General features: G+C 59.8%; 30 protein-coding genes and 2 tRNA genes (1 of these 32 only partly in view). 26 read left to right on the top strand and 6 right to left on the bottom strand.

All coding sequences use genetic code 11. The annotated features are described in order from the left end of the window. Positions 1–53: 53 nt before the first annotated feature. Complete coding sequence (gene rsgA, locus KGA96_RS18345; protein WP_007978809.1) at positions 54–1,085, bottom strand: small ribosomal subunit biogenesis GTPase RsgA; 1,032 nt, start codon at positions 1,083–1,085, stop codon at positions 54–56. Positions 1,086–1,192: 107 nt separating this feature from the next. On the opposite strand from rsgA, the gene orn reads away from it, so the two are divergent. From orn to KGA96_RS18320, 5 genes are all read left to right on the top strand, one after another. After that, the gene (orn, locus tag KGA96_RS18340) at positions 1,193–1,735 is read left to right on the top strand and encodes an oligoribonuclease (RefSeq protein WP_046039808.1); all 543 of its coding nucleotides are present in this window, start codon (positions 1,193–1,195) and stop codon (positions 1,733–1,735) included. Positions 1,736–1,958: 223 nt separating this feature from the next. Continuing rightward, positions 1,959–2,570, top strand: coding sequence for a trimeric intracellular cation channel family protein (locus KGA96_RS18335; protein WP_046039809.1), 612 nt, complete (start codon positions 1,959–1,961; stop codon positions 2,568–2,570). A gap of 334 nt (positions 2,571–2,904) precedes the next feature. After that, positions 2,905–6,696: a leucine-rich repeat domain-containing protein gene (locus KGA96_RS18330; protein ID WP_223514165.1), complete on the top strand. Its 3,792-nt coding sequence runs from the start codon at positions 2,905–2,907 to the stop codon at positions 6,694–6,696. Between the two features lie 242 nt (positions 6,697–6,938). Then, positions 6,939–7,928 carry a hypothetical protein gene (locus KGA96_RS18325; protein ID WP_223514162.1) on the top strand — a complete coding sequence of 330 codons (990 nt, stop codon included), beginning with the start codon at positions 6,939–6,941 and terminating at the stop codon, positions 7,926–7,928. A 68-nt stretch (positions 7,929–7,996) separates the two neighbouring features. Further along, entirely contained in the window at positions 7,997–12,727 is a 4,731-nt protein-coding gene (locus KGA96_RS18320) for an RHS repeat-associated core domain-containing protein (protein WP_223514159.1), read from the top strand. A 20-nt stretch (positions 12,728–12,747) separates the two neighbouring features. Here the strand turns inward: KGA96_RS18320 and queG are convergent, their stop codons facing one another. Beyond that, a complete protein-coding gene (gene queG / locus KGA96_RS18315) occupies positions 12,748–13,827 on the bottom strand; it encodes a tRNA epoxyqueuosine(34) reductase QueG (protein ID WP_046039815.1) in 1,080 nt (359 codons plus the stop codon). Positions 13,828–13,890: 63 nt separating this feature from the next. Here queG and KGA96_RS18310 point away from each other — a divergent pair, with 63 nt between their 5' ends. The 12 genes from KGA96_RS18310 (at position 13,891) to KGA96_RS18255 (ending at position 28,895) form a co-directional block, all read left to right on the top strand. Further along, positions 13,891–15,390: an NAD(P)H-hydrate dehydratase gene (locus KGA96_RS18310; RefSeq protein ID WP_223514156.1), complete on the top strand. Its 1,500-nt coding sequence runs from the start codon at positions 13,891–13,893 to the stop codon at positions 15,388–15,390. Continuing rightward, a complete protein-coding gene (gene tsaE, locus KGA96_RS18305) occupies positions 15,378–15,848 on the top strand; it encodes a tRNA (adenosine(37)-N6)-threonylcarbamoyltransferase complex ATPase subunit type 1 TsaE (protein ID WP_223514153.1) in 471 nt (156 codons plus the stop codon). Before KGA96_RS18310 ends, tsaE begins: the two co-directional genes overlap by 13 nt. After that, positions 15,849–17,279, top strand: coding sequence for an N-acetylmuramoyl-L-alanine amidase (locus KGA96_RS18300; protein ID WP_411741591.1), 1,431 nt, complete (start codon positions 15,849–15,851; stop codon positions 17,277–17,279). Next, positions 17,276–19,186, top strand: coding sequence for a DNA mismatch repair endonuclease MutL (gene mutL, locus KGA96_RS18295; protein WP_263287030.1), 1,911 nt, complete (start codon positions 17,276–17,278; stop codon positions 19,184–19,186). Before KGA96_RS18300 ends, mutL begins: the two co-directional genes overlap by 4 nt. Next, positions 19,186–20,157: a tRNA (adenosine(37)-N6)-dimethylallyltransferase MiaA gene (gene miaA, locus KGA96_RS18290; RefSeq protein WP_223514138.1), complete on the top strand. Its 972-nt coding sequence runs from the start codon at positions 19,186–19,188 to the stop codon at positions 20,155–20,157. The genes mutL and miaA overlap by 1 nt, the downstream gene beginning before the upstream one ends. Positions 20,158–20,250: 93 nt before the next feature. Further along, on the top strand, positions 20,251–20,511 hold the full coding sequence (hfq, locus tag KGA96_RS18285; RefSeq protein WP_007902656.1) for an RNA chaperone Hfq: 261 nt from the start codon (positions 20,251–20,253) through the stop codon (positions 20,509–20,511). 12 nt (positions 20,512–20,523) lie between these two features. Next, positions 20,524–21,825, top strand: a complete 1,302-nt coding sequence (gene hflX, locus KGA96_RS18280; RefSeq protein WP_046039823.1) for a ribosome rescue GTPase HflX — start codon at positions 20,524–20,526, stop codon at positions 21,823–21,825. 96 nt (positions 21,826–21,921) lie between these two features. After that, positions 21,922–23,097: an FtsH protease activity modulator HflK gene (hflK, locus tag KGA96_RS18275; RefSeq protein ID WP_046039825.1), complete on the top strand. Its 1,176-nt coding sequence runs from the start codon at positions 21,922–21,924 to the stop codon at positions 23,095–23,097. Next, entirely contained in the window at positions 23,097–23,966 is an 870-nt protein-coding gene (gene hflC / locus KGA96_RS18270) for a protease modulator HflC (RefSeq protein ID WP_046039827.1), read from the top strand. Before hflK ends, hflC begins: the two co-directional genes overlap by 1 nt. A 312-nt stretch (positions 23,967–24,278) precedes the next feature. Further along, on the top strand, positions 24,279–25,466 hold the full coding sequence (locus tag KGA96_RS18265; RefSeq protein ID WP_046039828.1) for an ATP phosphoribosyltransferase regulatory subunit: 1,188 nt from the start codon (positions 24,279–24,281) through the stop codon (positions 25,464–25,466). Between the two features lie 54 nt (positions 25,467–25,520). Next, positions 25,521–26,810, top strand: coding sequence for an adenylosuccinate synthase (locus KGA96_RS18260; RefSeq protein ID WP_046039830.1), 1,290 nt, complete (start codon positions 25,521–25,523; stop codon positions 26,808–26,810). A 150-nt stretch (positions 26,811–26,960) separates the two neighbouring features. Beyond that, a complete protein-coding gene (locus KGA96_RS18255; RefSeq protein ID WP_046039831.1) occupies positions 26,961–28,895 on the top strand; it encodes a methyl-accepting chemotaxis protein in 1,935 nt (644 codons plus the stop codon). Between the two features lie 89 nt (positions 28,896–28,984). Here KGA96_RS18255 and KGA96_RS18250 read toward each other — a convergent pair whose 3' ends face one another. From KGA96_RS18250 to KGA96_RS18235, 4 genes are all read right to left on the bottom strand, one after another. After that, positions 28,985–30,541 carry an ABC transporter permease gene (locus KGA96_RS18250; protein WP_223514135.1) on the bottom strand — a complete coding sequence of 519 codons (1,557 nt, stop codon included), beginning with the start codon at positions 30,539–30,541 and terminating at the stop codon, positions 28,985–28,987. Continuing rightward, complete coding sequence (locus KGA96_RS18245; RefSeq protein ID WP_046039834.1) at positions 30,541–31,551, bottom strand: extracellular solute-binding protein; 1,011 nt, start codon at positions 31,549–31,551, stop codon at positions 30,541–30,543. The genes KGA96_RS18250 and KGA96_RS18245 overlap by 1 nt, the downstream gene beginning before the upstream one ends. Positions 31,552–31,890: 339 nt before the next feature. Continuing rightward, positions 31,891–31,977, bottom strand: a tRNA-Leu gene (locus KGA96_RS18240). 167 nt (positions 31,978–32,144) lie between these two features. After that, positions 32,145–32,231 (bottom strand) — tRNA-Leu (locus KGA96_RS18235). A 225-nt stretch (positions 32,232–32,456) separates the two neighbouring features. Here KGA96_RS18235 and rnr point away from each other — a divergent pair. The 9 genes from rnr to KGA96_RS18190 form a co-directional block, all read left to right on the top strand. Further along, entirely contained in the window at positions 32,457–35,084 is a 2,628-nt protein-coding gene (gene rnr / locus KGA96_RS18230; RefSeq protein ID WP_223514133.1) for a ribonuclease R, read from the top strand. Further along, positions 35,081–35,848, top strand: a complete 768-nt coding sequence (gene rlmB, locus KGA96_RS18225) for a 23S rRNA (guanosine(2251)-2'-O)-methyltransferase RlmB (RefSeq protein WP_095946402.1) — start codon at positions 35,081–35,083, stop codon at positions 35,846–35,848. Before rnr ends, rlmB begins: the two co-directional genes overlap by 4 nt. A 306-nt stretch (positions 35,849–36,154) precedes the next feature. Beyond that, positions 36,155–36,577, top strand: coding sequence for a 30S ribosomal protein S6 (gene rpsF, locus KGA96_RS18220; protein ID WP_008048087.1), 423 nt, complete (start codon positions 36,155–36,157; stop codon positions 36,575–36,577). A gap of 28 nt (positions 36,578–36,605) precedes the next feature. Continuing rightward, positions 36,606–36,836: a 30S ribosomal protein S18 gene (rpsR, locus tag KGA96_RS18215; protein ID WP_002551829.1), complete on the top strand. Its 231-nt coding sequence runs from the start codon at positions 36,606–36,608 to the stop codon at positions 36,834–36,836. A gap of 36 nt (positions 36,837–36,872) precedes the next feature. Beyond that, positions 36,873–37,766, top strand: coding sequence for a hypothetical protein (locus KGA96_RS18210; protein ID WP_046039838.1), 894 nt, complete (start codon positions 36,873–36,875; stop codon positions 37,764–37,766). Between the two features lie 19 nt (positions 37,767–37,785). Continuing rightward, positions 37,786–38,232: a 50S ribosomal protein L9 gene (rplI, locus tag KGA96_RS18205; RefSeq protein ID WP_046039839.1), complete on the top strand. Its 447-nt coding sequence runs from the start codon at positions 37,786–37,788 to the stop codon at positions 38,230–38,232. 123 nt (positions 38,233–38,355) lie between these two features. Next, positions 38,356–39,750, top strand: a complete 1,395-nt coding sequence (dnaB, locus tag KGA96_RS18200; RefSeq protein WP_046039841.1) for a replicative DNA helicase — start codon at positions 38,356–38,358, stop codon at positions 39,748–39,750. Between the two features lie 191 nt (positions 39,751–39,941). Beyond that, positions 39,942–42,245 (top strand): YgiQ family radical SAM protein, encoded by a 2,304-nt coding sequence (locus KGA96_RS18195; RefSeq protein ID WP_046039843.1) that lies wholly within the window; start codon positions 39,942–39,944, stop codon positions 42,243–42,245. A 338-nt stretch (positions 42,246–42,583) separates the two neighbouring features. After that, positions 42,584–45,499, top strand: the 5' portion of a protein-coding gene (locus KGA96_RS18190) for a DUF2126 domain-containing protein (RefSeq protein WP_223514129.1). 360 nt of this gene lie beyond the right edge of the window; 2,916 of the gene's 3,276 nt are visible here — the first part of the coding sequence; it begins with the start codon at positions 42,584–42,586; its stop codon lies off the right edge, out of view.

Raw genomic sequence — 45,499 nt, 5'->3', positions numbered from 1 at the left:
CTAAACAGACGTGCCGACCGCCCCGCTGCAGGCAGGGCGGTCGGCACGTCTGTTTAGTAGCCGTTTTCCGGCAGGCTGGCGATGATCGAGCGGTAGCTGTTCATCCGTTGCTGCTGCACGCGGCCGTCTTCAAGGGCCTTGAGCAGGGCGCAACCGGGTTCGCGGTCATGCTTGCAGTCACGGAAGCGGCAGGTGCCGAGCAGATCGTTGAACTCGATGAAGCCGGCTTCGACGTCGGCACGGCTGACGTGGCCCAAGCCGAATTCGCGGATACCCGGGGAGTCGATCAGCTCACCGCCGCCGGGGAAGTGGAACAGGCGCGCGGTCGTCGTGGTGTGCGTACCCTGGCCAGACAGTTCGGACAACGGACCGACGCGGGTTTCGACATCCGGCAGCAGGCTGTTGACCAGCGACGACTTGCCGACACCGGACTGGCCGACGAACACGCTGATGCGCCCGTCCAGTTGCGTCTGCAATTGCTCCATGCCGTTACCATGATGCGCCGACACTTCCAGCACCGGATAGCCGAGGGTGCGGTATACGGCGAGCAAGGCATTCAGCGCAGGAGCGTTGTTTTCGTCGATCAGGTCGAATTTGTTCAGCAGCAACAGCGGTTTGATGCCCGCATGCTCGGCCGCCACCAGATAGCGGTCGATCAGGTTGGCGTGGGGCTCGGGCAGCGGTGCAAACACGATGACGATCATGTCGACGTTCGCCGCAACAGGCTTGAGCTGACCACGGCTGTCCGGGCGACACAGCTCGGTGTTGCGCGGCAGTTGTGCCACGATCACGCCGATGCCCTGGTTGCCGGCACGCCAGACCACCTGATCACCGGTCACCAGCGCCGGCAGGTTGGCGCGCAGGTGACAACGGAATACCTGGCCGGCCAGTTCGCCGTCGCGGGCCTCGACTTCGACCTGCACACCGAAGTGCGCGATCACCAGGCCGTGCTGTTCCGGGCCCAGATCGCCGCCCTCAAGCGCCTCGACAGCCGAGGACTCGCGTTTGGCGGCGCGGGCAGCGCGTTCGCCCTGAATCTTTTCGATGCGCCAGTTTTGACGACGATTGAGTTGGCGTTTGGCCATGGGTGTTCCGTATCAAGAATGCAGCGATTAGGTAAAACGGCCGCGAGTTTAGCACGCCCGGCTACCGGCCTAGGCTAAACTGCGCAGCATTGCCTAGGAGCCGACACATGCAAAACCCACAGAACCTTATCTGGATCGACCTGGAAATGACCGGTCTGAACCCGGACACCGACGTCATCATCGAAATGGCCACCATCGTCACAGACAGTGACCTGAACACCCTGGCCGAAGGCCCGGTGATCGCCATTCACCACAGCGACGCAATCCTCGCCGGTATGGATGAGTGGAACACCCGTCAGCACGGCGGTTCCGGGCTGACCCAGCGGGTTCGCGACAGCCGCATCAGCATGGCCGAAGCCGAAGCCGAAACCATCGCCTTCCTGGAGAAGTGGGTGCCGAAGGGCAAATCGCCGATCTGCGGCAACAGCATCTGCCAGGACCGTCGCTTCCTTTATACCCACATGAAATCTTTGGAAAGCTATTTCCACTACCGTAACCTCGACGTGTCCACGCTCAAAGAGTTGGCTGCGCGCTGGGCACCGGACGTGCGTGACAGCTTCAAGAAGGGCAGCACCCACCTGGCGCTCGACGATATCCGTGAATCCATCGCTGAGTTGCAGCACTACCGCAAGCATTTCATCAAGGCTTGAAGATGCCCGGCGAGGGCTTCTGTGGCGAGGGGGCTTGCCCCCGTTGGGGCGCGCAGCGGCCCTAAACCAGCCAGCGTGTTCTATCAGGCAAGCCGCGCGTGCTGGTTTACGACTGCTTCGCAGCCGGACGGGAGCAAGCTCCCTCGCCACAGGGTGTGTCTGCCCTCTTTTGGTGCTCCAGCGAAGTCAGTAGACTGCGCGCCTTTCTGCAAGGACCGCCACTATGCTGCTGATGCTCTATCTGATTGCCATCACCACCGAAGCCATGACCGGAGCCCTGTCTGCCGGCCGTCGTGGCATGGACTGGTTTGGTGTGGTGCTGATCGCTTGCGTCACGGCGCTGGGTGGCGGGTCGGTGCGCGATGTGCTGCTCGGGCACTACCCGCTGACCTGGGTCAAACACCCGGAATACCTGGTGCTGACCACGGCTGCCGCCATGATCACGGTGTTCACGGCGCGCTGGATGCGGCATCTGCGTTCTCTGTTCCTGGTGCTCGATGCCATGGGCCTGGTGGCGTTCACCCTGATCGGCTGCATCACCGCCCTGGAAATGGGCCATGGCATGTTGGTCGCCTCCGTCAGTGGCGTGATCACCGGCGTCTTCGGCGGCATCCTGCGGGACATTTTCTGCAACGATATTCCGCTGATCTTCCGGCGTGAGCTCTATGCCAGCGTTTCGTTTGCGGCGGCATGGTGTTACATGCTGTGTATCTACCTGCAATTACCCGGTGAACAATCGATTCTGATCACCCTGTTCGGTGGATTTTTGCTGCGCTTGCTGGCGATCCGCTTTCACTGGGAAATGCCAAAGTTTGTTTATAACGACGAGCAGTGAGTGTTGTGACTCTTACTGCTTCAAGAAAATGTGCGGTAATTATTTAACACTTTATGAACTATTACTTTTTATAAACTGATTTTTCATTTCAGTTTATAGGCTACTTGTAATGGTTGATGCATGTTCAGAGAGTTGCACTGGTAATAGTCGTAATCGACTCATCGAAGAAAAAATCCCGGACTGGCTAATCCAGGCATCAGCTCACAGACGCTTGGCGCTACGTCGAGCGCCTGTCGCCGTTGCTGATTGGTACAGAACCGCATCAGAGGCCTCTCACGCCACCCTGGCTCAAGCTATCAAGACTGCCTGGTTGTCGCAGTCCAGGCTGGATAGAGTGTTCGAGCCGCTTGCCGATGTCCGTCGGTTTGCCGAGCCTTTGCTCCAGAAGGCATTGAAAGATCGTTTTGGTGTTGAGCTGGATGTCTCCCGAACGTTTCTGCGACTCTACCTGCCAACGGGCATTGTGAAGGGGTATCAAGTTAAAACCCTTTCCCTGCTTGATGCCGCTCTGCATAACTTCGAAATGAAAGAATCGGCGGCGAATTACTTTGACAGTGCTTCCTGTTTTATCAGCGAGCCCGATACTCGTGGCCACTTCAATGTACTGTCGATTAATGAGCGAATAGGTATTGATGTTTTTATTTCGATTTGTCGCGACCTGGATATCGGTGGCCAGTACTCACAGCAATTGGAAGCCATATTATTACCGAAGGATGCGGTAGCCAAAGCCGGCCTTGAATACAGAGTCAAAAGCAGTCAAAAGGACGCGTTCAGAGCGGCTGTGTTGTTGGCGCGGATGAACGGGGATATCGGCGCGGATTCACAGGCCTTGCTGCTGCGCCTGCTTGATGGCGTGCGCAGCCCGGCCATGCATTGTTATCAATTGCAGATCATGACGGCCCGGCTGACCGGGATCATGCTGTTGGCGGGTGATCTGGAGCGTTCTTCCAGGGTTGAGCCGCTTTTGGTGTACATACCCGATGATCCACAGCACCCGATCAAGGAGTATCCGTCGACGCTGGCGTTCAAGGCAGTATTGACAGAGCAACTGCGCTCACCGGCCTACCAAAGGTTTTTTGCCCGGTTTATCGCCCATGAGCAGCGCGGGGCATTTTTTGCCGCGCTCGACCAGCAATTGAACGTTGTGAAGTGGCATCCCCCGCAACCAGCAGACCCACGACCTGCCTGGCGCAATACGCCAATTGATAAACCCGTACTGCGATTTCACGTGCATAAGGTTCAGAGTGACCCGTGGCAATGGCTGTACCAGGGCGCGCTCAACAAAATCCTCAACGATGCACGCACCATCGCTGTGCCCACGGCGGACGAAGACCGCCAGTCGCGCTGGGCGTTTTGGGACAGTGTGCAGAGGGTGGCATCCATCATCCTTCAGGTCGCCACCCTGGTAGCCATGCCGTTCGTGCCTTTCGCGGGCGAGTTGATGTTGGCCTACACAGCCTATCAACTGTTGGACGAGACCTTCACCGGCATTCTCGATTGGGCCGAGGGACAGGTCGCCGAGGCGGCCGATCATCTGCTGGGCATTGCCGAAAATCTGGCGCAGCTTGCGGCCTTCGGAACGGCGGCGGCCGTGGTTGGCAGGGTTCTGGCGGTCAAGCCATCGGCATTTATCGAGGGGCTCAAACCGGTAATACTGCACGATGGCCGCACTCGTTTGTGGAGTCCCGACCTCGCGCCTTATGAGCAACCTCTCTCGCTACCGACGGGAGGTGCTACGGACGAACTGGGGCTTGAGCATCACGCTGGCAAGACTTTCCTCACGCTTGAAAGTCGCACCTATGAAGTGGCTGTCGACCCTGACAGCAGCGCCTACCACGTGCGCCACCCGGAGCGGCCGAACGCCTATCGGCCGCGCCTGACCCACAACGGCGAAGGCGCCTGGGCCCATGAAGTCGAGCGCCCAATGGAGTGGCAAGGTGCACGACTGTTCCGGCGCCTGGGGCACTCGGTTGCGGAATTCTCCGACGAGACGGCGCGACGCATCCTGACGGTCAGCGGTATCGACGAAGCCATGTTGCGGCACTTGCATGTTCACGCACATCGCCCACCAGCCTTGCTGGAAGATACGATCCGACGGTTCAAACTCGATCAGCGCATTCAGGTTTTTCGAGAGCAAATGCTCAGCTCTGATCCGGACATCCATGCCAAGGCTGAAGTTCAACTGCAAAAACGTTTGTTGCAGATGCAGCAGGTCAGTCTGCCCGAAGGTCAGTCAGGCGATGGCCATCTATTGGAAGCCTTGTGGGACGTCCTTGACGAGCGCGAGCAGAAACATCTTCTGGGTTTGAGCCCGGCACCGGACGACCCGCTACCAGCGCGGCATGTTCGAGCCACGTTGCTGCGTAAGAGGATGGCTCGATGGACAGAGGAATTCCGAACGTCGCTGTTCACGTTTATGGAAGAGGTGTTCGAGTCGGCGGCGGATATGGATACTCAGCAGATGCGCCGGATTTTTCCGGATCTGCCTCGAACCATTGCTCAAGAGCTATGGCGTGAAGCCAGCGCCGCCGAACGACTGCACCTGCTGAACAGGCCGGGAATGCCTCGGCGCATAGCGCATGAGGCGTTGTTTTACTTGCGCGAGTTACGGCTTAACCGCGCCTGTGAAGGGCTTTACCTGCATGCGTTATCCAGCGCAGACACCGACAGACTGGCTTTGCACATGCTCGAGTCCCTGGAAGGCTGGAAAGCCGATATTCGCCTGGAGGTGCGTGACGGGCACTTCGAAGGCTTGCTGCTGGACAGTATTGGGGCGGTCGACACGCCGATTCGTAAAGTGTTGGTCAGGCGGGGTGGGCTATATGAGGCCCATGATGAGCGGGGCGAGCTACTGCACGGCCCCGACGATCTTTTTGGCGCGATCCAGCATGCACTTCCGCAGACATGGCGCGATGCTCTGGACCTGCCGCATGTAGGTCAGGGCCGCGATCTCGAACAAGCGCTCAGGCGTCTTCCCTTGCTGCCTCGCCCTGAAGTGAGGGCACTGTTTGGGCAGCCACCACTGGAGCCTGGCAGTCGCTCTCCCATGCGGCTGGCTATCGGTCGTACCGGTTATCTGCTGGGCGGTGGCGATAGTCCTCCAGCGGAGGCCGGGTCAATCACCCAGCGTCTTCGAAGGCTGTTTCCAACGCTTGACGAAGAGCAACTCGACATCATGCGTCGAGAGCACCTGTCCGGCGATCCATCAGGGGCGGTGGCTCGCCTGGAAGGTGAACTCCTTACATTGGTCAATGACCTGGAGACCTGGGCCGCGGATGTCCCTGCCGTTCACCCGCTGACCGGGACATCCCTGAATGCCGGAGAGGTCGCCGTGCAGCGCCAGCGCCGGACGCTGTTTGCTCAGACCGTGCAGGCGAGTTGGCGTCGGCAGCTCACTGATCACAATCGTTTTGATACCGGCCGGTTTTATTCCAGGCTGGATATGCTCGGCGAGCTACCGAAGGTGACGGCCGACTTCAGCCATGTTTCCGAGTTCCTGCTGATCAATGACAGTCCGTATCTGCTCATGGGCGATTTCCTCGAAAATTTCCCCAACCTGAGGTTTCTGGCCCTCAAAGGTTTGCGACTGGACAGGTTTCCAGGTGCAGCCTTGCGTATGCGCGAATTGGTCAGCCTGAGTCTCGAAGGTTGCCATCTGCGTTTGGACGAGGCGTCCGTGGACGGTCTGGCGCACATGGAGCGACTTGAACGGCTTGACCTGGACAACAACCCGTTGGGGGTGACGCTGCATGTGGGGCACATGAAGGGGCTGGAGGAGTTGCGACTCAGATCAACGGAGTTGACGGTAGTCCCTGAAGGGTTGTTTGACCTGGAAAAACTGCGCTATGCCGACTTGAGCGGCAATCAAATCGTGGAACTGCCGGACGAATTGTTCGAGGTCGAAGACGTGCGCGAGGTCGAATACAACTTTGCTGACAACCCATTGAGTGAGTCGAGCAATATTCGTATTGCTGCATATGCTGAAAACTCCAGTCTCGACAGAAAACTATTGATTCAGGTTGATGATGGAGTTGAGGGTTTTAGTGAGAGTGAATCATCGAGTGATTCCGAGGTTGATGATAGTGGGGTGGGTAGTCCCAGTGAGGTGTCCGATGAGGAAAATTGAATATTGTTGTTTGATGTTTATTTGGGTGGCTAAAGATGCATGGAAACAATGTTTTTGGTTTTGGAAATAACCTGTAGTTCAGTGTCTGGTTTTGTCTTCTGTAGGTGTTTAGGTCGTTCATTTTAGTCGGTTGAAATGACGCAAGCTGTTTGCTATTGGTTGTCAGCGTAATGCGGGTTCTGGGTTTTTTGTTAATGCCAGGGTCTGAATTAAATGACGTTGATAAATAATGAGGCTGACTTATGAGCGATATGAAAAAACCAACAGTGGCGGGTTATTCGACCCAGGGTGAAATTACGATATCGAGCCTGAAAGTAAGATTCGACGCTCCCGGAGTCGAGTCTAAAAGAATTTTTGCCAACGGCAGGATGCAAGTCCGGATCTTGGTATTTGTCGTCGCGGTCAACCAGTCCGGTGCGCCGGTGCCCTTGCAGTATTTTCCGGACTTGATCAGTACACGGCTGATTCGGTTTCATGACGGCCAGCCGTTGGCACAGGACGCCTATGCAGGCGTGCCAGTGCCAGGCTGGAGCGTAAGTGTACTGGAGAACAGATATGCCCATGACATGCCGGGAACGACTCCAGCCACTGGAGGGACTGGCGGAACTACGGGCACCCCGCTTGAGTTCTGGGTGTCATCTTCAGAGATAGGGCAATTGCATATTGCGGCTGAGGTGACGGTGCAGGGCAAGGTCTATAGAAGCAACAATACGGTGAACCCTGACGGTACAATGAATAATGAAAGCATTGTCGTTAGTGCTGAGCGGAGTCCGGAATACAGTCATGAACTGTTTTCCTGGAGGTCGCATGAAATCTTCGGTGCATGGAATGGTGTCCGGTTGTTCCGTTATGACCTTGGCCTGTACTTGGGCGGGCAACAAGTAAAGCTGATTGATTGGGATACTCATCAGTACGGTGAGTCGGGCCGATGGCCGGTCAAGTTTTGCTACACAGGCATGCTTACATCGCTTCGGGGCTCAAGGTCTTTTACGGGGATAATGCTTCCCGTACGAGCAGCAGAAGTTGATGTTGTCGGTGTCAGGTTGCCTGTTATTCAACGCGTCGGAGAACTGGTTGCTTTTAAAGGTATTCCTCCGGTGTATAAATTCAGTCGTGAAGAGCTGAGGCTGGACCCTTTCTTTTTTACCGCGTTGGATGAGTTTGGCAACACTCATCATCTGTCATTGGTTGTTGATATTCAAAGCAATGAGTTTTTGTTGGTTAGAGGTTGAGTCGAGGTTTCGGCGGTTTTTCAGCTTTATGAAGAACCATTCGCACATGACATTTGAAAGGAGTTCAAATGGCTGCTTTAAAACAGGAGAATTTTCATTCTGCGGCATTCAACTTTGAAGGTTTTCTGGCCGGGGGAGTCGATCCCCGTACGGGTATCTATACCTGTTCTCTGACGCTGGGCGAGTTGACCTCCGGAGTCATGAACGGCCCATCCTTGCCGGTCAGGCTTTTCTATAGCCCGCTCAATGGCGGCGATGACGGTTTGGGGCAGGGCTGGTCCCTGGCATTGACCCGTTACGACATCGTCAGTGGCATGTTCACGCTGTCGGCGGGGGAGCGTTACAAGGCGCGGCAGACATCAACGCAACTGGTGTTTGATGAGTTGAAGCTGGAGACGCTCAAAGTTCAGCGCTCCGGTCCAGGGCGCTTTGACGTTGTGCACAAGAGTGGTTTGCGTGAGCAGTTGCGTGTTTATGGCGACAGCGATCTGGCGGTACCAATGAAGATCGTTGCCGCCAATGGTACGGCGATCCTGCTCGATTACACGGCGATCAATGGTGAGCCGGTCCTCGCGGCGGTGCGAGACGAACATCGGACGTTGCTGAGCATCACCCGCACCGCAGGGCAGGTGAGACTGACCCAGAATCCCGGTACTCCATGCGAAGCGACCTTTGTACTGAAGTTGGCTAACGATGCAGTGTCCACCATTCGTTTGCCGGACGGTGGGCTCTGGTCGATGACCTACGAGACCATCAAGGGGCTCGAGTGCCTGACACAAATGACCTCGCCATTGGGCGCCCGTGAGTTGATTCGCTACCAGAGTGACGGCCATCGCTTTCCTCCGGGAGCGCCGGTCCCCGCCATTCCCTATGTGATTTCACACACGGTGTTCCCCGGGCAAAAGCAGCCTGCAATCACGACGAACTACACCTACTCGCGACAGAATTTCCTGGGCTTTGATGACCCGGATATCCGCTGGTCCAAAGACGGCGATACGCTTTACCAGAGCTCGTCGGATTACCACTATGCCTCAACCGAAACGTTGATGAGGGGGCCCGTGGTGCACCGTTCCATCAAGCGAACCTACAACAAATACCATCTGCTGGTCGCGCAAGTGAGGACCTGCAATCAGAAGCTGACGTCCCAATCGATTGAGTACCACCTTGAGCCCGGCAAGAGCTTCGATCGGCAGCCGGCGCAGTTTCGGATGCCCAAGGCCCGGACGCTGCGCTATGACAATCGCAAGACCGGGGCCTCTCGCGAAGAAGTGATCAAGACCGAGTTTGACGCCTGGGGCAACCTGCTCAAACAGGTGGAAGCGAACGGCGTTGTCACCCTTTCGGAGTTTTATCCGGCGGCGGGTGCTGACGGTTGCCCTGCTGATCCTTTGGGTTTTGTGCGTTTTGAAAAGCAAAGAACCGTGCTCCCCGCATCAGGTTTTGCCGATGCCGCGACTATGCTGGTTCGCTTTCGCTACCGTTCGCTCGGGCAGGCCGGGCAGGCCGGTCACGATGTAGTCCTTGAGCAGAAAGTGCTTTATGAGCAGGCGACGGCCGGTGACCTCCGGTGTTCACAGGTCGACCTGATGTATGTCGATCAGCCAACGGACACCCTGCGTCACGGTCTGCTGAAAAAACAGACCACCACCCGTAACGGTATGGCCAATGAAACCGAGTTTTACTACACCTTCAACGATGTCTCGCTCGACCTGAAAACCATTGAGACCAGTTTTGATGGCGCCCGCAAAACATCTACCCTGACGTATTCGACACTCAACGGCTTGAAGTTGGCGGAGCAAAGCGAAGACGAAGGGCAAGTCGAATACACCTACGACGGCCTCGGTCGCGTGCTGAGTGAAACGGTCGCTTCCACATCGGCCTTCGCGGTGACGCGCAGTACGCAATATCAACTGCCGAGCATTGGTAATGTGCCGGCGGCGACGCTGACGACGGATGTCAACGGCGTACAGCAAAAGACCTGCTTCGACGGTCTTGGCCGGGTGATCTCGATCGATGAGCAGGATGCCGATCAATCAACACTGGGTGAGTTTCGCCAGGTTTATGCCACGCGCTACGACAGGCTAGGACAATTGACTGACGAAACGCTGACCGACTGGTGGCCGGGGCAGACGCGAATGCTCAACACTCATTTCGATTTCGATGACTGGGGGCAACTCAAAACCACAGTCCACCCCGATGGTCGCCAGGAACATTGCGATTATGATCCGGTCAGCAGGCAGGAGGCGAAATGGCAGGAGGGCATGGGCAAGTCGGTCACCACCTACAACGCATTCGGAAAACCCGACAGCGTTGAGCTGTTCGATACCGGCGGGCAACGCCAGGGTAAGCATCAGTATGAGTACGACGGACTGGGCCGCAGTGTCGGGCAGACCGACCCGGTCGGCAACCGGACGACTTTCGAGTATGACGTCTTCAATCGCCTGACCCGCAGCGTTCTACCCGATGCTCATGTGGTGCAGACTGAATATGCCGCTCATAGTGATGAGCCCTTGCCCATTGAGGTCACGCTGGCCGGTCGCAGTCTGGGGCAACAACGTTTTGACGGACTTGGGCGCCTGGTTCAGAGCCGTTGTGGCGTCCGGACGACCGATGCCGGATACGAGGCCGGTTTCAGCCAGCCAGCCTGGAAGCAGATGCCCAGCGGCGAGCGGATCGAGTTTCAATATGAGCACCACTTGGGTGGCCGCGTGAAGGAGCGCAAGGCGACCGGTCTGTTGGCCCGTTACGAGTATCACCCGCGACTCGGCGAATTGACCAAGTGCGTCGAGCAACAGCGCGAAACCCGACTGGAGTACTACCGGTCCGGGCGTCTCAAGCGTGAGACCTTGAAGGTGGAGGCGGTCGAGAAGAGCCTCTCCTACACGTATACGCTGCTCGGTCGGCCGCTCAGTTGCACCGATGTGCTGGGTGAGGAACACAAGACTGAATACGACGAACAAGGGCGCCCGAAATCCTTTGCGCAGCCTGCGCTCAAAGCCACGTTTGCCTACAACGCACTGGGGCAACTGTCGACCGTTGATGCACGAGCAACCGATGGCCAGGGTTCGATGGTGACCCGGTTGATCTACGATGATCTGGGGCGTGAAGTCACGCGCACATTCGAAGTGAGTGGTGGCATTACGCGGACCCTGTCGTCGAGCTACACCCTGGCGGGGAAGCTGGCGCAAAAGACCCTGAAGCAGGGAGATGAAGTCGTGCGCAGCGAGCAGTTCTCCTACGACTCGCGCGGCCGGCTTGGCAACTATTCCTGTACGGGCACACAACGACCGCTGGACGCCCAGGGCAAAGAAATCATCCGGCAGCGCTATGTGTTCGACGCCTTCGACAACATCGTGTCCCTGGAAACCGAATTTCCCGGTGGCCGCAATCTCGCGTTGTTCGAATTCAGCGCCAGTGATCCGACCCAATTGACGGGCATTCGCAACAGTCATGCGGATTACCCGGCGCCCGTCGTGTTGCAGTACGACGCCAACGGTCACTTGATCGTCGACGAACAAGCGCGTCGGCTGACTTACGATGCGTTAGGGCGCCTGACTCAGGTGGCGGGTGCCGTCGGGGCGGTGGTACGCAGCTATCACTACGATGCGCGGGATCAATTGGCGGAACTGTCGCAGCCGTCAGGCACGGCGATCCAGCGTTTCTACCGGGCCGGGCGGGCGATCAACGAAATCTGTGGTCCGGACGCCAGCACTTCATTGCGTCAGGACGACATTTTGCTGGGCCAGGACCGCAAGGGCGACGCTGCCGGCGTTCGCTTGCTGGGTATCGATCAGCAACAGACCACGCTGACCGAGCTTCTGGCTGGACAGAGTCGCCATTTGGCCTACAGCCCTTATGGACATCGTCCGGCGGAAGGCGGGCTGTTCAGCCTGTTGCGTTTCGCCGGCGAATCACTCGATCCGCAGACCGGTTTGTATCTGCTGGGTAATGGCTATCGGGCCTACAGCCCGGCGCTGATGCGATTTATCAGCCCGGACAACCTGAGTCCCTTCGGCACCGGTGGCTTGAACCCCTATGCCTACTGCGCGGGCGACCCGATTAACCGAGTAGACCCGACCGGGCACATTTGGCAATCGTTGCTTGGCATCGCCTTGTCCGTTGCCGGCTTGGCTCTCAGTGTTGTCACCCTGGGCGCGGCCACGCCCTTGGCATTGTTGAGCATATCGCTCGCCGCCACATCGACCGCGTTAGCAATTTCCGGGATTGTCGTGGATGAACTTGCGCCGGACTCTGGCGTTGGTGACGCACTGGGCTGGGCGAGTCTGGTCACGGGCGGGTTGTCCGCAGCCTGCGGGGTAGGTGCCTTGGGTCGAAGTGCGGTCAAGGCAGGCAACAGGCTGGCCGGGGCCTACAAGTCGGGGCTGAGCAGCGATCCAAAAGCGGCGGCCAAGGCGATGGCCAGCGGGATGGGAAAGGCCAAAAAAGCCTCGGGCATCGTCAAGGGCAAGGGGGCCAAAAAGGCCGCGAAGGCAGCCCAGGCCGGTGAAAGCGGTCCGAGTACCCCGACGCGGTGGACGCGAACCGGTATTGGTGACGAGTCAATCCCGTCAGACCTGAAGCCGGCCTACCGGGGCGAATGGGAGAAGTTCAAAGGCGGTCTGGATCAGGGGCTTCATCCCAAGCAGGCGGCCGAGCTGATGGATGACCCGTTTTTCAAGAAACTGAGTGGCGCCAATAATCAATGGACGGTGCGCATCGGAGGCAAGGACCGTGTTTCGTTCGCGATCCACGACAGAAGCCACGAAGTGCAGATCCTGCAAATCGGCGGGCATCCCTGATTTGTTTACATTGGCGCAGGTTACAGCGGCGTTGCCTGCCGCTCGGCATGCTGGCGTAGCGCCCACTCCACATGCTCCCTGACCAACTCCGACGGATACTCCCGTCGCGCCTTCAGCGCCTCCAGCACCGGGATCGTTGAAGGCGCATTCCCCAGCCCCACCGCCAGGTTGCGCAACCAGTTTTCGTAACCGGTCCGGCGCAGCGGCGAGCCTTCGGTGCTGCTGAGAAATTTCTCTTCATCCCACATGAACAGTTCCGCCAGCCCGGCATTGTCCAGATTGTGCCGCGGCTTGAAGTCGCTTTCACCGGACGGGCGGGCGAAGCGGTTCCATGGGCAGACGATCTGGCAGTCATCGCAACCGAACACCCGGTTGCCGATCAGCGGCCGCAAGTCTTCAGGGATCGCGCCTTTGAGTTCGATGGTCAGGTAGGAAATGCAGCGTCGGGCATCCAGCACATAGGGGCCGACGAAGGCGTTGGTTGGGCAGATGTCGAGGCAGGCGCTGCACCGCCCGCAGTGTTCGGTGGCGTGGGGCGGGTCGACCGGCAGCGGCAAGTCGACGAACAGTTCGGCGAGGAAGAAATAGCTGCCTGCCTTGCGATTCAAGACCAGGGTATTTTTGCCGATCCATCCAAGACCCGCCTGTTCGGCGATGGCTTTTTCCAGCACCGGCGCGCTGTCGACGAAGGCACGAAAGCCGAACGGGCCGATCTCGGCCTGAATTTTTTCCGCCAGTTGTTGCACGCGTTTGCGGATCAGCTTGTGGTAATCACGGCCCAGAGCATAACGGGAGACGTAGGCTTTTTCCGGTTGGGCCAACACTTTCGCCATTTGGGTGTCGCCGGCCAGGTAGTCCATGCGCAGCGAAACCACGCGCAACGTACCCGGCACCAGCTCTTCCGGGTGCGAGCGTTTGCTGCCGTGGGCGCCCATGTAGTCCATTTCGCCGTGGTAGCCGGCTTCGAGCCAGCGTTCCAGGTGCTGCTCATGCTCGGCCAGGTCGAGGCCGCTGATGCCGACTTGCTGGAAGCCCAGCTCGCGACCCCAGTCCTTGATGGATTGGGCGAGAGCAGGCAGGTCTGTGGTAATAGCGGGCATGAGACGAGAGAAACCGGAGCTGAGGTGCGTATAATTCTGCCAGACATCGGAGCCCGAAGACGCATGCCGCACACTAAAGATGAATTACCCGACGCGCTGTATAGCGCCGCCCAGGTACGAGCACTCGACGCGAGCCTGATTGCCGCCGGCACAGCGGGCTTCGAATTGATGCAGCGCGCGGCGCGAGCGACGTGGCGGGCGCTGGTGCGGCAATGGCCGACAGCGAACGAACTGAGCGTGCTGGCCGGACATGGCAACAACGCCGGGGACGGGTATCTGGTGGCCGTATTGGCCCAGCGTGCCGGTTGGTCGGTGCGGGTGCTGGCGGTAGGGGAACCGCAGCGCTTGCAGGGTGATGCGGCGTTGGCCCATGCCGAGGCGGTGTCTCAAAATGTGCTCATCGAGCCTTGGACGGCACAATCCGGATTGCGCGGCATTGTGCTGGATGCTTTGCTTGGCACTGGTCTGAGCGGCGATGTCCGTGAGCCGTATACCAGCGCCATCGCCGCGATCAATGCCAGCGGGCTGCCGGTTGCGGCGGTGGATATTCCGTCAGGATTGTGCGCGGATACGGGGCGCATCCTTGGTCATGCCGTGCATGCCGACCTGACGGTCACGTTCATTGGCTTGAAGGTGGGGTTGTTCACCGGCGAGGCGGCCAATGTGGTCGGTGAACTGCTGTTCAACGACTTGCACGCTGACCCACAGCTGATAGAAGGCGCTGCTTTCACCGCCCGTCGCCTGACCGCTGCTAACCTGCAGCGTCCAACGGCGCGGGCACAGGCTTCCCATAAAGGTAAGTTCGGCCATGTGTTGCTGATCGGTGGCGACCGTGGGTTGGGTGGCGCGATTCTGCTGAGCGCGCAAAGTGCGCTGCGCAGCGGGGCGGGCATGGTGTCGGTGGCGACTCGCAGCGAACATGTGTGCGCCGCGCTGGCGCGGATCCCCGAGGCGATGGTACTGGGCACTTCGTCGTCCAATCAGTTGATGGGTTTGCTTCAAAAAGTTTCTGTGTTGGTTGTCGGTCCGGGGCTGGGCCAGGCTGGCTGGGGGCGCAGCTTGTTGTCGGCCGCTGCCAATGCACCGCTGCCGCAAGTCTGGGACGCCGATGCGCTGAACATGTTGGCCGAGGAGCGTGTGAGTTTGCCCGGCAATTGCGTGATCACTCCGCATCCGGGCGAAGCGGCACGTTTGCTTGGGGTGAGCACTGCCGACGTTCAGTCTGACCGTCCCGCCGCAGCCCATGCCTTGAGTAAAAAATATACAGCTGTCGTCGTACTGAAAGGTGCCGGCAGCCTGATCGCTCATCCCGATGGGCGTCTGGCGCTGTGTCGTCAGGGGCACCCGGCCATGGCCACCGCCGGTTTGGGCGATGTATTGGCCGGTCTGCTCGGCGCATTGCTGGCCCAGGGCATGGAGCCATTCGATGCCGCATGCCTGGCGGTCTGGCTGCACGCCAATGCCGGCGAGCAACAAGGAAAATTCGGCCGTGGGCTGGCGGCCAGTGATCTGATTCCAGCCATTCGTCAGTTGTTGGAGGAGCAAGCACCGTGTCTGAAGTAACCCTGTACCTGACTGATGAGCAGGCCATGAGCGACTTTGGCGCACGCATTGCCCGAATCACCCAAGGCCATGGCCTGATTTTCCTTGAGGGCAACCTGGGGATGGGCAAAACCACGTTGTCCCGAGGCATCATCCGCGGTCTGGGGCATGTCGGGGCAGTCAAAAGCCCGACCTTCACCCTGGTCGAGCCTTACGAGATCGGTGACATTCGCGCCTTCCATTTCGATTTGTACCGTCTGGTCGATCCGGAAGAGCTAGAGTTCCTCGGTATTCGCGACTACTTCGAAGACGATGCCCTGTGTCTGATCGAATGGCCCGATAAAGGTGCAGGCTTTTTGCCAAAGGCTGACCTGACCATTACCATTAGCCCGCAAGACAGCGGGCGTTCGCTGAAAATTTTATCCCAGGGCTCGCGTGGCGAGGCCTGGTGTGCCGCTTTGGCATTGGAATCCAAATAGATGATGGGGTTAGGTATGCGCTTTCGCGCGTTGGTGGCTGCCGTAGGGGTGTTGTTTTTGGCGGTGACCGTCGACGCTGTGGCCGATTCGAAGGTCAACAGTGTTCGTCTGTGGCGGGCACCGGACAACACACGACTGGTGTTTGACCTGACCGGCCCGGTGCAACACAGCGTCTTTACCCTGACGGCTCCGGATCGCCTGGTCATCGACATCAATGGAGCGACCCTTGGTGCGCCGCTCAACGTCAACACCTCGAACACCCCGATTACCGCCATGCGCTCGGCTCAACGCACGCCGACCGACCTGCGGGTGGTCATCGACCTGAAAAAGGCCGTGACGCCGAAAAGCTTCTCCCTGGCGCCGAACGCTCAGTACGGCAACCGGTTGGTGGTCGATCTGTTCGATAACGCCGCAGACGCCGCGCCTCCTCCGGCGCCGACACCGTCGGTCGCCACGGTGCCCGCCGTGCCGGTCACGCCTGCGGAACCGGCGATCAAGCTGCCGCCGGCTCCGGCCGGCAAACGCGACATCATTGTGGTGATCGACGCCGGTCACGGCGGCGAAGACCCGGGCGCCTCGGGCTCCCGTGGTCAACAGGAAAAAGACGTGGTACTGGCTATCGCCCGTGAATTGCAACGGCAGGTCAACGGCATGAAAGGCTTCCGCGCCGAACTGACCCGTACCGGCGACTACTTCATTCCGCTGCGCGGCCGTACTGAAATCGCCCGCAAGAAAGGCGCCGATCTGTTCGTCTCGATTCATGCCGACGCCGCGCCTTCCGCCGCCGCGTTCGGTGCCTCGGTGTTTGCCCTGTCCGATCGCGGCGCGACTTCCGAGACTGCCCGCTGGCTGGCCGACAGCGAAAACCGTTCCGACCTGATCGGTGGTGCCGGCAACGTCAGCCTCGATGACAAGGACCGCATGCTCGCTGGCGTATTGCTCGATTTGTCGATGACGGCATCCCTGACCTCCAGCCTGAACGTTGGCCAGAAAGTCTTGAGCAACATCGGCCGGGTGACACCGCTGCACAAGCAACGGGTTGAGCAAGCCGGGTTCATGGTGCTGAAGTCGCCGGATATTCCGTCGATCCTGGTGGAAACCGGGTTCATCTCCAACGCCAACGAAGCCTCGAAGCTTGCGGCGTCGAGCCACCAGCAGGCGCTGGCGCGTTCGATCAGCAGTGGCGTGCGCCAGTTCTTCCAGCAGAACCCGCCGCCGGGCACTTACATTGCCTGGCTGCGCGATTCCGGCAAGATTGTGCAGGGGCCGCGTGACCACCGCGTCAACCCGGGCGAGACCCTGGCGATGATCGCCGTGCGCTATCAGGTATCGCCCGCGACCCTGCGCAGCGCCAACAACCTGTCGAGCGATGAACTCAAGATCGGTCAGCACCTGACGATTCCGGGCACTGAACTGGCGGCCAAAGAATGAATCAGGTTGTGAACAGCGGCGCTCGAATCGAGCTGCTCAGCCCGCGACTGGCGAACCAGATTGCCGCGGGTGAGGTGGTCGAGCGCCCGGCTTCGGTGATCAAGGAGCTGCTGGAAAACAGCCTCGACTCCGGCGCCAAACGCATCGACGTCGATGTGGAGCAGGGCGGCGTCAAGCTGCTGCGGGTGCGCGACGATGGCAGCGGCATTTCCGCCGATGACCTGCCGCTGGCCCTGGCCCGTCACGCCACCAGCAAGATCCGTAACCTGGAAGACCTCGAACAGGTCATGAGCCTGGGGTTTCGCGGCGAGGCCCTGGCATCGATCAGTTCCGTCGCACGCCTGACCCTGACCTCCCGAACCCGCGACGCCGATCAGGCTTGGCAGGTCGAGACCGAGGGTCGTGACATGGCGCCCCGCGTGCAGCCTGCGGCCCACCCGGTGGGCACTTCGGTGGAAGTGCGCGACCTGTTCTTCAACACGCCGGCGCGACGCAAGTTTCTCAAGACCGAAAAAACCGAATTCGATCACTTGCAAGAAGTGATCAGGCGCCTGGCCCTGGCGCGCTTCGATGTGGCGTTCCATCTGCGCCACAACGGCAAGACCATCCTCAGCCTGCACGAGGCCCATGATGATGCGGCCCGTGCCCGGCGCGTGGCGGCGATCTGCGGTCCGGGTTTCCTGGAGCAGGCACTGCCAATCGAAATCGAGCGCAACGGCCTGCATCTATGGGGCTGGGTCGGTTTGCCGACCTTCAACCGCAGCCAGGCGGATTTGCAGTATTTCTTCGTCAATGGCCGTGCCGTGCGCGACAAACTGGTGGCCCATGCAGTACGCCAGGCCTATCGCGACGTGCTGTTCAACGGCCGGCACCCGACCTTCGTGCTGTTTTTCGAAGTCGATCCGACCGGCGTCGACGTCAACGTGCACCCGACCAAGCACGAAGTGCGCTTCCGTGAAGGGCGCATGGTTCACGATTTCCTCTACGGCACCCTGTACCGCGCCTTGGGCGATGTGCGACCGGACGATCAACTGGCGGCACCGGTTGCTACGGCCATTGTCCGGCCTACCGGCCTCGAAGCCGGTGAATTCGGGCCCCAGGGCGAAATGCGCCTGGCCGCCAATGCGCTACTGGAACAGCCCCAGGCTCAGCCGTCGTTCAATGCTCCGGCGGGTTCGGGAGCTGGCGCGGGTTATCAGTATCAATACACGCCGCGTCCGCAGTCCGGTGTGCCTGTCGCCGAAGCACAGGCCGCCTATCGCGAGTTTTTTGCGCCGCTGCCCGAGGCCAATGCCGTCGCGCTGCCGGCCGGGCAGGACGATATCCCGCCACTCGGTTATGCGCTGGCACAACTCAAGGGCATCTACATTCTTTCGGAAAACGCCCAGGGCCTGGTGCTGGTGGACATGCACGCCGCCCACGAGCGGATCATGTACGAGCGTCTGAAGGTGGCGATGGCCAGTGAGGGCCTGAGCGGCCAGCCATTGCTGGTGCCGGAGTCCCTGGCCGTCAGTCAGCGTGAAGCCGATTGCGCCGAGGAGCACGTCGCCTGGTTCCAGCGCCTGGGCTTTGAATTGCAGCGCCTGGGCCCGGAAACCCTGGCGATCCGGCAGATCCCGGCACTGCTCAAGCAGGCCGAAGCCAACCGGCTGGTCGCCGACGTCCTGGCTGATCTGATGGAGTTCGGTACCAGCGACCGCATTCAGGCACATCTGAACGAGTTGCTCGGGACCATGGCCTGCCACGGTGCGGTTCGTGCGAATCGGCGCCTGGCCTTGCCGGAAATGAACGGTCTGCTGCGTGACATGGAAAACACCGAGCGCAGCGGTCAATGCAACCATGGCCGACCGACCTGGACCCAACTGGGCCTGGACGATCTGGACAAACTGTTCTTGCGCGGTCGTTGATGAGCCAGTTCCCACCTGCGATTTTCCTGATGGGCCCGACCGCCGCCGGAAAGACCGACCTGGCGATCGAGCTCACCAAGGTCCTGCCTTGCGAGTTGATCAGTGTCGATTCGGCGCTGGTCTACCGTGGCATGGACATCGGTACCGCCAAGCCTTCCAAAGAGCTGCTGGCGCAATACCCGCATCGCCTGATCGACATTCTTGACCCGGCCGAGAGCTATTCGGCTGCGGATTTCCGCCGTGACGCCCTGGAAGCCATGGCCGATATCACCGCGCGCGGAAAAATTCCGCTGTTGGTGGGCGGCACCATGCTCTATTACAAGGCTTTGGTTGAAGGCCTGGCAGATATGCCGGCCGCCGATCCCGAGGTCCGCGCGCAAATCGAAGAAGAGGCTGCACGCCTTGGCTGGCAAGCCTTGCACGAACAATTGGCGGTGATCGATCCGGAGTCCGCGGCGCGAATACATCCGAACGATCCCCAGCGATTGAGTCGAGCACTGGAAGTTTATCGTGTCAGCGGTCAAAGCATGACCGCCCTACGATTGCAACAATCTGTGCAAAGTACTGAAGCAGCCGCTTCGGGACACCAACAATTGCCCTATACTGTCGCGAACTTGGCCATTGCTCCGGCAAATCGTCAGGTACTTCACGAGCGAATTAAACAAAGATTCACTTTAATGTTGGAACAGGGATTCATTGACGAGGTCGTAGCCCTGCGTAATAGAGGTGACCTGCATGCCGGGATGCCGTCTATACGTGCAGTAGGCTACCGCCAAGTCTGGGACTACCTGGATGGCAAGCTGACGTCAGCCGAGATGCAGGAGCGTGGAATCATTGCCACGCGCCAATTGGCGAAACGCCAGTTCACCTGGCTGCGCAGTTGGACTGATCTGCATTGGCTGGACAGTCTGGATTGCGACAATCTGCCGCGCGCCTTGAAATACCTTGGGACCATCTCCATATTGAGCTGAGTCCTTGCAATTGCCGTCTATCCTTGGGGGTGTGGCGGCCAAAGCCATCTGATTACCTATTTTTTATATTGAATCCTTAAAGGAGTGCGGCACATGTCAAAAGGGCATTCGCTACAAGACCCTTACTTGAATACTTTACGTAAAGAGAAAGTTGGGGTGTCCATCTACCTGGTCAACGGTATCAAGCTGCAAGGCACGATCGAGTCTTTCGACCAGTTCGTTATCCTGCTGAAAAACACCGTCAGCCAGATGGTCTACAAACACGCTATCTCTACAGTGGTGCCGGTTCGTCCAATTCGTCTGCCTAGCGCAACCGAATCAGAAGCAGGTGATGCTGAGCCAGGTAACGCCTGATAGGAGTCTCCTTTGTTCTTTGAGCGCCACGGTGGTGGTGAGCGAGTAATCCTCGTTCACTTGGATGGACAGGACCCTGAGGCGCGCGAAGATCCGCAGGAGTTTCAGGAATTGGCTAATTCGGCGGGTGCCGAGACCGTCGCGTTTTTCAACGTGCCGCGTCATCGGCCAACCGCCAAGACCCTGATTGGCAGTGGCAAGGTCGAGGAGCTGCGCGACCTGGTCAAAGCCGAACAGGCCGATCTGGTGATTTTCAATCACATCCTCACACCCAGTCAGGAACGTAACCTCGAACGTGTTTTCGAGTGTCGCGTGATCGACCGTACCGGTCTGATTCTCGATATTTTCGCCCAGCGCGCCCGTACCCATGAAGGCAAGCTCCAGGTCGAACTGGCCCAGCTTGACCACATGAGCACCCGGCTGGTTCGTGGTTGGACTCACCTTGAGCGCCAAGGTGGCGGTATCGGTATGCGTGGCCCGGGTGAAACCCAGCTGGAAACCGACCGCCGTTTGCTGCGGGTTCGCCTGCGGCAGATCAAGGGTCGGCTGGAGAAAGTGCGCAGCCAGCGAGAACAGTCGCGCCGTGGCCGATCGCGTGCGGATATTCCTACCGTGTCCCTGGTGGGGTACACCAACGCCGGTAAATCCACGCTCTTCAATAACGTGACGAAATCCGACGTCTACGCAGCTGACCAATTGTTTGCCACGCTGGACCCGACCCTGCGTCGTCTGGATATAGACGATCTGGGGCCGATTGTCCTGGCGGACACTGTGGGTTTCATTCGCCACTTGCCCCACAAACTGGTCGAAGCATTTCGGTCTACCCTCGAAGAGTCGAGCAACTCCGATCTGTTGTTGCACGTGATCGATGCGGCCGAACCAGATCGCATGTTGCAGATCGAGCAGGTAATGGTGGTGCTCGGCGAGATTGGTGCTCAGGACTTGCCGATCCTCGAGGTCTATAACAAACTCGATTTGCTTGAAGGCGTTGAGCCACAAATCCAGCGTGACGAAAACGGCAAGCCCCAACGAGTTTGGCTTTCGGCGCGTGATGGCAGTGGTCTGGAATTGCTTGAGCAAGCCATTGCCGAGTTACTGGGCAGTGAATTGTTTGTCGGTACCTTGCGCTTGCCGCAACGATTCGCTCGACTGCGTGCGCAGTTCTTCGAACTCGGTGCGGTGCAGAAAGAAGAGCACGACGAAGAAGGCATCAGTTTGCTGGCCGTTCGTTTGCCCCGGGTCGAGTTGAATCGACTGGTAAGCCGCGAGGGATTGCAGCCGATGGAATTCATCGAGCAACACACTTTGCAATAAAAGCCTGGGAAAGCGGTTGTGCCGTGGTGACAGGCATTCTGTAGCATTGGTCGGCGCGCCGTGGGTGCGTCTTTGCTTTATCAGATGGAGAGCGCTATGGCTTGGAATGAGCCGGGTGGCAACTCGAATAATCAGGATCCTTGGGGTGGCAAGCGTCGTAACAACGGCGACCGCAAGGGGCCACCGGATCTCGACGAGGCCTTCCGAAAGCTGCAGGAAAGCCTGAACGGTTTGTTCGGTGGCGGTAAGAAACGTGGTGGCGACGACGGCGGTGGTCCGGGCAAGAGTGGCGGCTTTGGCGGCCTGCTCGGCATCGGTCTGGTCGTGTTGGCCGCCGTTTGGCTGTACAGCGCGGTTTATGTCGTCGACGAGCAGGAGCAGGCCGTGGTGCTGCGCTTCGGCAAGTACTACGAAACCGTGGGTCCGGGCCTGAACATCTACTTCCCGCCGATCGACAAGAAGTACATGGAGAACGTCACGCGTGAGCGTGCCTACACCAAACAGGGCCAGATGCTGACTGAAGACGAGAACATCGTCGAAGTGCCGTTGACCGTGCAGTACAAGATCAGCAACCTGCAGGACTTCGTGCTGAGCGTCGATCAGCCGGAAATCAGCCTGCAGCACGCGACCGACAGCGCCTTGCGCCATGTGGTGGGTTCCACCGCGATGGACCAGGTACTGACCGAAGGTCGTGAGTTGATGGCCAGCGAGATCAAGGAGCGTCTGCAACGCTTCATGGACACCTATCGCACCGGTATCACCGTTACCCAGGTCAACGTACAGAGCGCAGCGGCACCGCGTGAAGTGCAGGAAGCCTTCGATGACGTGATCCGTGCGCGGGAAGACGAGCAGCGTTCGCGCAACCAGGCCGAAACCTATGCCAACGGCGTCGTGCCGGAAGCTCGTGGTCAGGCCCAGCGCATCCTTGAGGATGCCAATGGCTACCGTGACGAGACCGTCTCGCGCGCCAAGGGTGAGGCCGATCGCTTCACCAAGCTGGTCGCCGAGTACCGCAAGGCTCCTGAAGTCACCCGCCAGCGTCTGTACCTCGACACCATGCAGGAAGTCTTCAGCAACACCAGCAAGGTTCTCGTGACCGGCAACAAGAACGGCCAGAGCAACCTGCTGTACCTGCCGCTGGACAAGATGGTCGAAAGTGGTCGCAACACCGGCACTCCGGTGACCAGTGCGGCAGCCACCGGCAATGAAGCGAATGCGCGTGCGGCAGCAGATCTGCAGCAACAGCAAGCACGTACCAGGGAGAGTCGCTGATGAGCAATAAATCGCTGATCGCCCTTATTGTCGGCGTCGTCGTGGCGATCGCTGCCTGGAACTGCTTCTACATCGTGGCTCAGACCGAGCGTGCGGTGTTGCTGCAGTTCGGTCGCGTGGTCCAGACCGATGTTCAGCCAGGCCTGCATGTGAAAGTGCCCTACGTTAACCAGGTGCGTAAATTCGACGCACGCCTGATGACGCTGGATGCACCGACACAACGCTTCCTTACGCTGGAAAAGAAAGCCGTGATGGTCGATGCCTACGCCAAGTGGCGCGTGAAGGACGCAGAGCGTTTCTACACCGCGACTTCCGGCCTCAAGCAGATCGCCGACGAGCGTCTGTCCCGTCGTCTGGAATCGGGCCTGCGTGACCAGTTCGGTAAGCGCACCTTGCACGAAGTGGTTTCCGGCGAGCGCGATGCGCTGATGGCGGATATCACGGCTTCGCTGAACAAGATGGCCGAGAAAGAGCTGGGAATCGAAGTGGTCGATGTTCGGGTCAAGACCATCGACCTGCCGAAAGAAGTGAACCGCAGCGTGTTCGAACGTATGAGCACCGAGCGTGAGCGTGAAGCTCGCGAGCACCGCGCCAAGGGTAACGAACTGGCCGAAGGCATCCGTGCCGACGCCGATCGTCAACGCCGTGTGCTGCTGGCTGAAGCCTATCGTGAATCCGAAGAGGTTCGCGGTGACGGTGATGCCCAGGCTGCTGCGATCTACTCCAAGGCCTACGGTCAGGATCAGGAGTTCTACGCGTTCTACCGTAGCCTGCGCGCCTACCGTGAAAGCTTCGCGAACAAATCCGACGTCATGGTCCTCGACCCAAGCAGCGACTTCTTCCACTATCTGGAAAAAGCCAAGCCTTGATACGGCGTTGACCTGAATTATCCCCCGCCGGGCGGCTAAAACCTCTGGCGGGGTGATCCTTTGGGAAAACGTGTGTATGATGCGGCAGCCGGGAAATTCCCGGCTTTTTTGCGTCTGCATGTTTGATTGCTGTTTTAAAGCAGATGCCGGGCCGATTGGCTCGACAGTTTTTCGAGGAAAGTGGTTGGCGAAGCCGGTAGAAGGGCTTTTCGCTCCGTCGCTCATGCGCGTGGTTTGTGCGCAAGCCGATCATTTTCTGCTTCACTCAAGGCTCGCCGACAGGCTGGTCGCCCGGAGATAGGGGAAGGCGTAATGGCAACGGTAGACCGCTGGCTTCTGCCAGATGGCATCGAAGAAGTACTGCCACCGGAAGCTGCGCGTATTGAAATCGCGCGTCGTCAGGTGTTGGATCTGTTCCAGAGCTGGGGTTACGAGTTTGTCGTGACTCCCCATATCGAGTACCTGGAATCCCTGCTGACCGGCGCGGGCCAGGACCTGGATCTGCGCACCTTCAAGGTCATCGACCCGCAATCGGGCCGTCAGATGGGTTTCCGTGCCGACATCACGCCGCAAGTGGCGCGCATCGATGCGCATACCCTGCGCCGTGAAGGCCCAAGCCGCCTGTGCTATGCCGGTAGTGTCCTGCATGCTCAGCCTCGCGCCTTGTCGTCCTCGCGCAGCCCGATTCAACTGGGTGCCGAGTTGTACGGCGACGGCAGTCCGAGCAGCGACGTCGAAGTCATCAGCTTGATGCTGGCCATGCTGCAACTGGCCGATGTGCCGGATGTGCACATGGACCTCGGTCATGTTGGCATCTATCGCGGCCTGGCCCGTGCCGCCGGTTTGTCCGGTGAAGTCGAGCAGCAGTTGTTCGATGCCTTGCAACGTAAGGCCATCGACGAGGTCATTACCTTGACCGAAGGCTTGCCTGCCGATCTGTCGGGCATGCTGCGGGCGTTGGTTGATCTGTGTGGCGATCGTGAAGTGCTGGCTGCGGCCCGCGAGCGCTTGGCCAAGGCGCCGGCCCCTGTTCTGGCAGCGCTGGACGACTTGCTGGCGATTGCCGAGCGGCTGTCCGTGCGTTTCCCTGAGCTGCCGCTGTATTTCGACCTGGGCGAGCTGCGTGGCTACCACTACCACACCGGTGTGGTGTTCGCCGTGTTCGTGCCGGGCGTTGGCCAGTCCATTGCCCAGGGCGGTCGTTACGACGACATCGGCGCCGACTTCGGTCGCGCCCGTCCGGCGACCGGCTTTTCCACCGATTTGAAAACCCTGGTGACCCTGGGGCGTGCTGAGATCGAGCTACCGTCTGGCGGTATCTGGATGCCTGACAGTACGGATGCGGCACTCTGGCAGCAGGTTTGCCAGTTGCGCAGCGAGGGTCAGCGTGTCGTTCAGGCTTTGCCTGGACAACCTTTGGCCGCCGCCCGTGAAGCGGACTGCGACCGGCAATTGATTCAGCAGAACGGGCTTTGGCAAGTATCGCCACTGGCTTCTTGAGTTTTCCTGCCGGCCGCCGCCGGCACCAAGTTTGCGCGAATGAGGACAAGTGTTATGGGTAAGAATGTCGTAGTCCTGGGCACCCAATGGGGTGATGAGGGCAAAGGCAAGATCGTTGATCTGCTGACCGAACATGCTGCCGCCGTAGTGCGCTACCAGGGTGGCCACAACGCTGGTCACACTCTGGTGATCGATGGCGAAAAAACCGTCTTGCACCTGATCCCGTCGGGCGTGCTGCGCGAAGGCGTGCAGTGCCTGATCGGCAACGGCGTGGTGGTTGCACCTGACGCTCTGCTGCGCGAGATCACCAAGCTGGAAGAAAAAGGTGTGCCAGTGCGCGAGCGCCTGCGTATCAGTCCGTCCTGCCCGCTGATCCTGTCCTTCCACGTTGCGCTGGACCAGGCCCGTGAAAAGGCCCGTGGCGAGCTGAAGATCGGTACCACCGGTCGCGGCATCGGCCCGGCCTACGAAGACAAGGTTGCACGTCGTGGCCTGCGTGTGGGCGACCTGCTCAACATGCCGCGCTTTGAAGACAAGCTGCGTGAGCTGGTGGATTACCACAACTTCATGCTGGTGGGTTACTACAAAGAGCCAGCCATCGAATTCGACAAGACCCTGGCCGAATGCAAAGAATACGCTGAGCTGCTCAAGCCGCTGATGCTGGACGTGACTGCCGAGCTGCATGACCTGCGTCGCGCTGGCAAAGACATCATGTTCGAAGGCGCCCAGGGTTCGTTGCTGGACATCGACCACGGTACCTACCCGTACGTGACCAGCTCTAACACCACCGCTGGCGGCGTTGCTACCGGTTCGGGTGTTGGTCCTATGTTCCTGGACTACATCCTGGGCATCACCAAGGCTTACACCACGCGTGTAGGTTCGGGTCCATTCCCGACGGAGCTGTTCGACGAAGTCGGTGCGCACCTGGCCAAACAAGGTCACGAGTTCGGCGCGACTACCGGCCGTGCTCGTCGTTGTGGCTGGTTCGACGCTGTTATCCTGCGTCGCGCTATCGATGTGAACAGCATCTCGGGCATCTGCCTGACCAAGCTGGACGTACTCGACGGTCTGGAAACCATCAACATCTGCGTCGGCTACAAAGATGCAGAAGGCAAGGCCGTTGCCCCGACTGACGCTGACAGCTACGTGGGCCTGCAGCCTGTGTACGAAGAAGTGCCGGGCTGGACCGAATCGACCGTGGGTGCCAAAACCCTGGAAGAGCTGCCAGCCAACGCCCGTGCTTATATCAAGCGCGTTGAAGAGCTGATCGGCGCGCCGATCGACATTATTTCGACGGGCCCGGACCGCAACGAAACCATCGTTCTGCGCCATCCGTTTGCTTAATAAGCCGTTGATGTAAAACACAAAGGCCCCTTAATTGGGGCCTTTGTCGTTTATGCCTGTTGGACGGCATGACCTTTGCTGTGAACATAAAAAAAAGCATTGCTTCCGGCGTGCTATCAATTTAATGGCGCCAAAGCAGAGGGATTTCAGATGTCGGCCGTTCTCTCATTGTTACAAAGCCGTTTGTTGCGGCCCGTGTTCGTTACCCTTGGTATCGCCCTTTTGGTGCAGGTGCTGGTGGCTGTCGCTCTGACCCGGAGCACGGTGACCGCGCTGGAAGCCGATCTGGGCATGCGCCTGGGTGCGGACAGCCAAAAGCTTTCCGCTGAGCTTGAGCAGGCGGGGCGCGAAGTCACGTCGAGCCTCGACAGCCTCTCCACCAGCACGCGTCAACGCCTGACGGCCGGTTTGTCCTCGCGACTGAAGGACGAGCAGGCGCAGTTGCGCTCAACGCTGGAAAAAGACCTGAAGGACTCCGCCAGCGACATGGCGCAGCTTCTGGCTTCCGTCGCGCCCCGCGCCATGTGGGACAACGACGTTCCGACACTTTCCGAGTTCGCCCGCCGGGCCCAGCGCAATCCCAATGTGCTGTTCGTGGTGTATGACGACGCCACCGGCCAGCACCTGACGCGCTACCTCAACCGGGAAAACCCGATCAACAAGGCGCTGCTGGAAAAAGGCCAGGGCGAGCGTGCGCTGGACAAGGTGCTGGATGCTGCGAAGAACGATCCTTCGGTGTTCTACATCGAGGCCCCGATCAATCCTAACGGCGTAGAAATCGGCAAGGTCCTGATGGGGGTCTCGACGGCTTCGGTGGAGACTGACTTGGCGGCCCTCGACAAGCGCTTCTCGGCCTTGATCGCCAGCAGCGATCAACTGGTGGGCGACAGCCTCAAGGGCGCGGCCGCCGACAGCGCAGCGGCCATGCGCTCGCGCCTGCAGTCGGCGCAGTCCACGGCGGCTGAAATGAAGGCCAATACCACCAGCACCGTGCAGGAAGCCGCTACGACACTGCGCTGGCGCATCGGCGTGTGCCTGGCGGTGGTGGGCTTCGGTGTCCTGCTTTTGTTGGCGGTGGTGCTTGGTCGCCGAGTGGTCAATCGCCTGAAAATGCTGATCGTTGCCATGGATGACCTGGCGGCGGGCGAGGGCGATCTGACCAAGCGTGTGCAGATCAACAGCAAGGATGAAATCGGTGACATGGCCTCGGCGGTCAATCGCTTTGTGGATAAGTTGCAGCCGATCGTGCGCGAGGCGGGCGATGTAGCCCAGCGTACCGGTGTGGAAATCGGTGCCATGACCTTGCGCAACGCCGGTGCGGATGCGGCGGCTGGCATGCAGCGCGACGAGGTGGCGGAGAGTTTGCGCGCGCTGTCGCAAATGGCTGATGAAGCCCAGTCGGAAAGCCATGCCATGCAGGCGGCGCTGAAGCAGGTGGTGGACATTCGTCAGGCCACCGATGAAAACACCCGGACCTCGGCGAAAGTCGGCAGCCTGATCGAGGCGTTGGCCGGTCAGGTCGACACCGGGGCGCAAGTCATCGAGCGGCTGGCGCAACAAAGTGAACAGATTGAGGTGGTGCTGACGGTGATCCATGGCATCGCTGAGCAAACCAACCTGCTGGCGCTGAACGCGGCGATTGAAGCGGCACGTGCCGGCGAGACCGGGCGCGGGTTTGCGGTGGTGGCCGATGAGGTGCGGGCGCTGGCGAGCAAGACGCAGAGCTCCACCGGCGATATTCAGGCGCACATCGTGGCGTTGCAGCAGGGTGCGCGTGAAGCGGTGGCGGCAATCGGTCAGGCCGGGCGCCAGGCCAGTGAGGGTTTGCTGGTGCTGCGTGACAGTGCGCGGTTGCAGCAATCGGTGCAGGCATCGGTCGAGCAGGTCCATGCGGCGATCGGTCTGGCGACCCAGGCGGCGGCGCATCAGGCACAGGGCGCGCAGGCAGTGCGGGGGCGGGTCCAGACCATTCACGCCCAGGCCGAGAAAGCGGCGCAAGCTGTCGTGGAGACCACGGCGAGCGGCAAGGTGCTTGATGGTCTGGCGGCGCAGTTGAAGGCGAGCCTGGGGCAGTTCAGGGCTTAAAAGATCAAAGGGTCGCAGTCTTCGGCAGCTCCACAGGGGGCTTTGCGTTTCTCTGTAGGTGCTGCCGAAGGCTGCGATCTTTTGCTTTGTCAGCGGCTCAGATACATCCGGGTCGTGAGCAAATAGACCGGCAACCCCGACACCAATATCAACAACGCTGCATAAGGCGCAGCCGCCGCAAACTCCACATTCGCGGTGTGCGCCCAGACTTCCGTCGCCAGGGTGTTCAGCCCGGTGGGGCTCAACAGCAAGGTCGCCGTCAGTTCCTTCATCGCATCCAGGAACACCAACGCAAACGCCGCCCCCAACGCCGGGAAAATAATCGGCAGCGTCACTCGGTAGAAGGCGCTGAATGACGAGGCTCCCAGTGTGCGAGCGGCCTCCTCAAGCTGCGGTGCTGCTTTGTTCAGGGCGGTGCGGATTGGCGCCTGGGCCAGTGGCAGAAACAGCAGGGCGTAGGCGATCAGCAGCAATGCCGAAGTCTGGTAAAGCATCGGCACGTAGTGCAGGGCGAAATACACCAGGGTCAGGGCAATGACCAGTCCCGGCAGCGCATGCAGCAGATACGGCAGGCGCTCGGCCCAGATCGCCAGTTGGCCTTTGTAGCGCACGACCAGCAGGCCGACCGGCACCGCCAGCACCAGGCACAGTGCAGCGCCACCCAGCGACAGTGCGAGGGATGACATCAATGCCTCGCCGATTGCCGCCACGGGAAAGGCTGCCGATGATCCCACTGCCAGCCAGTAGGCGAGCATGCCCAGCGGAATCCCGCTGCCAATGATTGCCAGTAGCAGGCAATAAAGCTGTCCCGCCACTGCCCAGGGGCCCAGTTGAACCTGTTCCGCGCGTCGCGCCGCACCTTGGCCGGTGCGTACGTGTCGACCCTTGCCGCGAACGCGCAGCTCCAGCCACAGCAACGCCAGGCACAACATCAGCAGTACGGCGGAGAGCATCGCCGCGTTGGCATTGCTGAACTCCAGCTCGAACTGCTGATAGATCGCCGTGGTGAAGGTTTGCAGGCCGATGATCGACAAGGCGCCGAACTCCACCAGCATGTGCAGGGCAATCAGCAACGAACCCGCCAGCAGCGAAGGCCAGAGCAGGGGCAGGGTGACCTTGAAAAATACGCCCCAACGATTCTGCCCCAGCGTGCGCGCGGACTCTTCGAGGGACGGGTCAAGGTTGCGCAGGGTCGCCGCCACGGGCAGAAAGATCAGCGGGTACTTGGACAGGCTCATCACCAGGATCGCCCCGCCAAGTCCCTCAAAATGAGCGCTGAGGGAAACCCAGGTGAAGCTGCTGACAAAGGCCGGAACGGCGAACGGCAGGCAGAGGATCACGCCCCACAATCGTCGGCCCGGCAGATTACTGCGCTCCAGCAACCAGGCCAGCGACAAGCCGATTACCCCGCAAACAACGGTGACCCCGATCATCAACGCGAGTGTGTTGCGCAGCAGGCCGAACACATAAGGTCGCCATAGCAAATGCAGTGCTTCTGCCCAGCCTGCCTGCCAGGCTTTCAGGCCGACATACAGCAGAGGCAGGAGGCTGAGCGCCACCAACAGCAACACGGGCAGTATCAGCCAGATAGACGGCCGCTTGCGTCGTGGTGCGTATGCGTGATGCGCGGACAGTGAGGCGCCCATCAATTCAGGCCAACGTCACGTTCCAGGTCCAGCGCTTCTTCGGCGTTGCCGAGGTCGGCAGGCGTGACTTTTGGTGCTTCCAGTTCGCTGAATGGCTTGAGCCCGCGATCTGATTCCATGCCTTTGTGCAGCGGGTATTCGGCGGTGGTCTGGGTGATCACGCGCTGGCCTTCCTCGCTGGCCATGTAGGCGAGCAATTGCTGTGCTTCCTTGGGGTGTTTGCTGGATTTGAGCACGGCAGCACTGGAAACCGTGATGAGTCCACCGACGTCGCCGCCAGTGAAGTAATGCAGTTTCGAGTCGAGCTGGCCTTTTTCACGCTGCAGGGCGAACCAGTAGTAATTGTTTACCAGCACGGTGGCGACTTCGCCATTTTCCACTGCTTTCAATGCGACCATGTTGTTGCTGTAGGTCTTGCCGAATGCGCGCAGACCGGTCAGCCATTCTTCGGCTGCGTCCATGCCGTGCACCTTGATGATCGCTACCGCTTGCTCCTGGAAGGCACCGCTGGTGGGTACGAAGCCGACCTTGCCTTGCCATTTCGGATCGGAGAATTCCATCACCGAGGTCGGCAGGTCTTTTTCATCGATCAGCTTGGGGTTGAACGCAACGACGCGCACCCGGGCAGTCACGCCAATCCAGGTGCCGTTGCCGGCGACGTATTCCTTGGGCAGAACGGCCAGCGTGGCGTCATCCGTCTTGGCCAGCAGGCCTTGTTCGCCGAGTTTGTTCAGTGGTGGCGACTCTTCGGTGTAGATCACGTCGGCGGGGGAGCGATTGCCTTCTTCGACGATCTGGCTGGCGAGCTGGTTGCTGCTGCCTTTGCGCACATTGACGTGGATGCCGGTCTTGGCTTCGAAAGCTTTGGCGACCGCGTCGCCGACTTCTTTGTGCTGGCCGTTGTAGAGGGTCAGGGCAACCGGATCGGCGGCTTGGGTGAGGGGAGTGGCCAGTGCCAGGCCGAGCAGGGTGATTGTCAAGCCGCGGCGCAGGGTATTTCGAAACATCATTCGCAGGGTTCCTCACTGTCGCATTGCAAAAACTTGCAACAATGATAAACGATATTGTTTCTCAAATGCGCGCTGCGATGTTGAAGGGCGTTTGGTAAGTGCGGTAAATGGGGGGCTTTTGTGGCGAGGGGGCTTGCCCCCGTTCGGCTGCGAAGCAGTCGCAAGTTCAGGCGACTCGATGAGTCTGAAAGAATACAAGGGGCCGCTTCGCGACCCAACGGGGGCAAGCCCCCTCGCCACATGAATGGTGGTGGTTCGAGCATTTTCAAATGCCAGAAACGCAAAAACCCGCTTTCGCGGGTTTTTGTGAAATCCAAGGTCGTAACCTTGAATTTGAATTGGTGCCCAGAAGAAGACTCGAACTTCCACGACCTTGCGGTCACCAGCACCTGAAGCTGGCGTGTCTACCAATTTCACCATCTGGGCATTCATCTTCAGCGTTGCCGCTGTTGATGTGGCGCACTATACGGAGAGCGTTTTGATCTGTAAACCCCTGATTCTAAAAATAATAAACCAGTGGTCAAAAATGCAAAAACCCGCTTTCGCGGGTTTTTGTGTGAGCCTTGAAATTGAACTAATCTCAAGCTCGAAATTGGTGCCCAGAAGAAGACTCGAACTTCCACGACCTTGCGGTCACCAGCACCTGAAGCTGGCGTGTCTACCAATTTCACCATCTGGGCAGTATCGGCAACGTTGTCCGTCGTCGATGGCGCGCACTATACGGAGCGTCTTTTTAACTGTAAACCCCCAGGGTCAAAAAAACCTGGAAAATTTCGCCAGTGGTCTTCAAAACAGCTTTGCGGTGTCGATACAGGGCTTTAGAAGGGGCGTCTTAGCCTGAAATTTCCCGTTTCATTACGCCTATGCCAAACTAACCCGCATATAGACAAGGTGAAAACTCTCTAATGGCCGATTGGCAGTCCCTCGATCCCGAGGCCGCTCGTGAAGCGGAAAAATATGAAAACCCTATTCCTAGCCGTGAACTGATCCTTCAGCACCTTGCTGATCGAGGTTCGCCTGCTAACCGCGAGCAACTGGTCGAAGAGTTTGGTCTGACCACAGAAGACCAGATCGAAGCCCTGCGCCGCCGTCTGCGCGCCATGGAGCGCGATGCTCAACTCATCTATACCCGCCGCGGCACTTATGCGCCGGTGGACAAGCTCGACCTGATCCTGGGCCGCATCAGCGGTCACCGCGATGGCTTCGGCTTCCTGGTGCCGGACGACGGCAGCGACGACCTGTTCATGAGCCCGGCGCAGATGCGCCTGGTGTTCGATGGTGACCGTGCGCTGGCCCGGGTTTCCGGTCTGGACCGTCGTGGTCGTCGCGAAGGCATGATCGTCGAAGTGGTGTCCCGCGCTCACGAAACCATTGTCGGCCGCTACTTCGAAGAGGGCGGCATCGGTTTCGTGGTTGCCGACAACCCGAAAATCCAGCAGGAAGTGCTGGTGACGCCAGGTCGTAACGCCAACGCGCAGATCGGTCAGTTCGTCGAAGTGAAGATCACTCACTGGCCGACGCCACGCTTTCAGCCGCAAGGCGACGTGGTTGAAGTCGTGGGCAACTACATGGCGCCGGGCATGGAGATCGATGTCGCCCTGCGCACCTACGATATTCCTCACATCTGGCCTGACGCTGTGCTCAAGGAAGCCGGCAAGCTCAAGCCGGAAGTCGAAGAGAAAGACAAAGAGAAGCGCATCGACCTGCGTCATCTGCCGTTCGTCACCATCGACGGCGAAGATGCCCGCGACTTCGATGATGCGGTCTACTGCGAAGCCCGTCCGGGCAAGCTGCGTCTGTTCTCCGGCGGCTGGAAGTTGTACGTGGCGATTGCCGACGTATCCAGCTACGTGAAACTCGGTTCGGCGCTGGATGCCGAGGCCCAGGTTCGCGGCAACTCGGTGTACTTCCCTGAACGCGTGATTCCGATGCTGCCTGAGCAGTTGTCCAACGGCCTGTGTTCGCTGAACCCGCAAGTCGATCGCCTGGCCATGGTTTGCGAGATGACCATCTCCAAAACCGGCGAAATGACCGACTACTGCTTCTACGAAGCGGTGATTCACTCCCATGCGCGTCTGACCTACAACAAGGTCAGCGCGATGCTGGAGACGCCGAAAGCCACCGAAGCGCGCAAGTTGCGCGGCGAATACACCGACGTGGTGCCGCACCTCAAGCAGCTCTACTCGCTGTACAAGGTATTGCTGGCGGCTCGCCATGTGCGTGGCGCGATCGATTTCGAAACCCAGGAAACCCGGATCATCTTCGGTTCCGAGCGCAAGATTGCCGAAATCCGTCCGACTATACGTAACGACGCGCACAAGCTGATCGAGGAATGCATGCTGGCGGCCAACGTGGCCACCGCCGAATTCCTGAAGAAGCACGAAATCCCTGCGCTGTATCGCGTTCACGATGGTCCGCCACCGGAGCGTCTGGAAAAGCTGCGCGCGTTCCTTGGCGAGCTCGGCCTGTCCCTGCACAAAGGCAAGGACGGCCCGTCGCCGAAGGATTACCAGGCACTGCTGGCCGGTATCAAGGATCGTCCGGATTTCCACCTGATCCAGACCGTCATGCTGCGTTCGTTGAGCCAGGCGGTGTACAGCGCCGACAACCAGGGCCACTTCGGCCTGAATTACGAGGCGTACACCCACTTCACTTCGCCGATCCGCCGCTACCCGGACTTGCTCACGCACCGGGCGATCCGCAGCGTGATCCATTCGAAGCAGAACACCCCGCATGTTCGCCGTGCCGGTGCGATGACCATTCCGAAAGCGCGTATCTATCCGTACGACGAAGCGGCCCTGGAGCAGCTCGGCGAGCAGTGCTCGATGAGCGAGCGCCGTGCCGACGAAGCGACCCGCGACGTAGTGAACTGGCTCAAGTGCGAGTTCATGAAAGATCGCGTTGGCGAATCGTTCCCGGGTGTGATCACCGCCGTGACCGGTTTTGGTCTGTTCGTCGAGCTTACAGACATTTATGTCGAAGGCCTGGTGCACGTCACCGCGCTGCCGGGCGATTACTACCACTTCGATCCTGTGCACCACCGCCTGGCCGGTGAGCGTACCGGTCGCAGCTTCCGCTTGGGCGATACCGTGGAAGTGCGAGTCATGCGCGTCGACCTCGACGAACGCAAGATCGACTTCGAGATGGCTGAGAAGACCATCAGCGCGCCGATCGGCCGCAAGAAACGTGGCGCCGAAAGCACCGCCCCCGCGGCGAAAGTCGAAGCAGAGCCGGCCCCGGCGAAAACCGGCCGTCGTCCTGCCAAGGAAAAGGCTGTAGAAGCCTATCGCCCGAGCGATGCGGCGGCGAAAAACGCCGAAGTGCGCAAAAGTCGTGAAATGAAACAGGCGTTGCTGGCCGGTGCGAAAAGCGGCGGTAAAGCGGCGTCTGGGGGAAAGACCAGTCGGTCGACGCCTGACAAGGCCGTCGGCGGCAAGCCAGCCAAACCGAGCAAACATCGTAAAGGCCCGCCAAAAGCGGGCTCGGCTCCAGCCAAGAGTGGCGGGGCGCGTAAACCTAAGGCCAAGCCATGAGTCAGTTGGAAAAGATCTACGGCGTACATGCTGTAGAAGCGTTGTTGCGTCACCACCCGAAACGCGTGAAGCAGATCTGGTTGGCCGAAGGTCGCAATGACCCTCGGGTCCAGACGCTGATCGAACTGGCCAACGAAAACCGGGTCCAGGTCGGCCAGGCCGAGCGCCGCGAAATGGACGCCTGGGTTGAAGGTGTGCACCAGGGTGTGGTCGCGGACGTGAGTCCGAGCCAGGTCTGGGGTGAGGCGATGCTCGACGAGTTGCTCGATCGCACCGACGGCGCGCCGTTGTTGCTGGTGCTCGACGGCGTGACCGATCCGCACAACCTCGGTGCCTGCCTGCGTTCCGCCGATGCGGCGGGCGCGCTGGCAGTGATCGTGCCGAAGGACAAGTCGGCGACCCTGACTCCGGTTGTACGAAAAATCGCCTGCGGCGCGGCGGAAGTGATTCCGCTGGTTGCCGTGACCAACCTGGCGCGCACCCTGGAAAAGCTCCAGCAGCGTGGCTTGTGGGTTGTCGGTACGGCCGGTGAAGCTGAGGTCAGCCTGTATGACCAGGACCTGACCGGCCCGACCATCCTGATCATGGGCGCCGAAGGCAAGGGCATGCGTCGCCTGACCCGCGAGCATTGCGACTACCTGGTGAACCTGCCGATGGGCGGTAGCGTCAGCAGTCTCAACGTTTCCGTGGCGACGGGTGTCTGCCTGTTCGAAGCGCAGCGTCAGCGTAGCGTCAAGGCCAAGGCTGCTGCCAAGAAGTCCTGATCCACACGCGCCCCAATGTAGGAGCTGGCTTGCCAGCGAAGGCGGAGTAACATTCAGCAACTATGTTGGATGTAATGCCGCTTTCGCGGGCAAGCCAGCTCCTACAGTGTTTTTTGGCAAGGCATGAATGGGTGGCTGTTCAAATAATCACCAATTACCTTGCGCCTCCCTCGCCCCTTCTCTACAATTGCGCCCCTTGCTGTGATGGCAGGCACCAACGTGTCTAGCGTCCGCAAGTCCATAAGTGTCATTCACTCCTTGTCTGACCGCTTTTGAGCGGCAGGCTACAACCCGTAAGGAGCATTCATGCGTCATTACGAAATCATCTTTTTGGTCCACCCGGATCAAAGCGAGCAAGTCGGCGGCATGGTTGAGCGTTACACCAAGCTGATCGAAGAAGACGGCGGCAAAATCCACCGTCTGGAAGATTGGGGCCGTCGTCAACTGGCCTACGCAATCAACAATGTTCACAAGGCTCACTACGTGATGCTGAACGTTGAGTGCACTGGCAAGGCCCTGGCCGAGCTGGAAGACAACTTCCGCTACAACGATGCAGTGATCCGTAACCTGGTCATCCGTCGCGACGAAGCCGTTACCGGCCAGTCCGAGATGCTCAAGGCTGAAGAAAACCGCAGTGAGCGCCGTGAGCGTCGCGACCGTCCTGAGCACGAAGGCGCTGAAAGCGCTGATAGTGATGACAGCGACAACAGCGATAACGCTGACGAGTAATCCACGGACCTTTTAAGGAGCCAATTACATGGCACGTTTCTTCCGTCGTCGTAAATTCTGCCGCTTCACCGCTGAAGACGTGAAAGAGATCGATTACAAAGATCTCAACACTCTGAAAGCCTACGTATCCGAGACCGGCAAAATCGTTCCAAGCCGCATCACCGGTACCAAAGCTCGTTATCAGCGTCAGCTGGCCACCGCTATCAAGCGCGCCCGCTTCCTGGCCCTGCTGGCCTACACCGACAGCCACGGCCGCTGAGACCGGGCAGTCGACACGTAGCAAAGGATTGAATGCATGCGGGCCATAGCTGAGTTCATCATGCGCGGCCGTATGCAGGCCACTCTCGTAGTGGCTGGATGCGCGGCATTGCCGTTGTTGTATTGGTTGGGTGCTGCCGCCGGATGCCTTGTGCTCCTGCGGCGCGGATTGAGGGACGCCCTGGGCGTTCTTGCTCTGGGACTGCTGCCGGCATTGGCCTGGTGGCTTTACTCCGACGACCCACGGGCACTTCTGGTGCTGCTGGGGTCTGCGAGCCTTGCGTTGGTTTTGCGCGCAAGCGAGTCCTGGAACCGCGTGCTGCTGGTCAGCATAGCGATGGGAGTGGTGTTTTCAGTGGTGTTGGGGACAGCTTTTGCTCCCCAGATCGAGATGCTGGCGCAGGCTTTGATCAAAGTCATGCCGTCGCTACTCGGCGATGTCTACCAGAAGTTGTCGGTAGACGAACAAGCGCGTTTCGCGTCCCTGATTGCACCGGTCCTGACCGGCCTGATTGCGGCATTGTTGCAAATCGTCAGCTTGCTGAGCCTGCTTGTCGGGCGTTACTGGCAGGCGTTGTTGTACAACCCGGGCGGTTTTGGTCGCGAGTTTCGCGCCATCCGCTTCCCGCTGTTGCCGGCGATGTTGCTGCTGGCGTGCATGCTTCTGGGGCCGAATCTCGGTTCGCAGATGGCCATGTTGACGCCGTTGTGCAGCGTACCGCTGGTGTTCGCCGGGCTGGCCCTGATTCACGGGCTGGTGGCGCAGAAGCGACTGGCCAGGTTCTGGCTGGTGGGGTTGTACGTGACGCTGTTGCTGTTCATGCAACTGATCTATCCGTTGCTGGTGGTCTTGGCCATCGTCGACAGCCTGATTGATTTTCGCGGTCGTTCGGCACCGAAAGATGCCGATAACGCGAACGGTGAAGGTTAAAAGTTAAGAGGATTTTCACATGCAACTGATCCTTCTGGAAAAAGTCACCAACCTGGGCAACCTGGGTGACAAAGTGAACGTTAAGGCTGGTTACGGTCGTAACTACCTGCTGCCTTACGGCAAAGCTACCGCTGCGACCCCGGCCAACCTGGCTGCGTTCGAAGAGCGTCGCGCTGAGCTGGAAAAAGCTGCAGCAGATCGCAAGACCTCGGCTGAAAGCCGCGCTGCCCAACTGGCCGAGCTGGAAGTGACTATCACTGCCACCGCTGGCGACGAAGGCAAGCTGTTCGGTTCGATCGGTACTCACGACATCGCTGACGCACTGACCGCCTCTGGCGTTGAAGTGCAGAAGAGCGAAGTTCGTCTGCCGAACGGCACTATCCGTAACGTAGGTGAATTCGACGTGGCCGTGCACCTGCACGCCGAAGTTGAAGCCACCGTACGCGTTGTCGTGGTAGCAGCTTAAGCAGCACTTGTCGGCTGGTACCCTCGGGTGCTTGCCGGTAACATCGGGCACGATCCTGTTTACAGGTCGTGCCCTTTGTCTTTCTGCGACCCCTGTTTTTTTATCACCAAGAATCAAGTGGCCATGAACGATATCTCCGCTCCCGAGCAATACGATCTGCAAACCGCTGCCCTGAAGGTGCCGCCGCATTCCATCGAGGCCGAACAGGCCGTGCTCGGTGGTTTGATGCTGGACAACAACGCCTGGGAACGCGTGCTCGATCAAGTGTCGGACGGCGATTTCTATCGGCATGACCACCGCCTGATCTTCCGGGCGATCGCCAAACTGGCCGATCAGAACTCACCGATCGACGTCGTGACCCTTGCCGAGCAATTGGACAAGGAAGGTCAGACCTCGCAAGTCGGTGGCCTCGGTTACCTGGGTGAGCTGGCAAAAAATACGCCGTCTGTCGCCAACATCAAGGCGTATGCCCAGATCGTCCGCGCGCGAGCGACCTTGCGGCAGTTGATCGGTATCGCCAGCGAAATTGCTGACAGCGCGTTCAACCCGGAAGGCCGTACGGCAGAAGAGATTCTCGACGAAGCCGAACGGCAGATCTTCCAGATCGCCGAGGCCCGGCCGAAAACCGGTGGCCCGGTGGGCGTCAACGACCTGCTGGCCAAAGCCATCGACCGCATCGACACCCTGTTCAACACCGATAACGCCATCACTGGCCTGTCCACTGGCTACACCGACCTCGACGAGAAGACCAGCGGCCTGCAACCGGCCGACTTGATCATTGTTGCCGGCCGTCCTTCCATGGGTAAAACCACCTTTGCGATGAACCTGGTGGAAAATGCCGTGTTGCGCAGCGATAAGTGCGTACTGGTTTACTCGCTCGAGATGCCAGGCGAATCGCTGATCATGCGTATGTTGTCGTCCTTGGGCCGTATCGACCAGACCAAGGTCCGTGCCGGCCGCCTGGACGATGACGATTGGCCGCGCCTGACCTCGGCGGTCAACCTGCTCAACGATCGCAAGTTGTTCATCGACGATACGGCTGGCATCAGCCCATCGGAAATGCGCGCACGGACCCGTCGACTGGTGCGTGAGCACGGCGACGTCGCCCTGATCATGATCGACTACCTGCAGTTGATGCAGATCCCAGGTTCCGCCGGCGACAACCGGACCAACGAGATTTCCGAAATCTCCCGTTCCTTGAAGGCGTTGGCCAAAGAGTTCAACTGCCCGGTGGTGGCGTTGTCCCAGCTCAACCGTTCCCTGGAGCAGCGCCCGAACAAGCGCCCGATCAACTCCGACCTCCGGGAATCCGGAGCGATCGAGCAGGATGCTGACGTCATCATGTTCGTATACCGGGATGAGGTCTATCACCCGGAGACCGAGCACAAAGGCATCGCCGAGATCATCATCGGCAAGCAGCGGAACGGCCCGATCGGTACGTCACGGCTGGCGTTCATTGGCAAATACACGCGCTTCGAAAACCTCGCGCCAGGTAGCTATAACTTCGACGACGAATAACCCTGTGGGAGCGGGCTTGCTCGCGAAGAGGGAGTGTCGGTCGACATCAATGTCGACTGATGTATCGCTTTCGCGAGCAAGCCCGCTCCCACATGGGTTACGCGTAATTTCCGACCATAGCCGTCGGAATTGGTTGTTTTTTGTGCTATATTCCGCGCCCGCGATTTTTCATCTCAACACCGGTCATCGTCATGCAAACAGCCAAGCCGTTATTTGACTATCCCAAGTACTGGGCCGAATGCTTCGGTCCAGCGCCATTCCTGCCGATGAGCAGGGAGGAGATGGATCAGCTCGGCTGGGACTCCTGCGACATCATCATCGTCACCGGTGATGCCTACGTCGATCACCCGTCGTTTGGCATGGCGATCATCGGCCGGCTGCTGGAGTCCCAGGGCTTCCGCGTCGGGATCATTGCCCAGCCGAACTGGCAGTCCAAAGACGATTTCATGAAGCTCGGCGAGCCGAACCTGTTCTTCGGTGTCGCGGCCGGCAACATGGACTCGATGATCAACCGCTACACCGCGGACAAGAAAATCCGTTCCGACGATGCCTACACGCCAGGTGGCATGGCCGGTAAGCGTCCGGATCGTGCGAGTCTGGTCTACAGCCAGCGCTGCAAGGAAGCCTACAAGCACGTGCCGATCGTGCTCGGCGGAATCGAAGCCTCCCTGCGCCGCATCGCCCACTACGACTACTGGCAGGACCGTGTGCGCAACTCGATCTTGATCGACGCCAGCGCCGACATCCTGCTCTACGGCAACGCCGAGCGTGCGATTGTCGAAGTCGCCCAGCGTCTGTCCTACGGTCACAAGATCGAAGACATCACCGATGTGCGCGGCACCGCGTTCATTCGTCGCGACACGCCGCAAGGCTGGTACGAAGTCGACTCCACGCGCATCGACCGTCCGGGCAAGATCGACAAGATCATCAACCCGTACGTGAACACCCAGGACACCCAGGCCTGCGCCATCGAGCAGGAAAAAGGTCCGGTCGACGATCCGCAGGAAGCCAAGGTCGTGCAGATCCTGGCCAGCCCGCGCATGACCCGCGACAAGACCGTGATCCGTTTGCCGTCGGTTGAAAAAGTCCGTGGCGATGCGGTGCTTTATGCCCACGCCAACCGCGTGTTGCACCTGGAAACCAACCCGGGCAACGCCCGTGCACTGGTGCAGAAGCATGGCGAAGTGGACGTCTGGTTCAACCCACCACCGATTCCGATGACCACCGAAGAAATGGACTACGTGTTCGGCATGCCTTATGCGCGCATTCCGCACCCGGCGTACGGCAAGGAGAAGATCCCGGCCTACGACATGATCCGCTTCTCGGTGAACATCATGCGTGGCTGCTTCGGCGGCTGCACCTTCTGCTCGATCACCGAGCACGAAGGCCGGATCATCCAGAACCGTTCCCATGAGTCGATCATTCGCGAAATCGAAGAGATTCGTGACAAGGTCCCGGGTTTTACCGGCGTGATCTCCGACCTCGGCGGCCCGACCGCGAACATGTACCGCATTGCCTGCAAGAGCCCGGAAATCGAATCCGCGTGCCGCAAGCCATCGTGCGTGTTCCCTGGCATCTGCCCGAACCTGAACACCGACCACTCGGCGCTGATCCAGCTGTACCGCAGCGCCCGTGAGTTGCCGGGTGTGAAGAAAATCCTGATCGCTTCCGGCCTGCGCTATGACCTCGCGGTCGAGTCGCCGGAATACGTCAAGGAACTGGTGACCCACCACGTCGGTGGTTACCTGAAGATCGCCCCGGAACACACCGAGGAAGGTCCGCTCAACCAGATGATGAAACCGGGCATCGGCAGCTATGACAAGTTCAAGCGCATGTTCGAGAAGTACTCCAAGGAAGCGGGCAAGGAGCAGTACCTGATTCCGTACTTCATCGCCGCCCACCCGGGCACCACCGATGAAGACATGATGAACCTGGCCCTGTGGCTCAAGGGCAACGGCTTCCGTGCCGACCAGGTGCAGGCGTTCTACCCGTCGCCGATGGCCACCGCCACCGCGATGTATCACTCGGGCAAGAACCCGCTGCGCAAGGTCACCTACAAGAGTGACGCGGTGACCATCGTCAAGAGCGAGGAGCAGCGCCGTCTGCACAAGGCGTTCTTGCGTTATCACGACCCGAAAGGCTGGCCGATGCTGCGCGAGGCACTGACCCGCATGGGCCGTGCCGACCTGATCGGGCCGGGCAAGAACCAGTTGATTCCTTTGCATCAGCCGTCGACTGACAGCTACCAGAGCGCCCGTCGCAAGAACTCGACGCCGGCCGGCAGCCACAAGGTTGCAGGGGAAAAGACCACCAAGATCCTGACTCAGCATACCGGCCTGCCACCTCGTGCCAGCGATGGCGGCAATCCGTGGGACAAGCGCGAACAGGCCAAGGCTGCGGCGTTCGCCCGCAACCAGCAGGCGGCCAAGGAGCGCAAGGACGCGGCCAAGGGCAAAGGGCCAAAGCCGACCCGTAAGCCGGTCGTGCCGCGTTAAGCCGCGCTTGAGCTGAACAGAACGCCAACCTTCGGGTTGGCGTTTTGCATTCCAGGCTTGAAAAATGTACTGGAGCTGCTGGCCTCATCGCGAGCAGGCTCACTCCTACAATGAAATGCATTCCCCTGTAGGAGCGAGCCTGCTCGCGAAGAGGCCGGAGCTGCCAACCAATTTCTGGCTGATCGCCACATTTACGTGCACCTACGTCAAACCATTTTCCTGCATCGCCCGATTTTGGTGCTGTACTGCCTCAGGCAACCGAAGAAAGCGCCAGCGCTGCTGGATGGCATAAGTCTTGCGCGCTTTCCCATACGCTCAAGGCTCGCAGGAGGCACGCCGTGTCGATTCATGTCGCATTGCACCACGTCACGCATTACCGCTATGACCGCGCTGTCGAGCTCGGCCCGCAGATCGTTCGCCTGCGCCCCACTGCTCACAGCCGCACGCGGATTCTGTCCTATGCGTTGAAAGTCTCTCCTGAGCAACACTTCATCAACTGGCAGCAGGACCCTCAGGGCAATTACCTGGCGCGACTGGTGTTCCCGGAAAAAACCGAAGAATTGCGAATCGAAGTCGATCTGCTGGCCGAAATGGCGATCTTCAATCCGTTCGACTTTTTCCTTGAGCCTTACGCGGAAAAGATCCCCTTCGCCTATGCCGCGGATGAGCGCAAGGAGCTGGCGCCGTATCTGGAAACCCTGCCCCTTACGCCGAAGTTCAAGGCCTACCTGGACGGCATCGACCGCACACCGTTGCCCGCCGTGGACTTTCTTGTCGCACTCAACCAGCGTTTGAGCGAAGACATCGATTACCTGATCCGCATGGAGCCCGGCGTACAAACACCTGAGCACACCCTCGACCAAGCCTCCGGCTCGTGCCGTGACTCCGCGTGGTTGCTGGTGCAACTGCTGCGCAACTTGGGGCTGGCGGCGCGTTTCGTGTCGGGCTACCTGATCCAGCTGACCGCCGACGTCAAAAGTCTCGATGGTCCCTCTGGCACCGAAGTGGATTTCACCGACCTGCATGCCTGGTGCGAGGTGTACTTGCCCGGCGCAGGCTGGATCGGCCTGGATGCGACCTCCGGGCTGTTTGCCGGTGAAGGACACATTCCGTTGGCCTGTAGTCCCGATCCGTCCTCTGCGGCGCCGATCAGTGGCTTGGTGGAACCGTGCGAGTGTGAATTCAGCCACGAAATGTCCGTGGAGCGGATTTGGGAGGCGCCACGGGTCACCAAGCCCTACACCGACGACCAGTGGCTGGCGATCCAGGCCTTGGGCCGGCAGATCGATGCCGACTTGCTGGAAGGCGATGTGCGCCTGACCATGGGCGGCGAGCCGACCTTTGTGTCCATCGATGACCCGGATGGCGCCGAGTGGAATACCGCGGCACTGGGGCCGGATAAACGGCGGTTGTCCGCCGAACTGTTCCAACGCATGCGTAAACACTACGCGCCCCAGGGGTTGGTGCATTTTGGGCAGGGCAAGTGGTACCCCGGCGAGCAACTGCCGCGCTGGTCGCTCAATTGCTACTGGCGCCGTGACGGTGTGCCGATCTGGCACAACAGCGCGCTGATCGCCGACGAACAGGAAGACTACGGCGCCGACGGGGCGCTGGCCGGGCGTTTTCTGGCGAGTGTCGCCGAACGGCTGAAGATTCCGACACGCTTTGTGTTTGCGGCCTACGAAGACAATTTCTATTACCTCTGGCGCGAAGGCATGCTGCCGCAAAACGTCAGCGCCGAAGACTCGCGTCTGGAAGAGCCGCTGGAACGAGCACGCCTGCGCAAAGTGTTCGGCCAAGGCCTGGACAAGATCATTGGTCAGGTCCTGCCGCTGGCGCGCACCGCCAAGGGCGATCAGTGGCAGAGCGGGCGCTGGTATCTGCGCGACGAGCACTGCCGACTGGTGCCGGGAGACTCACCGCTGGGGTATCGCTTGCCGTTGGGCTCGCAACCCTGGGTGAAAGCGGCGGAGTATCCGTTTATCCATCCGCAAGACCCGAATCAAGACTTCCCGCCGCTGCCCGACACCGCGCAACTGCAAAGCCAAAGCGAAGCTGCCGAGGTGCAGGAGCGCGCACCGAAGATCGACGAATCCGCCGACTGGCTGACCCGCACCGCCTTCTGCGCCGAAGCGCGGGATGGCCGGTTGTACCTGTTCATGCCGCCGCTGGAGCGTGTCGAGGATTACCTCGAACTGGTCGCTGCCATAGAAGCCACCGCCGAAGAGCTGATGTGCCCGGTGTTGCTGGAGGGCTATGAGCCGCCGAGCGATCCACGCCTGAGCAACTTCCGCATCACCCCGGATCCGGGGGTGATCGAGGTCAACGTGCAGCCGTCCGCGACCTGGGATGAGTTGGTCGAGCGCACCGAATTTCTCTACGAAGAAGCGCGCCAGACCCGGCTGACCACCGAGAAATTCATGATCGACGGCCGGCATACCGGCACGGGCGGCGGTAACCATTTCGTGTTGGGTGGCGCGACTCCGGGGGACTCGCCGTTTCTGCGTCGCCCGGATCTGCTGCGCAGCCTGATCAGCTACTGGCATAACCATCCGTCCCTTTCCTACCTGTTTTCCGGATTGTTCATCGGCCCGACGTCCCAGGCGCCCCGTGTCGACGAAGCGCGCAACGATGCCTTGTACGAACTGGAGATCGCTTTCGCGCAGATGCCTGAACCGGGTGAGGAATGTCCGCCATGGCGGGTGGATCGACTGCTGCGCAATCTGCTGATCGATGTGACCGGCAACACCCACCGCGCCGAGTTCTGCATCGACAAACTCTATTCGCCGGACGGTGCCACCGGGCGCCTCGGATTGCTGGAGCTGCGTGCATTCGAGATGCCGCCCCATGCGCGCATGAGCCTGGCGCAACAGCTGTTGCTGCGGGCGCTGGTCGCGCGGTTCTGGCGCGAGCCTTATGCGCCGCCGAAACTGGCGCGCTGGGGCACGGAGCTGCACGATCGCTTCCTGTTGCCGCACTTTATCGAGCAAGACTTCGCCGATGTCATCGTCGACCTCAACGCCGCCGGTTATCCGGTACGGGCCGAATGGTTCGCCGCGCATCTGGAGTTCCGCTTCCCCAAGGTCGGCGACTACGCCGTCAGTGGCATTGCACTGGAGTTGCGTCAGGCGCTCGAGCCTTGGCACGTGCTGGGCGAAGAGGGCGCCATGGGCGGTACGGTGCGTTACGTGGATTCGTCGCTGGAGCGTTTGCAGGTCAAGCTCAGCGGCTTGCCGCCCCAGCGATATCTGCTG

This window comes from Pseudomonas sp. GL-R-26, from assembly GCF_019947365.1.
GTDB lineage: Bacteria > Pseudomonadota > Gammaproteobacteria > Pseudomonadales > Pseudomonadaceae > Aquipseudomonas.
Note: the sequence above shows the minus strand (reverse complement) of the source record. Positions and strands in the feature narration are given on the sequence as shown.

What these genes read in the sequence shown, in the direction of transcription:
- rsgA (WP_007978809.1), bottom strand. Translation starts at nt 1,085, where the DNA reads ATGGCCAAACGCCAACTCAATCGTCGTCAAAACTGGCGCATCGAAAAG.
- KGA96_RS18265 (WP_046039828.1), top strand. Translation starts at nt 24,279, where the DNA reads ATGGCAACGGTAGACCGCTGGCTTCTGCCAGATGGCATCGAAGAAGTA.
- orn (WP_046039808.1), top strand. Translation starts at nt 1,193, where the DNA reads ATGCAAAACCCACAGAACCTTATCTGGATCGACCTGGAAATGACCGGT.
- rlmB (WP_095946402.1), top strand. Translation starts at nt 35,081, where the DNA reads ATGAGTCAGTTGGAAAAGATCTACGGCGTACATGCTGTAGAAGCGTTG.
- rnr (WP_223514133.1), top strand. Translation starts at nt 32,457, where the DNA reads ATGGCCGATTGGCAGTCCCTCGATCCCGAGGCCGCTCGTGAAGCGGAA.
- hfq (WP_007902656.1), top strand. Translation starts at nt 20,251, where the DNA reads ATGTCAAAAGGGCATTCGCTACAAGACCCTTACTTGAATACTTTACGT.
- KGA96_RS18335 (WP_046039809.1), top strand. Translation starts at nt 1,959, where the DNA reads ATGCTGCTGATGCTCTATCTGATTGCCATCACCACCGAAGCCATGACC.
- rpsF (WP_008048087.1), top strand. Translation starts at nt 36,155, where the DNA reads ATGCGTCATTACGAAATCATCTTTTTGGTCCACCCGGATCAAAGCGAG.
- KGA96_RS18310 (WP_223514156.1), top strand. Translation starts at nt 13,891, where the DNA reads ATGCCGCACACTAAAGATGAATTACCCGACGCGCTGTATAGCGCCGCC.
- hflC (WP_046039827.1), top strand. Translation starts at nt 23,097, where the DNA reads ATGAGCAATAAATCGCTGATCGCCCTTATTGTCGGCGTCGTCGTGGCG.
- KGA96_RS18250 (WP_223514135.1), bottom strand. Translation starts at nt 30,541, where the DNA reads ATGGGCGCCTCACTGTCCGCGCATCACGCATACGCACCACGACGCAAG.
- KGA96_RS18300 (WP_411741591.1), top strand. Translation starts at nt 15,849, where the DNA reads ATGATGGGGTTAGGTATGCGCTTTCGCGCGTTGGTGGCTGCCGTAGGG.
- KGA96_RS18210 (WP_046039838.1), top strand. Translation starts at nt 36,873, where the DNA reads ATGCGGGCCATAGCTGAGTTCATCATGCGCGGCCGTATGCAGGCCACT.
- rpsR (WP_002551829.1), top strand. Translation starts at nt 36,606, where the DNA reads ATGGCACGTTTCTTCCGTCGTCGTAAATTCTGCCGCTTCACCGCTGAA.
- rplI (WP_046039839.1), top strand. Translation starts at nt 37,786, where the DNA reads ATGCAACTGATCCTTCTGGAAAAAGTCACCAACCTGGGCAACCTGGGT.
- KGA96_RS18255 (WP_046039831.1), top strand. Translation starts at nt 26,961, where the DNA reads ATGTCGGCCGTTCTCTCATTGTTACAAAGCCGTTTGTTGCGGCCCGTG.
- KGA96_RS18245 (WP_046039834.1), bottom strand. Translation starts at nt 31,551, where the DNA reads ATGATGTTTCGAAATACCCTGCGCCGCGGCTTGACAATCACCCTGCTC.
- mutL (WP_263287030.1), top strand. Translation starts at nt 17,276, where the DNA reads ATGAATCAGGTTGTGAACAGCGGCGCTCGAATCGAGCTGCTCAGCCCG.
- KGA96_RS18195 (WP_046039843.1), top strand. Translation starts at nt 39,942, where the DNA reads ATGCAAACAGCCAAGCCGTTATTTGACTATCCCAAGTACTGGGCCGAA.
- miaA (WP_223514138.1), top strand. Translation starts at nt 19,186, where the DNA reads ATGAGCCAGTTCCCACCTGCGATTTTCCTGATGGGCCCGACCGCCGCC.
- hflK (WP_046039825.1), top strand. Translation starts at nt 21,922, where the DNA reads ATGGCTTGGAATGAGCCGGGTGGCAACTCGAATAATCAGGATCCTTGG.
- KGA96_RS18320 (WP_223514159.1), top strand. Translation starts at nt 7,997, where the DNA reads ATGGCTGCTTTAAAACAGGAGAATTTTCATTCTGCGGCATTCAACTTT.
- KGA96_RS18325 (WP_223514162.1), top strand. Translation starts at nt 6,939, where the DNA reads ATGAGCGATATGAAAAAACCAACAGTGGCGGGTTATTCGACCCAGGGT.
- KGA96_RS18260 (WP_046039830.1), top strand. Translation starts at nt 25,521, where the DNA reads ATGGGTAAGAATGTCGTAGTCCTGGGCACCCAATGGGGTGATGAGGGC.
- dnaB (WP_046039841.1), top strand. Translation starts at nt 38,356, where the DNA reads ATGAACGATATCTCCGCTCCCGAGCAATACGATCTGCAAACCGCTGCC.
- queG (WP_046039815.1), bottom strand. Translation starts at nt 13,827, where the DNA reads ATGCCCGCTATTACCACAGACCTGCCTGCTCTCGCCCAATCCATCAAG.